Annotated in this window: 41 protein-coding genes and 1 pseudogene (1 of these 42 running past the window's edge); 20 read left to right on the forward strand and 22 right to left on the reverse strand. The window is 46.9% G+C overall.

The annotated features are described in order from the left end of the window. On the reverse strand, positions 1 to 1,340 hold a 1,340-nt coding region (locus tag CVT49_08115; GenBank protein PKK83477.1), incomplete at its 3' end, for a hypothetical protein. Between the two features lie 780 nt (positions 1,341 to 2,120). Here CVT49_08115 and CVT49_08120 point away from each other — a divergent pair. The 6 genes and pseudogenes from CVT49_08120 to CVT49_08145 all read left to right on the forward strand — a co-directional run bounded on the left by CVT49_08120 (position 2,121) and on the right by CVT49_08145 (position 7,710). Continuing rightward, entirely contained in the window at positions 2,121 to 4,235 is a 2,115-nt protein-coding gene (locus CVT49_08120; GenBank protein PKK83478.1) for a hypothetical protein, read from the forward strand. A gap of 137 nt (positions 4,236 to 4,372) precedes the next feature. Beyond that, a complete protein-coding gene (locus CVT49_08125; GenBank protein PKK83479.1) occupies positions 4,373 to 4,873 on the forward strand; it encodes a hypothetical protein in 501 nt (166 codons plus the stop codon). Between the two features lie 34 nt (positions 4,874 to 4,907). After that, on the forward strand, positions 4,908 to 6,356 hold the full coding sequence (locus CVT49_08130) for a glutamate--tRNA ligase (GenBank protein PKK83480.1): 1,449 nt from the start codon (positions 4,908 to 4,910) through the stop codon (positions 6,354 to 6,356). 230 nt (positions 6,357 to 6,586) lie between these two features. Continuing rightward, entirely contained in the window at positions 6,587 to 7,090 is a 504-nt protein-coding gene (locus CVT49_08135; protein PKK83481.1) for a hypothetical protein, read from the forward strand. 18 nt (positions 7,091 to 7,108) lie between these two features. After that, positions 7,109 to 7,216 (forward strand): annotated as a pseudogene (locus CVT49_08140) (reverse rubrerythrin). An 8-nt stretch (positions 7,217 to 7,224) separates the two neighbouring features. Beyond that, positions 7,225 to 7,710, forward strand: a complete 486-nt coding sequence (locus CVT49_08145; protein PKK83482.1) for a peroxiredoxin — start codon at positions 7,225 to 7,227, stop codon at positions 7,708 to 7,710. Positions 7,711 to 7,782: 72 nt separating this feature from the next. Here the strand turns inward: CVT49_08145 and CVT49_08150 are convergent, their stop codons facing one another. Both CVT49_08150 and CVT49_08155 read right to left on the reverse strand, forming a co-directional pair. Beyond that, the gene (locus CVT49_08150; GenBank protein PKK83483.1) at positions 7,783 to 8,343 is read right to left on the reverse strand and encodes a hypothetical protein; all 561 of its coding nucleotides are present in this window, start codon (positions 8,341 to 8,343) and stop codon (positions 7,783 to 7,785) included. 292 nt (positions 8,344 to 8,635) lie between these two features. After that, positions 8,636 to 10,339 carry a glutamine--tRNA ligase gene (locus CVT49_08155; protein PKK83523.1) on the reverse strand — a complete coding sequence of 568 codons (1,704 nt, stop codon included), beginning with the start codon at positions 10,337 to 10,339 and terminating at the stop codon, positions 8,636 to 8,638. A 257-nt stretch (positions 10,340 to 10,596) separates the two neighbouring features. On the opposite strand from CVT49_08155, the gene CVT49_08160 reads away from it, so the two are divergent. Further along, complete coding sequence (locus tag CVT49_08160) at positions 10,597 to 11,676, forward strand: quinolinate synthase (GenBank protein ID PKK83484.1); 1,080 nt, start codon at positions 10,597 to 10,599, stop codon at positions 11,674 to 11,676. A 54-nt stretch (positions 11,677 to 11,730) separates the two neighbouring features. On the opposite strand, the gene CVT49_08165 is transcribed toward CVT49_08160, so the two are convergent. Genes CVT49_08165 through CVT49_08190 form a run of 6 tightly spaced genes read right to left on the reverse strand, consistent with a single transcriptional unit; the run spans position 11,731 to position 16,674 of the window. Next, complete coding sequence (locus tag CVT49_08165) at positions 11,731 to 12,633, reverse strand: hypothetical protein (GenBank protein ID PKK83485.1); 903 nt, start codon at positions 12,631 to 12,633, stop codon at positions 11,731 to 11,733. Then, complete coding sequence (locus CVT49_08170; protein PKK83486.1) at positions 12,605 to 13,456, reverse strand: hypothetical protein; 852 nt, start codon at positions 13,454 to 13,456, stop codon at positions 12,605 to 12,607. The genes CVT49_08165 and CVT49_08170 overlap by 29 nt, the downstream gene beginning before the upstream one ends. Positions 13,457 to 13,470: 14 nt before the next feature. Continuing rightward, positions 13,471 to 14,259 (reverse strand): prolipoprotein diacylglyceryl transferase, encoded by a 789-nt coding sequence (lgt, locus tag CVT49_08175; protein PKK83487.1) that lies wholly within the window; start codon positions 14,257 to 14,259, stop codon positions 13,471 to 13,473. After that, a complete protein-coding gene (locus CVT49_08180) occupies positions 14,240 to 15,154 on the reverse strand; it encodes a hypothetical protein (protein PKK83488.1) in 915 nt (304 codons plus the stop codon). The genes lgt and CVT49_08180 overlap by 20 nt, the downstream gene beginning before the upstream one ends. Then, positions 15,147 to 15,860, reverse strand: coding sequence for a 16S rRNA (cytidine(1402)-2'-O)-methyltransferase (rsmI, locus tag CVT49_08185; protein PKK83489.1), 714 nt, complete (start codon positions 15,858 to 15,860; stop codon positions 15,147 to 15,149). The genes CVT49_08180 and rsmI overlap by 8 nt, the downstream gene beginning before the upstream one ends. Positions 15,861 to 15,864: 4 nt before the next feature. Further along, complete coding sequence (locus CVT49_08190) at positions 15,865 to 16,674, reverse strand: NAD(+) synthetase (protein PKK83490.1); 810 nt, start codon at positions 16,672 to 16,674, stop codon at positions 15,865 to 15,867. Positions 16,675 to 16,828: 154 nt separating this feature from the next. Here CVT49_08190 and CVT49_08195 point away from each other — a divergent pair, with 154 nt between their 5' ends. The 3 genes from CVT49_08195 (at position 16,829) to CVT49_08205 (ending at position 19,167) form a co-directional block, all read left to right on the forward strand. Then, positions 16,829 to 17,260, forward strand: coding sequence for a single-stranded DNA-binding protein (locus CVT49_08195; GenBank protein ID PKK83491.1), 432 nt, complete (start codon positions 16,829 to 16,831; stop codon positions 17,258 to 17,260). Positions 17,261 to 17,531: 271 nt separating this feature from the next. Then, a complete protein-coding gene (locus CVT49_08200; protein PKK83492.1) occupies positions 17,532 to 18,683 on the forward strand; it encodes a hypothetical protein in 1,152 nt (383 codons plus the stop codon). Beyond that, positions 18,676 to 19,167 (forward strand): hypothetical protein, encoded by a 492-nt coding sequence (locus tag CVT49_08205; protein PKK83493.1) that lies wholly within the window; start codon positions 18,676 to 18,678, stop codon positions 19,165 to 19,167. The genes CVT49_08200 and CVT49_08205 overlap by 8 nt, the downstream gene beginning before the upstream one ends. 44 nt (positions 19,168 to 19,211) lie before the next feature. Here the strand turns inward: CVT49_08205 and lpxD are convergent, their stop codons facing one another. From lpxD to rplU, 4 genes are read right to left on the reverse strand one after another with little or no spacing between them, the layout of a single operon-like run. Then, on the reverse strand, positions 19,212 to 20,237 hold the full coding sequence (gene lpxD, locus CVT49_08210; protein PKK83494.1) for a UDP-3-O-(3-hydroxymyristoyl)glucosamine N-acyltransferase: 1,026 nt from the start codon (positions 20,235 to 20,237) through the stop codon (positions 19,212 to 19,214). A gap of 9 nt (positions 20,238 to 20,246) precedes the next feature. Further along, positions 20,247 to 20,792 (reverse strand): hypothetical protein, encoded by a 546-nt coding sequence (locus CVT49_08215; protein ID PKK83495.1) that lies wholly within the window; start codon positions 20,790 to 20,792, stop codon positions 20,247 to 20,249. A 23-nt stretch (positions 20,793 to 20,815) separates the two neighbouring features. Next, on the reverse strand, positions 20,816 to 23,407 hold the full coding sequence (bamA, locus tag CVT49_08220) for an outer membrane protein assembly factor BamA (GenBank protein ID PKK83496.1): 2,592 nt from the start codon (positions 23,405 to 23,407) through the stop codon (positions 20,816 to 20,818). After that, entirely contained in the window at positions 23,341 to 23,661 is a 321-nt protein-coding gene (gene rplU, locus CVT49_08225) for a 50S ribosomal protein L21 (GenBank protein PKK83497.1), read from the reverse strand. Before rplU ends, bamA begins: the two co-directional genes overlap by 67 nt. 317 nt (positions 23,662 to 23,978) lie before the next feature. On the opposite strand from rplU, the gene CVT49_08230 reads away from it, so the two are divergent. The 3 genes from CVT49_08230 (at position 23,979) to CVT49_08240 (ending at position 27,788) form a co-directional block, all read left to right on the forward strand. Further along, on the forward strand, positions 23,979 to 25,985 hold the full coding sequence (locus CVT49_08230; protein ID PKK83524.1) for an excinuclease ABC subunit B: 2,007 nt from the start codon (positions 23,979 to 23,981) through the stop codon (positions 25,983 to 25,985). Positions 25,986 to 25,987: 2 nt separating this feature from the next. Next, complete coding sequence (locus CVT49_08235) at positions 25,988 to 26,866, forward strand: hypothetical protein (protein ID PKK83498.1); 879 nt, start codon at positions 25,988 to 25,990, stop codon at positions 26,864 to 26,866. A gap of 100 nt (positions 26,867 to 26,966) precedes the next feature. Then, entirely contained in the window at positions 26,967 to 27,788 is an 822-nt protein-coding gene (locus CVT49_08240; protein PKK83499.1) for a hypothetical protein, read from the forward strand. A 48-nt stretch (positions 27,789 to 27,836) separates the two neighbouring features. On the opposite strand, the gene CVT49_08245 is transcribed toward CVT49_08240, so the two are convergent. After that, entirely contained in the window at positions 27,837 to 31,205 is a 3,369-nt protein-coding gene (locus tag CVT49_08245; GenBank protein PKK83500.1) for a hypothetical protein, read from the reverse strand. A 776-nt stretch (positions 31,206 to 31,981) separates the two neighbouring features. On the opposite strand from CVT49_08245, the gene CVT49_08250 reads away from it, so the two are divergent. Beyond that, positions 31,982 to 42,457: a hypothetical protein gene (locus CVT49_08250; GenBank protein PKK83501.1), complete on the forward strand. Its 10,476-nt coding sequence runs from the start codon at positions 31,982 to 31,984 to the stop codon at positions 42,455 to 42,457. Between the two features lie 65 nt (positions 42,458 to 42,522). On the opposite strand, the gene CVT49_08255 is transcribed toward CVT49_08250, so the two are convergent. From CVT49_08255 to CVT49_08290, 8 genes are read right to left on the reverse strand one after another with little or no spacing between them, the layout of a single operon-like run. After that, on the reverse strand, positions 42,523 to 42,993 hold the full coding sequence (locus tag CVT49_08255; GenBank protein ID PKK83502.1) for a 23S rRNA (pseudouridine(1915)-N(3))-methyltransferase RlmH: 471 nt from the start codon (positions 42,991 to 42,993) through the stop codon (positions 42,523 to 42,525). Beyond that, complete coding sequence (locus CVT49_08260) at positions 42,993 to 43,409, reverse strand: hypothetical protein (protein ID PKK83503.1); 417 nt, start codon at positions 43,407 to 43,409, stop codon at positions 42,993 to 42,995. Before CVT49_08260 ends, CVT49_08255 begins: the two co-directional genes overlap by 1 nt. Then, entirely contained in the window at positions 43,384 to 44,301 is a 918-nt protein-coding gene (locus tag CVT49_08265; protein PKK83504.1) for a signal recognition particle-docking protein FtsY, read from the reverse strand. Before CVT49_08265 ends, CVT49_08260 begins: the two co-directional genes overlap by 26 nt. Before the next feature lie 17 nt (positions 44,302 to 44,318). Continuing rightward, the gene (gene smc, locus CVT49_08270) at positions 44,319 to 47,993 is read right to left on the reverse strand and encodes a chromosome segregation protein SMC (protein ID PKK83505.1); all 3,675 of its coding nucleotides are present in this window, start codon (positions 47,991 to 47,993) and stop codon (positions 44,319 to 44,321) included. Positions 47,994 to 48,008: 15 nt separating this feature from the next. Continuing rightward, positions 48,009 to 48,551 carry a hypothetical protein gene (locus tag CVT49_08275; protein ID PKK83506.1) on the reverse strand — a complete coding sequence of 181 codons (543 nt, stop codon included), beginning with the start codon at positions 48,549 to 48,551 and terminating at the stop codon, positions 48,009 to 48,011. Position 48,552: 1 nt separating this feature from the next. Then, positions 48,553 to 49,371, reverse strand: coding sequence for a hypothetical protein (locus tag CVT49_08280; protein ID PKK83507.1), 819 nt, complete (start codon positions 49,369 to 49,371; stop codon positions 48,553 to 48,555). Then, entirely contained in the window at positions 49,361 to 50,014 is a 654-nt protein-coding gene (gene maf / locus CVT49_08285; protein ID PKK83508.1) for a septum formation protein Maf, read from the reverse strand. Before maf ends, CVT49_08280 begins: the two co-directional genes overlap by 11 nt. Further along, on the reverse strand, positions 49,968 to 50,417 hold the full coding sequence (locus tag CVT49_08290; GenBank protein ID PKK83525.1) for a D-tyrosyl-tRNA(Tyr) deacylase: 450 nt from the start codon (positions 50,415 to 50,417) through the stop codon (positions 49,968 to 49,970). The genes maf and CVT49_08290 overlap by 47 nt, the downstream gene beginning before the upstream one ends. 110 nt (positions 50,418 to 50,527) lie before the next feature. Between CVT49_08290 and CVT49_08295 the strand changes: the two genes are divergently transcribed. The 6 genes from CVT49_08295 to CVT49_08320 form a co-directional block, all read left to right on the forward strand. Beyond that, a complete protein-coding gene (locus CVT49_08295) occupies positions 50,528 to 54,736 on the forward strand; it encodes a CoA activase (protein ID PKK83509.1) in 4,209 nt (1,402 codons plus the stop codon). Further along, entirely contained in the window at positions 54,729 to 55,799 is a 1,071-nt protein-coding gene (locus tag CVT49_08300) for a hypothetical protein (GenBank protein ID PKK83510.1), read from the forward strand. Before CVT49_08295 ends, CVT49_08300 begins: the two co-directional genes overlap by 8 nt. Then, positions 55,787 to 56,383, forward strand: a complete 597-nt coding sequence (locus tag CVT49_08305; protein PKK83511.1) for a hypothetical protein — start codon at positions 55,787 to 55,789, stop codon at positions 56,381 to 56,383. The genes CVT49_08300 and CVT49_08305 overlap by 13 nt, the downstream gene beginning before the upstream one ends. Positions 56,384 to 56,438: 55 nt before the next feature. After that, positions 56,439 to 56,765: a thioredoxin gene (gene trxA / locus CVT49_08310; GenBank protein PKK83512.1), complete on the forward strand. Its 327-nt coding sequence runs from the start codon at positions 56,439 to 56,441 to the stop codon at positions 56,763 to 56,765. A gap of 1 nt (position 56,766) precedes the next feature. After that, positions 56,767 to 57,210 (forward strand): CoA-binding protein, encoded by a 444-nt coding sequence (locus CVT49_08315; GenBank protein ID PKK83513.1) that lies wholly within the window; start codon positions 56,767 to 56,769, stop codon positions 57,208 to 57,210. 282 nt (positions 57,211 to 57,492) lie between these two features. After that, positions 57,493 to 57,671, forward strand: the 5' portion of a protein-coding gene (locus tag CVT49_08320) for a DUF1751 domain-containing protein (protein ID PKK83514.1). 652 nt of this gene lie beyond the right edge of the window; 179 of the gene's 831 nt are visible here — the first part of the coding sequence; the start codon lies at positions 57,493 to 57,495; the stop codon falls past the right edge of the window.

The raw sequence follows: 57,671 nt of genomic DNA on the forward strand, positions 1-57,671 counted from the left end.
AGACTCATTTCGTTCCAGGCGCCGCCGGTACAGGTGCTGTCATTGATGTCTTCGTCGGCAATATCCCAGTTGGCATCCTTCACCGTTCTGATTTCATTATTGGTCTCATCCCAGTGAAGCATACGCGATCCCCAGAAATAGGTATAGGTTCCGAGACCGCCCTCGACTCCGGTCGGATCAATAATACGAGCGGGCCAGAGAATATGGAGAATGTCGTCGGTATCAATCAGAACCGACATATCGCCATGGCCAAGGAAACCGCCCTTGGTAGAATCATAAGCGGTCATGTTGGTCTTGGCGCTCCATGAGGCGCCCATATTGGTCGAAGTCATATAATAAATATCATTGATTCGCTGGTTGACACCCAGACCGGGGTCGACCCAGTTACGGACATTGGATTCCGGATCGCCGGGATAGGCGCCCGGAGGAGCCTGCCAGACCAGAGCTACCTTGCCGCTGGTACGCGAAGCGGTAACACTCTGACCAATGACAGCGACGGTATCGATGACCTTCGGGGGATAATCCCAGGCGCCGAGAGTATCGGAACCGACTCTTCTGAAATAAGTGATAATCGAAGGTCTAATGGTATTCGTCGACTGCTCCGAGAAAACGTGAGTCACGGTATCGCCGTCAAAAACATGATATTCCATCTGCGGCCAAATAATTTCATAATCGCCGAGGGCGATATCAGCAGGTGAAATTCCATATTTCATTACCGAATCAGGGACTCTTCTCTTGTAGGGGGAGAAGAAACAGGAGGCCACGTCAAAATCATACCAGACGGTCGATGCATAACCGGCGCCATCGTCATGATGGTTGCCGATGACAACCTTGCCTTCGGTATCGACATCCAGGCCGACGTAACCGGAATAGTTTATGCCGGGGCCGCTGCGCGGATGAATATCGCAACCGCCGCCGACGCCTTCAAATGTGAATGATCCCAGACCGGCATCATACATTTCATATCCGGTTCCACGATCCAGACTGGTTTGAACCATGGTGGTCGCTTTCATCCAAATCATATGCATATTTTGGGTGCCGCGCCAGTCAATCTGCCGGTTCATACGCGTATTGCTCTGAAGATCGTATGTGGTAATACCGACCTGAATACCGGGCGAAGCGGCCTGCCCGCCGTCAAAACCCAGAGTGCCATCACCGGTGGGCGTGGCATAACCAACCAGACGTTCGCCGCCGGCTAATTTAGTCTTGGAATTCTTGGTGATATATTCCCTGTACTTCCAGACATTGTTATCGGCAGTCTTTGCAGCAAAGACACTAAGTGCCATAAAGGCGACAATTAACAAGGAGAGTATGATAATTGCCGATAATCTCTTTGTCATTCTTTTTCTCCTTTCGAAGACCTCAACATTAAGTTCCCAACTTATCTCCTGCGAGAATCAGTCATTAAAAAGTAACAAGTATTAAAGATTGTTAATGAACCATATTTTCATGGTTCCAAACGTACCTTTCTCTTACCCGGCAATCACCTCCTTACTATGATCCAAAAAAAATGAGGTTAAAGTCAAGCTCCTGTTTACTCAATAATTTTTTTTACTTCCGGCTTAACCACTGAAGTAATTTAACAGTAGTTCGTGGCATCAAACAACCCACCGCCCAAAAAAACATTGCCCGACCATCGCTGACATTTAATCAGCAAGTGAGGTAATTTGCAAGATGATTAAATATATCACGCAACCGAATTTATGTCAATAATAAAAATTCCAAAATGTTCCAAAACATTGATAGTAATATAAGAGATTTGGAGACATCGTCGTAGTTATTGCGTTTAAAACACACGGTGCCGCCGGAAAACCGACGACACCGTCTTGGGAGGGATATTAGGTCACCGGAATTATAATAAATAAAATAAAAAAAGGAAATGATTTTTTATGACATAACTTTGATTTTTCAACTTTTTAAGGCTATTAATTGGACTTCCAGCCAAATTTCATTCAAAAATCTCAAAAAATCGGGCCAATTCAGAGCCAAATGCCAATCACCAAATTAAACTTGACAAGACGCCGTATAAATGGTTGTTTGCAAAGCAAATAAAGGCAAACCGGCGCGGCATCTGTGTCCGACGGCAATTAGTATTTATGTGATCTGAGAAAGGACCTTAAATGAACGGTCTTGAATACATTTTTAGGCCCAAATCGGTTGCCGTCATTGGCGCCTCCGCCCGCAAGGGAACTATCGGGCGGGAAATTCTTCATAACTTGATTGTCAACGAATTCAATGGTAAGGTCTTTCCGGTTAATCCGAATTACGATGTCATACATTCGATTAAGTGTTATTCGACAATTCTGGACGTTCCTGATGCTGTCGATCTGGCTATTATGGTGGTGCCCAGGGATGCGGTTCCGGATATGGCCGAAAAATGTGGTAATAAAGGGGTTCGCGGTATGGTCGTAATTTCAGCCGGCTTTAAGGAAGTCGGCGGCCATGGCATAGAACTTGAAAATAAACTGATCGAAATTTGTCGGAAATATAGAATAAGGATGATCGGCCCCAATTGCTATGGCGTCATTAACACTGATCCCGATTATCGCTTGAACTGTACCTTTGGCAAGACAGCGGCCCTGCCCGGAAATGTCGGTTTTATATCGCAATCCGGCGGACTGGGCGAAGCTATCCTGAATCACGCCCGGGAACTCGGACTCGGTTTTTCGATGTTTGCCTCAATCGGCAACAAGGCCGATATTTCGGCCAATGATATTCTCAAATATTGCAAGGATGATCCGCGGACAGAAGTTATCCTCCTGTACCTTGAGAACTTCGGTAATCCCCGGCGTTTCACCAAAATAGCCAGAGAAATATCCCGAACCAAACCGATAGTGGCGGTTAAATCGGGCAGAACCCTGCAGGGGGCAAGAGCGGCCTCATCACATACCGGCGCCCTGGCCGAACTTGATGTGGCGGTTGATGCTCTGTTCGATCAATGCGGGGTAATGAGGGTATCATCGGTAGAAGAAATGTTTGATGTCGCATCGGCTCTTGCCAACCAGCCCATTCCCAAAGGGAATCGGGTTGCGATCGTTTCCAATGCCGGCGGCCCGGCGCTTCTTGCCACCGACGCGCTGGTCGGTTTGGGTTTGCAGTTGCCGCCTTATACCGGCGAGACCAAAAGGAAGTTGAAAAAAGCTCTTTCAGGACAAGGCGATGTAAATAATCCGCTTGACCTCATTGCCGGAGCCGGAGGGCAATCATTCAAGGCTGCTTTAAGCGTTGTCAAAGATGATAAAAACTATGACAGCATAATGCCGATCTTTGTCCCTCCTGTTACTATTAACCAGATGGAAGTGGCTAATTCGATCCTTGATGGCATAAAAGGCACCAATAAGCCGGTCCTGGCATGCTTCATGGGGGCCGGTGAAGGATCGCAGGCCGTTGAATATCTTAAAAAGAACGGAATACCGGTATATCAGTTTCCTGAGGCCATTGCCAATACTTTGTCTCATCTGGACTTACATCGAAAATGGTTGGACCGCCCCCTGGGGAAATACAAAAGCTTCCGGGTCAATAAGGAACAGGTCCAAAATATTATCAATAGCACCCTGAAAGCCGGCCAAAAGAGTATCGTCGGGGAGACCGCCCTTGAAATTCTGACTCATTACGGTATTCCGGCTCCCAGGAACATCATAGCCAATAGTGAAAAGGAGGCGGTCGCTGCCGCGGAGGAAATCGGCTACCCGGTCGTCGTTAAGATTAACACGCCCATCATTTTGCACAAAACCGAATTTGGCGCAGTCGTGGTCGATCTACGGACAAGCAAGGAAGTAAAAGCTGCCTTCAACGATTTGAGAAAGAAAACTGCTGCGGTAGCAAAGAAGGGGAAGCCCGAGAAATTCTCGGTCTTTGTTCAGGAGATGATAACGGGCGGTGTCGAGACGGTCATCGGCATGTCCACCGATGAAGCCTTTGGTCCATTGATTATGTTCGGCTTAGGCGGTATTTATGTGGAAATTCTTAAGGATGTTGCCTTTAGAATCAACCCGCTGAGCGATACCGATGTCGAAGAAATGATCAGCGGTTTGAAATCGTATCCGCTCCTGACCGGATTCCGCGGATCGGAAGCTGTTGACCTGGTTACATTAAAAGAATCTTTGCTCAGACTGTCTCAACTTGTCTCAGATTTTGATATTATTTCCGAGATCGACATCAATCCCTTTATTGCCTGCCGCAAAAAGGGTTGTTCCAAGGCAGTCGATGCCAGATTTATATTAAATGCCCGATGATTGCCGAAAAGGTCGGTAGTTTTATATTGAGCAGCATTGGCAGGGCATTTATATTGTATTTTTTGGCGGCCCGATGAAGAGGCCGCAAGACCTATAATTAAGAGTAGAAATTTATTTGTGTCTAAAGAGGTCAAGCTATGAAACTGGAACTTAAAAGTGTTAGTTATTGGCCACTTTTAAAAGTCTCATTCGTGGTCAACATGATTCTCGGCTTTATTATGGGCCTGTTTATGGCCCTGTTTATGGGGGCTATTCTCAGTCTGGCAGGAACTATGTCAGGCATTTATGGCGGTATGAGCGGTATGGAAGAAGAAATGCCGCCACTGGGCTTATTGATCGTACTATATCCGATACTGGGAGCCTTCTTCGGTGCTATCGTTTATACTATAGTTTTCCTGATACTCGCCTTTATTTATAATATTATGGTAAAGCTGGTTGGCGGGTTGGAATTCGAGTTCGCCGAAGTAAAGATGCAGCCGATGCCATATGCATATCCGCCGCCGCCTCAGAATCAACCCCAATACCAGCCGCCCTATCAGCCTCCGGCGCCACCACCACCGCCGCCACCGGTTAAGCCTCTTCCACCCGATATCCCGCCGCCGACAGACAGCTCCGACAAAGATGAAGAAAGACTTTAATATAGTAATATAATACATGTGAGCACAACACCTTATGACGTCAGAAACAATCAGAGTCAGAATAGCCCCATCACCCACCGGATACCTTCACGTGGGAACTGCCAGAACCGCCATATTCAACTGGCTTTTTGCGAGAAACAGCGGAGGAAAATTCATTGTCCGTATTGAAGATACTGATATCGAACGATCCCAGGCGGATTTAGTCGAACCGATTCTTGACGCTCTCAAATGGCTGGGTCTTGATTGGGACGAGGAACCTTATTTCCAGTCTCAGCGGATGGACAGATATAATCCTTATGTCGAAAGGTTGCTGCAAAGCGCCCACGCCTATCGTTGTTTTTGCACCCCCGAGGAACTCGAGCGGCGGCGCAACGCAGCCATGGCCGCCAAGGAATCGCCCAGTTATAATAAGAAATGCCGAAATCTGTCCGAGCATGAAATTACGGATAATCTTAATAAGGGAATGCCGTTTGCCGTAAGGCTGGCCATTCCCGACGGTGAGACAAGCTATGATGATCTTGTCTCGGGGACAATTACCCGGCAGAATAGCGAAATCGAAGATTTTGTGGTGCTTCGCAATGACGGCCGGGCCGTTTACAATATGGCGGTGGTCGTGGACGACCACGAGATGGCCATTACTCACGTTATCCGCGGCAATGACCATATCAGCAACACTTTCAAACAAGTACACATATACCGGGGACTGGGGCTTGATATTCCCAAATTTGCGCATGTACCGCTGATTCTCAGGCCGGATAAGAAGAAGGTTTCAAAGCGCCTGGGCGATAAGGACGTCGCCGAATACGGCAAGGATGGTATTTTGCCCGAAGCGCTGTTTAATTTCCTTTGCTTGCTGGGATGGTCGCCTAAGGATGACCGCGAGTTCCTGCCCCGCGAGGAATTAATAAGGATTTTCACGCTGGATAATGTCAACCGCGCCAATCCTATTTTCAACGAAGAAAAGTTGCTATCTTTGAACGCCGAGTATATTCGCAGCATGTCGGATCATGATCTGGCGGTAATAGCCGGTCCGTTATTGGTCGAGGCCGGGCACACGACCAAGTACTGGTTGGAAACCAGATGGGACTATTTGCGAAAGGTTGTCGGCCTCTTGAAGGAGAGGTGCCGTCGGACCACCGATTTTGTCAGGTTGAGCGGCTATTTCTTCTTTTCCGATTTTCAATATGATCCCGACGCGGCCAAAAAGACCTTTACACCGGAAAGCAAAGAGTATTTGATAAAACTACTTGAAAAATTCGGAAGTATCGATAAATTCACGAAGGAAAGCCTGGAGGCCGCTTTGAATAACGTCGCCGGGCAAATCGACGTTAAAAAAGGGAAGTTGATACATCCGACTCGATTGGCCGTATCCGGTATTTCGGAAGGACCGGGATTGTATGACATTCTGGAAGCTATCGGCAAAGAGGAGACTGTCAAACGGATTAAAAGAGCCATTGAATTCATAGATAATCAGGAGGGTTGAGCCATGGAACCACGGGAAAAACTGGAAAAAGAGATCGCGGATCTGGAAAAGAAACTGGCTAAGGACCATTTCGGCGGTATTGTCGATCGTGCCGGGCGCAGAAAGAAAGAGGACCACCTGAGAAAACTAAAAAAAGAACTGGAGAAGTTAATTAAAGAAAGTAAATGACCGGGACATGATGAGGACTATCCGGGAACGGTCAGGATAAATAAGTTTTAAGGAGATGATTGATGAGCAATGATGTTTTCAAGGATAAAGCTCTGCTTCTGAAAAGCGCTATAAAGAGCGAGATTGATGGATTCACATTTTATGATCTTTTATCCAAGCAGGCCGCCAATACCGAGGCCAAACGAAGACTCGAGAATTTGCGCAATGACGAGGCCCGGCATCGCGCCACCCTGATAGACATCTATAAAAAGGAAGTCGGCGGCGAAATCGGGGCACTGCCTGATACCGGTATCAGTCCGTTGCAAAAGGCCTTTGTCGGCGGCAAATTGAAAAAATTCAATTCCGAGGTGGAGTATATCAATCTGGCCATCGAGGCGGAACTCGATGCCGTCGAGTTTTACAAAAAAGGTTCCGCTATTATTTCGGATGCCGGCTTCAAGAATATCATGAAGGAAATGGCCGAGGAAGAAAGCGGTCATTATGAGATATTGATGGCCGAGAGAGAAGCGCTCTCCGGGAATTATTTCTGGTTCTCATCCGACGGCACGTCGCCGATGGAAGACTGATAATCGGGAGGGATTCAGATGAAATGGGTCTGTGAAGTTTGCGGCTATGTGCACGACGGGGAAGAGCCGCCCGAGGTTTGCCCCATCTGCGGCGCCCCGACCGATAAATTCTCCAAATTGGAAGAGTAGGGATCATGCCGTTTACATTTAAGAAAAAACTCAAGGTCGGGAGTAAAGCTCCCGACTTTGCTCTGCCGTCGCATCTTGGCGGCAAGATCCGTCTGTCCGATTTCAAAGGCAAAAAAAACGTCCTGCTGGCTTTTTACCCGATGGACTGGACGACTATCTGCACCAACCAGATTCCATCGTATGAACAAGAGTTGCAGCGTTTCGAACGATTCAACACGCAGGTTTTGTCGATATCGGTTGATTCGGTACCGTGCCACCAGAACTGGCAAAAAACGCTGGGGGGGATTACTTATCCGATGCTGGCCGATAATTCACCGCATGGTGAGGTCAGCCGTCGATATGGTGTCCTGACCGAATCTGATTACAGCGATCGGGTGGTTTTCATCATCGACAAAGAGGGTATTATCCGTTTTATAGATCAAATCGGCGTCAAAAACATCCCCGACAACAGCCACATCTTCGAGCAGCTGGCGATAATTAACCGACAATAATCTGATGGTCCGGGTCCACATTTTCAAATGCAGTCGAAGCAATATTTAGTATCCTGTATCACTTATAACATATTAGGACAATTCGGTAAAGCCCATTATACAAACGAAATACTCCTTTCTGACAAGTAGCACCTCAATCCAAAGATCGACTGGCATAAACCCCCTTATGGGTCTATTACACCATCCTTCCCTCAACGGAAATATGAAAACTGTCTCTTCAATAACAGAATTCGTTTTTTTAAATCTAATATCGGGTAAAGACAATACCATGCAGCCAGGTTTCTCTTTGGATCGTTCAATCTGGGATTTTTCCCAATCTATTTCGTAAACAAAATCATTTCGTAATTTCGCAGGAGAATAGATTACGGGATCATCAATATTCGCATAGAATAATGCATATCCCAATGGATATTTTTTCATTAATTCAGAATTATTTGCCTTTTTATATTCACTCATTACCTCGATGATTTCTGATTGATTTGACTTCATCTCATCGGTATCTGATTTCTTGGCGTTAGGATTAAAAAAGCATTCCCACAGTGAAAATATTAATGATAAAATTGCTATAATCGCCCCAAACACAAAAAGTTTGTTCCAAAAATTCAATCTTTTAAATCTACTAATTATATTCATATAACTACTTTCTAAAAATGATTTTGGATCATTTGAATAGGTGTCGATAAGCTATGTATAATCCCAACAAAGGAATATACTATTTTATTTATTTAAATTGCAACAAGAAACCGAAGACATATTTGATCTTGCGGCGTCATAAAGTAGAAAACAATCCGTATTCATTCAATAAGAGCGAATCGAAATCCACCTTTGAGGTGCGTTTGATATGTTTGACTTAATGCTGAATTGTGGATACTTACACTGTAACACCAATTGCGCGTGCCGACATGTATTCGCATGTAAAATATTATTATTCCTTATTCGCCATTTTTGCCCAGGAGTCGCGGAGGCCGACGGTACGGTTGAACACCAGATGCCCCGGTTTCGAATCGACTGAGTCAGCCACGAAATATCCCTGCCGTAAAAACTGGTAAAATTTCCCTGACTCGGCCTTGGCCAGCGACGGTTCCAGCTTGCACCCCTTTAGGACTTCCAGTGATTTCGGATTTACTGTGGCCATGAAATCTTCATCCTCAAGCGGGTTCTCTTTGGTAAAGAGGCTGTCATACAGCCGCACTACGGCATCGAGAGCATGCGCTGCCGATACCCAGTGAAGCGTCCCTTTGACCTTGCGCCCGTCGGGCGCCGAACCGCCGGTAGTTGCGGGGTCATAAGTGCAGTGAAGCTCGACGATATTGCCGTTGGTGTCCTTTATAACACTCTCGCACTTGATAAAGTAGGTGTGTTTAAGGCGCACTTCGCGGCCGGGGGAGAGGCGGAAGAATTTCTTCGGCGGGTCCTCCATAAAATCATCGCGCTCGACATAAATTATTTTCGAAAAGGGCACCTGACGGGTTCCATCGGCCGGGTTTTCCGGGTTGTTGTCCGCCTCGATCAATTCAACTTTATCATCAGGATAATTATCGATAACCACTTTGAGCGGATTCAGCACCGCCATCACGCGCTGTGCACGCAGATTGAGATCCTCGCGCAAAGTATGTTCCAAAAGCGCTATATCGACCATGCTCTCGCGTTTGGCGACGCCAATCCGGTCACAGAAACGACGGACCGCTTCCGGGGTATAGCCGCGTCTTCGCAGACCCGACAGGGTCGGCATGCGGGGATCATCCCACCCGGTAACATGGCCGCCGGTCACAAGCTGGATCAGTTTGCGCTTGCTGACAACGGTATAGGTGATATTAAGCCGGGCGAATTCAATTTGCCGCGGATGATGGATTCCAAGATGTTTGACAAACCAATCATAGAGCGGCCGGTGATCCTCGAAACTTATATCGCACAAAGAATGGGTAATCCCCTCGATAGAATCGGACTGACCGTGCGCCCAGTCATACATGGGATAAATGCACCATTTGTCGCCGGTGCGGTGGTGAGTCGCATGCATCACGCGGTACATCACCGGGTCGCGTAAATTGATATTGGGAGCCGCCATGTCGATTTTGGCGCGAAGCACTTTTGAGCCGTCCGGGAACTCGCCTTTTTTCATTCGCTCCAGCAAATCGAGGTTTTCGTTAATTGGGCGATTGCGATGCGGGCTTTCTTTTCCCGGCTCGGTGAGAGTTCCGCGATATTCCCGGATTTCGTCGGGCGAAAGGTCATCGACATAGGCTTTGCCGTCCTTAATCAGCTTGATGGCCCATTCATAGAGCTGGTCGAAGTAATCGGAAGCATAGAACAGCCGTTCCTCCCAGTCGAAACCGAGCCATTTAATATCCCGCTGCATCGACTCGACATATTCCGATTCTTCCTTGATCGGATTGGTGTCATCGAAGCGCAGATTATATTTGCCGCCATATTTTATGGCGGTGCCATAGTTGATGCATATCGCCTTGGCGTGGCCGATATGAAGATAGCCATTCGGCTCCGGCGGAAAACGTGTGTGTATATGCTTGTTGAACCTGCCGTTTTTGATATCTTCATCGATAAAGTCCCAGATAAAATTACTGGGGGATTCCGGCTCGGCGGCGCTTTCTTTATCTTTTTCTTTGTCTTCCATATTGCTCATATCGTCCAATTTAATAGTAATATTCCATGTTTCAATTTATGTCCGGACGGCAACGGGATAATTTGCCATCCAGGCCAATTTCGAAGCTGTTAATATATCACATACGGTTATTTGATGCAAATAATTTACTATCGGGAACAAAACCCAACAAAATTGATTTTTATTAAATAGTTGTTATATTGTGAGCGGAAATGCGTATATTTGCCAAATTATGGCATTATGGTGTTAATGAGGATGTGATTTAGATCATGTATTTTGCGCTGCCAAAAGAATATCGCGAGGCCACTGGCAATGACCTCAGGGAACGGATAATAGCCGCCAAAGAAAGACTTGGAAAAAGGGCCATTATTCTGACTCATCATTATCAGCGGGTCGAAGTAGTCGAATTCGGTGATGCTATCGGCGATTCCTACGCTTTGTCCCAAATTGCGGCCTCCCAGGATGATGTCGAGTATATCATATTTTGCGGCGTGCATTTCATGGCCGAAGCGGCTTATGTTCTGGCCAAAAAAGGCCAGAAGGTTTTTTTACCCAATCCGCTGGCTGGGTGCCCGATGGCCGACATGGCAGAAATGGCCGATGTCATGGAAGCCTGGAAAACGCTGGAGCATTTCGGCGGAAATGAGCGGATTATGCCTATTTCTTATATGAATTCCGCGGCCGGTTTAAAAGCCTTTGTCGGCGAACACGGCGGTCTTATTTGTACCTCCTCCAATGCCGACGCCGCCTATAAATGGGGTTTTGAACGGCGAGAGAAGCTCTTTTTCTTTCCCGATCAGCATCTCGGATACAATACCGGTATAAAATACGGCCTGAAGCCGGAGGAGATGGTCATCTGGGATTTCTCACGCGAAGAGGGCGGCATGACCAAAGAACAGCTTGATAATGCCCGGGTGATTCTCTGGAAGGGTCACTGTCATGTTCATACCAATTTCAAAGAAGAGCATGTTCATGAAGTGAGGCAGCAATATCCCGGTGTAAAAATAGTCGTCCATCCGGAATGCCCCCACGAGGTGGTCAGACTGGCCGATGCGGTCGGTTCCACCAGTTTTATTGTCAACTTTGTCAGGAAGCAGCCGGCCGGAACGCCGATTGCAATCGGAACCGAAATAAATCTGATTAATCGGCTGGCGCTCGAAAATCCGGATAAGAAGATTTTTGAGTTGTCCGGCCAGGCCTGTCCGGTCTGCGCCAATATGTACAGGACTACTTTAAATGACCTGGCCTATTGCCTTGAGAATCTTGATACTATGAAACAGATAAAAGTTCCCGATCGAATCAGGGCCAATACCCTGCTGGCGCTTCAGCGGATGCTCGAAGTTCACTAAATTCCAGTAATTATCAGGACTCATCTTAAATTAATATTTTGGAGAAATGGCCGGTTACATCGGCTCGACTCCGCCCTTTTTTTCCTTACCGGCAAATAGCTGAATTATCACAACGCCGCCGACAATCAAGGCGCCGCCTAGCCATTCGGTCAAGGTTGGCATTGAGGCCAGAATCGCAAAAGCGAACAGGGCCGTGAACAGCGGGGTTGCCTGAGTCACCAGAGCCGCCCGGGAAATATTAATCCGCTTGAGCGCCTCCATGTAAGTGGCCCGGCCCAGCACCGGCAGCAAAATCGCCGCTGCCAGAATCAGCCAGACCGTCTTGGTGGGAGGAATATAGATCGACTGCCCGCGGGCAAACAGAATTCCCAATGATATAAATACCATGAAGAGATTACGGTAGAACAAAAACCGCCCGGTCCCGAGCCGGGTAATATTTTTCTTAATGATAATTTCGGCGGCAGCAAACATGAACGACGATACAACCATCAAAGTCGCCGCGTGGGAGATGGCCAGATTGGTCTTGTACTTCAGCACCAAAATTCCGACCAATGCGATCATGCCGCCGATAATTTCGAAAGCGCGCAGTCTTTCACTGAGAAGCAGATAAGCCAGCACAACGGTAATAATAACCTCAAAACGCGAAAGAAAGGACACGGTGGCGGGCTCGATCAGCTTAAGCGACATGATAAACAGGTATAAGGCCGAAGTAAACAGCAGCGCGAGAACAAATATCAATCCGAGAGTCTTTATGTCGATAGAGCGGATTTCTTCGCGGTCCTTCGGTCGAAACCAGACATAATTTGAAAAAATGAAGCCGAAAGTGAAGAAAAAGATATTGTAAATTTCGACCGTAATATTTTCGACCGCCACCTTGGCCGGGATATTTCCCAGCCCGCAGACAATGGCGCAGGCCAGCGCATAGAGATCACCGGTGCGATGAGAGGTTAAATTCATCAGAACCCCAGTCTTGACTCTGTAATAAATGGCAATCTTCAATAATTCTAATTACTTCATCCTCTTTCTGAATATTTCTTCCAATATCACCAATAATCTTGGAAACCGCATTTATGGATAATCCCAAGAAAAGTGTAGACCATTCTAATGGCAACGAAATGAGTTCTTTCGAGTCCTCTGGAGATCTAACAGCATTCACCTGTTCAATTGAGGCAGGATTAGAGTGCGTATGCCACGATGTTACATTATAAAATGTCTGATAGAACGACTCGTGGAATCCTGCTAGTATTGTTAGTTCTTTTATTTTCAATCGAGTAAAACTCTTTGCATCTAATATTCCATTTTTTTCCTTTTGTTTAAGCCTGTCAAAATATTTATTGCCAAGGATTTTTTCTTTGTATTCTTTGGATTCATTCTGAAATTCAGAAAGCCGAGGATTCTTGCTTTTTAGCGCTGACAATCCTTTGATTCTTTCCATTATTGAGTGATAACGAAAATAGAGATGAATAAAGTCCTTCTCATCTTTATCAGAAGTGGAGAAAAATAAATAGAAAAAATTTATATAACCTTCGAATAATGTTCTGCACAGAATATGCGCCGAGGAAAAGTCAAATATTTGTCTACCAACAAATGTCCGTATGACATCGTCAACAGAAACTCCTTTCAGGATTTCTTTTAATGAAAAACCTGTAATTACCTGTCTTGTAAGAAATGAACTTGCTATTTCCTGTTCGCTGGTGCATAATTTCCCAGTATTTTTTATGGATTCTATGGCTGAGAACCTCAAAATCCTTAAATAATCCTTATACTCGAAAAAAGCCATGATCTATTGCCAAATTATTTTTTAGGCCGAAATATATATATCCCCAGCCCAAGCAGGAACAGCCCGATTGATATCAGGTGATTGTAAGTCGGCTGCATCCCCAGAATATTCACATGCATTTCGGATTCATAATAGCGGACGTATTCGATACCGTAGCGAAAAACGGCCTCGATCATGAACATCAGCGCTATCACCTGGCCGACAAACTGCCGATTCTTGAGCCGCCAGTGTAGAAATATAAACAGCAGCAACCCGTACAATGAACTGTATAACTGCGCCGGATGAAGATGTTGCGTACCGAAAATATACCATGGTATCGAATGTTCCTGGAAAACCACTCCCCATGGTAATTCGGTCGGCGTCCCGAAACAGCATCCGTTCAGGTAACAGCCGATTCTCGTTATGGCCAGCCCCAAACCGATGGTCGGGGCAAAAATATCGAAGGTATCCAGCACCGACATTTTCTTGATCCGCAGGTATATATAAGATCCCAGAACGGCCAGGATGACGCCTCCGTACATATTCAATCCGGCGATGCCGATGCGATCCGAGTGAAACGGATTAAAAGAATTGGTCCAACTGCCGCTGAATTCATCGAGATGAAACAGCACATATGACAATCTGGCGCCAATGATTCCGGCAAAAACCATAATGTATGCCAAAGTCAAATAAACACCGAAATCCTTTTTCTCTCTACTGGCCATCCGGCTGACATAGTACACACCCAGTAAAAACGAGATTGCCAGCATAACTCCGTACGACCGTATGGCAAAAGCGCCAATCTTAAATAACTCGGGATACATAGCTTACTTTCTTCTTATTTTTTTTCGCGATAGAGTCTTTATCTGCATCAACTATTAAATATCTTTCGGTGACAAACACCGCCGCCAGGGCAATCAAACCGCCCACCACCACATCGGAGACATAATGGTATCTTCCGTAAAATGTCCCCAGGGCCAGTCCGGTCACTACCGGAATGAGAAGTATACCTGCTTTTTTAAAATATTTCAAACAGAAAATCATGATAACCAGTGCCACGCCAAAGTGCGTCGACGGCATGCAGCCGCCGTGAACCGCACCGCGCTGCGCCAGCTCGACCAAAGGGCGAAATATCGGCCCGGTAATTTCATTCATGTATTGTCCTGCAAAATGATAACGAGGCCCTTCGATAGGATACAGGAAAAAAAGCGGGAACGACGTGAAAAAAGTCAGGCATACGGCCGTTATCGAGACTTTGATAAGATGATATTTTTTCATAAAAAACAGGGTGAGGAAATAAACATATATCATCGGATAAAAAGTGAAATACAGCAGACTGAGGACCTCGGTCACCCAGACATTGTTGAGATTGGTATCGAGCCATTTCGTGGGATTGATCCCGAAGATCGAATGCTCGAAGGCGGTCAATTGATAATCGAAAAAATGATTGAATATCAGTCTCATCAATCCGCCGGTTTGCTCATAGAAAACGAGAAACAGCATCGAGGGATAAAGCAGCCTGAAAAAAAGCGCCGTTCGGCTTTGCTCGCCATGAAGATAATGAATGATGGCCAGCGCCAGAACTATGATCGCGATATTGATGGCTATCTCATCGAGATAACCGGCCAGGGGCCGCCCGAAAAAGAGAATGATCAGAGATAGAAAAACCGGATAACCGATCACGAGCCAATCGGACGGGTAAAAATCCTTTCTACTCATCCGACTTCCTTAATTTTCTGCCAAGCCCCTCGATAACCAGAACCATCTCACCTTTGAGTTTTCGTGAACCGGCCGTCTCAAGGATTTCCGACAATGACCCCCGAATGAATTCTTCATATATTTTGGATAATTCCCGCGCAAGACAGGCCTGTCGGTCACCCAGGATTTCGAGCGCATCGGCGACTGTCTTCTCGATGCGGTGCGGTGATTCATAAAAAACAAGCGTGTGTTCCAGCTCTTTCAATTTTTCCAGCCGATTTCTGCGGGCCGCGCCCTTATTCGGCAGAAAGCCCTCGAAGAAGAATCTATCCAGCGGCAGGCCGGAACCGGTCAAAGCCGGTATCAGTGCATTGGCACCGGGAAGAGGCGAGATTCTGATATTGTTTTCAATAGCCGCCCTAATAATTCGAAAGGCCGGATCGGACAAGCCGGGTGAACCGGCATCGGTAATCACGGAGATATTTCCGCCGGAATTCAGAACTTCCAGGAGTTGCGGAAGCCGGCGCTGCTCATTGAAATCATGATAGCTGATCAATTTTTTCCTGATGCCGAAATGCGATAGCAGACGTCCGGACAGGCGGGTGTCTTCACAAGCAATCATTTCCGATTGTTCAAGGCATTCCAGCGCACGGGGCGTTATGTCGCCCATATTGCCGATCGGCGTCGGCACCAGAAACAGCACACCTTTATTTTCAATCTCCGGCATATTCTTAACTAATCACTATTTTATCGGGAATGGACCTCATACCAATATCGGCAATGGCCGGCAAATGTCTTTTGAAATAAAAGCGGTTAATAAGACCGACCGCCCGATCTATAAAAGCATCATCGAATCCGGCCTCATTAAGTTTCTTTCGCTCTGTAATGCCGTTTTCGAGAATAAGATACAGCAACTGATCGACCCGGGCATATTCCAGCCCGAGTTCGCCCTCATCGGTCTGGCCGGGCCACAGGTCGGCGGTAGGTATTTTGGTTCGGATTGATTCCGGCACCCCGTAATATGCGGCCATTTGCCTCACCTGCGTCTTATATAGCATCCCGATCGGGTTGACCGAACAGGCCACATCGCCGTACCAGGTTCCATATCCCAGACAGATTTCGGTGCGGTTGGATGTCCCCAGCACCAGGCGTTTCATTTCGTGGGCCGTGTCAAAGAGTATCGACATCCTCTCGCGGGCCATTTTATTTCCCGAGCGAACCGGATCGACCTCATCAAATTTCTTAAAGTAAGCATCAATCATTGGAGTTATCGAGACCGTTTTGGTCGGCATTCCCAACCTGGTTGCCAGCATGACAGCATCATCCAGCGATTTGCTCGACGAGCGCGAGTACGGCATCAGCAGGCCCAGCACTTTTTCCGGCCCAACCGCCCTGACGGCAATCGAGGCCGACAACGCCGAATCGATTCCGCCGGAAAGTCCGATGACATATCCTGTCAGTCCGGACTCGGACAGCTTATCCATAAGAAATCGTTCAAGTGCGGCGGCGGTATCTTTTTCATTCAGATTCAGTAATTCCATATTGTATTCCTCGTGATTTGTCAGATAATAATACGATTATATCCAGTCAACAAGCAAAAAACATCGGCGACGAGGGACTTGGTGATTGACAGCCGGGGAGAGGTCGATTATATTCCGGGACACATTCTTGAAATCTCATTAGGAAAGGTGTCATATGGCTGGAGTCAACAAAGCTATTCTTATTGGAAATCTTGGCAAGGACCCGGAGCTTCGCTATACACCCGGGGGGCAGGCGGTAGCCACGTTTTCACTGGCGACATCCGAGAAATGGCGTGATAAGGACGGCGTCATGCAGGACAAAACCGAATGGCATAATATTGTTGTTTGGGGGCGTCAGGCGGAGATTGCCAAGGAATATCTGGCCAAGGGAAGATCGGTTTATCTGGAGGGCCGGATTCAAACGCGGTCCTGGGAAGACAAGGACGGCAATAAACGCTACACGACCGAGATCGTGGCCCAGCGGCTGCAATTTCTCGGCGGCCGCGACCAGGGTGCCGGCGGTAGTCCCGGTCCGAGTTCCGATACGCCGCCTGAGGCGCCGCCCGAAGCCGATTTGAGTGCCGAGGACGACGATCTGCCGTTCTAAGCCGGCCTGTCCGGACACGCATATTTATTTGACATCCAGGATTGGTCCGAATATAACCACCCCCGGCATCTGCCGGGGGTGGTTTTTAGACTGCATTGCTCACGAATTCTAAAGATTCAAATTTGACATAGATATTGACAATGATTGTTTTAGACTATAAATTTCAATCGGTTGCGTCGGTTAATTGTATGAAAAACATGTTTTGTGTTCAAGTCGGATTTTAATATGGCAATCTCATTTTTTAAATAATATCTCACTGGGGGAGAAAAACATGGCAAAAGAAGATCGGATAATAGAATCAATAAAATCTGAGAATGAGGATTTCTATACTGATGATTCAATCTTCGATATTAGTTCGTGGGGCGCGGATTTATCATTTCGTGAACTAATCGAACGATATAAAACCGGGGAGCTTGTCAAACCAGAAATTCAACGAAAATATATTTGGGATAGAATCGAAGCAAGCTATTTCATTGACTCCATTTTGCTTGGCTTACCAATCCCAAGCATCTTTCTAGCGAGAACCAAAGATGAAAAGATGTTAATTGTCGATGGCTATCAACGCATAATGACCGTCTATGATTTTGTTGAAAAACGTGTATTTTCTCAAGATGGCAAGGATTTTAAGCTCTCCATGTCTAAGAAGATTCATGAACGGTGGCGGGGAAAAACATTTGCGGAATTGGATGACGCAGAACAGAGAAGAATTAAAAACACGACCATCCATTCCATAATTTTTGTTCAATTGAAGCCCAAAGAACCCAAAGTACCTGATAAACGAAACACTAGTATGTTTCAAATTTTTGAAAGAATAAATACGAGTGGAAGAACTTTATTATCACAAGAAATAAGGAATTGTATTTATCAAGGGTCGCTTAACAGTGCGCTAATCGAACTAAACGAGCATCCAGTATGGCGTAATCTTTATGGGCTTGAAAACGCAGATTCACGAATGCGAGATATCGAATTTATTTTAAGATATCTGGCAATGAGTTCTCATGATTTTCGAACTGATAGGACTAAATCTATATCGCTTAAGAAATTCCTAAATGAATTCATGAACGAATCTCAAAATCCAGATGAGATGGTAATCAGAAATATGAAAGATGACTTTTTGGCAACCATTCATTTTGTAGCGGATCTTTTTGGAGAAGAAGCCTTTCGTAATATTTCGAAGATAGATCCAGAAAGATTGGTTCACAAATTTAATCCTACAATATTCGACTCTATTATGTTAGCAAGTTCATATGCTAGGGCAAATTTGAAACATTCGGAGATGATCGACTTTAGAGAAAGGCGTCGCGCATTGTTGAAAGATGCGAGTTATCAGAACGCGATACGAATTAGAACAACGAACATCGATCAAATTAAATTGCGTATATCATTGGCAATGAATTACTTATACGGCATGTCGTATGAATAATCCTTACGCAGATGAAATTCTCATGAAATGCAGGGCCGATTTGGACCAAGCATTGATCAGTATAACTGGCGTCGGTAAGTCAAGTCTTATTGCACCTTTCATTACTAAATTCGCTATCATAAGGGCTTGCGGAGCCATTGAAATTGCTTTTAAATCAATAGTAGCGGATTTTTGCTCAAAGGATTCCAACAGTCAAGTGAGAAACTTTATCTCAAAGAAGATAAAAGAAAAATCCTATAATCCAAGTTATGCAATGATCTGCAATGTAATTAACGATTTTGATAATGATTGGAAAGATAAATTTAAGGCGAAAATAGAATCTTTGCCTGATAAAGCTGAACTTTTGATGTCATTACAATCTTTGGTCAATGCGCGAAACGAGTTTGCCCATGGTGGTAACCCGGGCTCATCAATAGAAGATATATCGAAATATTTTTCGGATAGTCGCCGTATAATTGAAGAACTTGATACTATCATATCTTGATTATAAAAGGTCAATTATTCTCCTTGACATTAATTTAGGCTGACTTATTCTTCTTCCGACTGCTTTTCCAGCTTGCGGACCCGCTTGAATAATTCCGGCAGTTTGTGAATACACGCTTCGATGCGGCCCTCTTCCATCAGGTCACGGGCCGGTGAGCCGAGGACTTTCTTGCCCGGTTCGACATTGCCTGCGACACCCGACTGCGCCCCGACCTGCACACCATCGCCAAGCTCAATATGACCCACCAATCCAACCTGGCCGGCCAGAATGACCCCTTTGCCGAGTTTGGTTGATCCGGAAATACCGACCTGGGAGACAATTATGGAATAATCGCCGATCTCGACATTATGTGCGACCTGCACCAGGTTATCAATCTTGACATGATTACCGATTTTCGTCGGGCCGAGCGCGCCGCGGTCAACCGAGACATTGGAACCGATCTCGACATCATCGCCAATCTCAACCCAGCCGATCTGCCTGACCTTCTTGATCCCGGTTTCATGCCTTGCAAAGCCGAAACCATCGGAGCCGATAACGGTGCCGCTATGTATAATAGCATCATCGCCGATAATCGTCTTATCGAGGATATTCACACCGGGATAAATTTTGCAATTATTACCGATTATAACCTGCCGGCCGATAAAAACCCTCGGCATAATAAGAGTATTGTCGCCGATCTCGGAATTAGCGCCGACATAGCATAACGCTCCGATGGAGGAATTGGCCCCGATTTTTACGGACGCTGCCGCCACCGCGGTTGGATGCATGCCCGGCTCGGCGATGGGCTCATCGGGATAAAGCTGATCAAGAATGATGGCAAAGGCAAGATAAGGGTTTTGATGCTTTATCACCGGAATACCCTCAAAATCGATGTCTAATGATAAAACGACTGCCGAAGCGGCAGTCGTTTCAAGATATTTCAGGTATTTCTTATTGGCGACAAAACTAATCTGCCCGGCCATTGCGGATTGAACCGGGGCCGCCGATTCGATAATAACCGAACCGTCGCCGATCAACCGGCCGCCGGCCAGTTCTGCCAGCTCTTCAAGTTTTATACCCACAACACATATACCAAATTTTTATTCTTCCTCGAGCAACTCGATGATTTTGTCGGTGATGTCGTAATCTTTCTTGGCATAAGCGAGTGCTTCGGAAGTGAAGATAAAGTCGAAATTGCCCTCGGTGGCAACTTGCTCGATGGCGGCGTTGATCTTATCCACCAGCGGCTGCACCAATGTTTTGTTCTTTCTTTCGGCGGTTCCACCCGGTCCAAATATTTCACGGGTGTACGCATCCAGGCTCTGGCGCTTAGCCTCGATGGCGGCTTCGCGCTCTTTTTTCTTTTCGGGAGAGAGAATCAGTTTCTGCTTATCATATTCATCGACCATATCTTCATATGCTTTTTGCATTTCTTTGGCTTCGTCATCCCAGGCTTTATACTGCGTATTGAACTCTTCCTGTGCCTTTGCCCATTCCTTATACTCGGCGAAAATTCTATTAGAGTCGATATAGCCGAATTTGCCGACCTGGGCCTGACCGGATGAAGTCAGCACGGCGAAAAGAACAATCGCCATGGCGGTAATCATTAAGCAGGCCTTACCTTTGTTCATCAGGGCTCCTTTCATTCTATTTTATTGTTATATGTTTTCTATCTGAAAGTTGTTCCGATCTGGAAATGCGGTTTCCAGCCTCGTTTCTGCTCGACGGTGCCATCACTCGGATTTATCTGTTCATCGAGCGCATATCCAAAATCAAAGCCAAGGGTCCCGATACCGGGAACCACCAGTCTGAAACCGAGACCAATACCTTTATATAAGTCATTTAAGGCTATATCCTTGCGATACAGCCAGGAATTGCCGATATCAAAAAAGCCCAGCAAATACAACTGGTTCGGTATTACGGGAATTTGCAATTCAAGGTTGCCGACAAGCATATACTTGCCACGGACCGTAGCCAGACTGGGTTTATAGTTTACAACTGTTTTGTATGGATCGCCGCTCAAAGTCGTGTCGGGCCAGGCATAGTATTTTGCGGTATCCGCTCTAATAACCACGGTGTCCGGTGTCAGGGACCCGTCATCATAACCCCTTATGATACCGGTATAGCCGGTTCCGCCGGGGGAGAATCGTTCCGAGATCAGGATAGTGCTGTCGTCTTCGGAGGATGTTACGACACCATAGGTAAGTTTTCCCGCCAGCGCAATTTTCCCTAAAATTGGTATAAATTTCGATAATGAAATAATTTGCTTGTCGTACTTCCAGAAACCGCCCAGGAATGAACCGGATTTCTCGAAAGAGTATGACAGGACCGAACCGCTCGTGGCAAATTCAGGAAGGTCACGGCTGTCGCGAACGATTGACAACTGGATAGTCGAAGCGCTGAACCATTCTTCATTATAGCGCAACAATGATCCCGGGTAGGGTTCGCCTCTTTCATAATCGTACAGCTTTGTCCATTTTACAGTATCCACAGACAGGCTATCAACATATTTTTTGGTTTGATATGAGTAAGCATCCAGAAAGGACTCGCTAAAATCATAATATCTGTTATTTTCAATCCGGTAAACACCATAAACCCGGAAATAGTTATCGGGCCATCTTAAACGCCGCCCGACACGGATCGAACCGCCTCGGCTGCCCTCGGTGTAATCGGAGTACCAGACACGGTTGGTGTAATAAAGCTCCCCGCCCAGCAGGGTCGGGGTTCCGAAGGCCCATGGTTCGGTGAATGACAGCGAGTATGAATTTCTCGCGCTGCCGATATCGACATTGATCGATGCCTGCTGGCCCATGCCGCGGAAATTGGGTATTCCCAGACCAAAGGTGCCGACAAATTTGTCAACCCCGGAATATCCGGCTCCCGCCGATATCTGGGCGGTTGGTTTTTCCTCGACTGTTACGGTAAGATCGACATCGCCATTGGGTAAATCCACGATATCGGGTGTGACATTCCCGAAATAGTTAAGCTGCATAATATCACGGATCGAACGGAGCAATAATGATCGATGAAACACCTGGCCGGGATGCAAGGTCATTTCACGGCGAATGACCTTTTCCTTGGTCTTGGTATTCCCAAAAATTTTGACCAGGTTGACTTCGGAAGGAAGTCCCTCGACGATATCATAAGTTATATCCAGCAGGCTGTCGCGAGTCTTGCGATCATCCATGATTCTGACATGCAAATGACCCTTTTCCTGGTATATGAAGTAAAGTTCATAATAAGATTCTTCGAATTTCTTATTGCTGAAGACCTGACCTTCGTGGTACTTGAGCGTTTTATCGAGATTATCGGATGTGAAGACTTCGTTGCCGCTGAAATACGATTTGCCGAAATAGTACCGCGGGCCTTCATAGATATCGAGATAAATATACATCTTATTGGAATTGGAATCGACCGCGATGGAATCCGATTTCAGGTAAGCATCGATGTATCCCTGGTCATGCAAATATTCAATAATTTTATCTTTGTCCTCGGTATATTTTTCCTTATCGAAATCCGAGGTTTTCAGAAAACCGCGTTTGCGATTGCGCATTTTCCCGATAATTTTATCCGCCTTAACTCTCTCATTGCCGGACAGATAGACTTTTTCGACCTTTACCTTGGAACCTTCTTTAATTTTATATATCAAGTCGGCCTGCGTGGAATCATCGGTGTATTTCAATTCCGATTCGGCTGAGGCCATAAAATAGCCTTTTTCGCCATAAAGATCGATAATGACATTTTTCTTTTCGAAAACAAGACTTCTCGACAAATAATTGCTGGTGGAGAGGCCAAGCTCTTCCTTTAATTTATTGGATTTGACTTCCTTGTTGCCCTGGAAATCGAGATTTCTGAGTTTGGGTAATTCTTTTACTTTAATGGTAATAATCAAACCGCCGGTTGTCTCGTCGGCCAACAGCTCGATATCTTCAAAAAAGCCCAAGCCGTAAAGCCGGCTGACCGCATCTTGCGAAACGGTTGCAGTCAATTCGCTGCCTTTATGAATACCGGCGACGGAAAGAATAAGGCTGGAAGTCGCCTGGTGGTTGCCTTCAACTTTGACATCGACCACATTAAAGGACTGGACCTGCCCGAAAGACAGGCCGGCAATTAGAATCAGGCCAAACAACAGGATTACCGGCCGGAAAGGAGAGCTTTCCGGCCAGATAATCGCGTTATTTCTAATATGGTGAATCAATTTACCGGTGGAGTGATTTTTTTGATTTTGATTTCCGTAAATTTTTGCCGATGCCCCTGTAATTTGCGATACTTGGTCCGCTTTTTAAACTTGTAAACATCGACTTTCTTCGCCAAACCTTCGGTTATAACTTCCGCTTCCACCATAGCCGAACTGAGATAAGGAGAGCCGATGAAAGAATTATCACCATCCTTTACCAGTAAAACCTTATCAATGGAAATGCTGTCACCCGGATTCGCAGAAATATAGGGAACCTTAATCATAGAGCCCTCTTCCGCTCTGAACTGTAACCCGCCGGATTCAAATACTGCGTACATTCTGTTAACCCTCCTTAATCACATCACTAAAGGGAAATTAAAGTCCTAAACTTAGGGTTTTCAAGACGGCTGTCAAGATAAATTTTAACGCCTTATGTTATACGAAGTTATAACCTCATTGTTTATCACCAAATTATCTAATTATTAAACGTTTGAGATTCGTTCCGGTTCCAAAACAAAAAATGAACATCACAAATCACTCGTCCGTTCTATAAATTGGTTGCTATAAGGAGCTTATATGATATATTTTGGCTTGTAATCAAAACTTGCTTATGAATGAAAGAATGGAACATAATTTGCAGAATATTCGATTTCCTATGGAAAAATCGGAATTTGAACTGGTTTCCAAATATAAACCAACCGGAGACCAACCCAGGGCAATTAGAGAGCTTTGTGAGGGACTGACCAGAAATGACAAATTTCAAACGCTGCTGGGCGTGACCGGATCCGGAAAGACCTTTACCGTGGCCAATGTTATCAAGAATTACGGACGCCCGACTCTGGTCGTTTCCCATAACAAGACGCTGGCGGCACAGCTTTATGGTGAATTAAAGGCCTTTTTTCCAAAAAATGCGGTGGAGTTTTTTATCAGTTACTACGACTATTATCAGCCGGAGGCATATCTCCCGACCACCGATACATATATAGAGAAAGACACTTCGATGAATGAGGACATCGATCGTCTCCGCCTGCGGGCGACCGCATCGCTGCTGGAGCGTAATGATGTCGTTATTGTGGCTTCGGTTTCCTGTATTTACGGACTCGGCTCCCCTGAGGAATATAAACGACAGCTTTTGTTTCTGGAAAAGGGGCAGATGACCGACCGCGATAAACTGATCCGTTCGCTGATTGATATACATTATAATCGCAATGATATCAATTTTGCGCGCGGCAACTTCCGGGTAAAAGGGGATACAATCGAATTGATCCCTTCTTATCAGGAAACCGCCCTCAGGATTGAAATGTTCGGCGATGAAATCGACCGGATTTCGGAGATTGATCCCCTTACCGGGGAAATTCTGAATGAGAAAAAGAAAGCGGCCATCTATCCGGCCAAGCATTTTGTGACTAGTCATCCGCAGATGAAGCGCGCGGTTGTCCAGATTGAAAAGGAACTCAATGACAGGCTGAAGGAGTTTAGAGGCGCGGGCAAGCTCCTCGAGGCACAACGTCTGGAATCGCGGACGAAGTATGACCTTGAAATGATGAAGGAAATCGGCTATTGCAGCGGCATCGAAAATTATTCCCGGCATTTGACCAACCGCGAGCCGGGGGAAAGGCCGGCCACCCTGATAGATTTTCTGCCCGATGATTTCCTGCTGATTGTCGATGAATCTCATCAAACCATTCCTCAGGTGCGGGGAATGTATGCCGGCGACCGCTCCCGCAAGGAAGTGCTGGTGGAGCATGGTTTCAGACTGCCGTCGGCACTTGATAACCGGCCCCTGTTTTTCGATGAGTTTGAGGCGCTGATTAATAAGGTAATCTTTGTTTCGGCCACTCCGGCTGATTACGAACTTGAAAGATCCGGCGGTGTAGTCGTGGAGCAAGTGATTCGTCCTACCGGTCTCGTCGATCCCAAAATATCGATTCGACCTCTGGGCAATCAGGTTGATGATTTGATTGACGAAATCAGGGAGAGAACCAAAGTTCAGGAAAGAATCCTGGTGACGACACTCACCAAACGGATGGCCGAAGATTTGACTGATTATTTGAAAAAGCTCGACATCCGCGTTCGCTATTTACACAGCGAAATCGACGCTATCGACCGCACCGAAATTATCCGCGACTTGAGATTGTCAGAATTCGATGTCCTGGTGGGGATAAATTTACTGCGCGAGGGCCTTGATTTACCCGAAGTATCGCTGGTGGCGATTCTCGACGCCGACAAGGAAGGTTTCCTTCGATCTGAGCGATCTCTGATACAAACCGCCGGACGAGCGGCCCGTAACAAAAACGGCGAGGTGATATTTTATGCCGACAAAATCACGGACTCGATGCGCAAGGCGATCGATGAAACGGAACGGAGAAGACAGAAACAGCTTGAATATAACGAAAAACACCATATCACGCCGGAAACGATTTTTAAAACGAGGGAAGAAATATTAAAGGCCACCCAGTTTGCCGATTCCAAAACGGTCGTGGATGAGATCGCTTTCGAGAAACCTGATTATTTCGCGGAAATGACGGCCGAAGATAAGATCGCCTTTATGCTGAAAGCCATGAAAAAGGCGGCCGAAAACCTTGAGTTTGAAACGGCGGCGGCACTCCGCGATGAAATAAAAAATATGAAAGAGGAATTGAAAAAACGACGAAAGAGGTAATCATGAGACGCTCTCCCTATATAATATTAATGTTTCTGATTCCAATTATATTGAGCTGGATGGCGTGCAATTCCGAGGATCCTGTCTCGACTTCTGATGATTACGAAATAACTCGTTTCATACTCGAGTCGCTGGATGGCAAAGAACTATTTACCAATAATCTTTTCCCGACCGACCCGTTCTTAATCAATGATGGTTCGATGCTTCTTTATAAAATAGATTCCAGCTCAAGAGTTATTGATATCAAGCGATCCACATCCGGCGAAAACTTTTATGGATATGATAATATTGCGGTGGCAACAGGCAATGTCGTGGATGTCTTCTACGGCTATGCCTGTAAACTTGATGACAATGATACTGTCGCGAAATATCCCATGACATATAATATTTCAAGAAGCGCATATTTTGCTAAATTATATGATGACAGTTATTCATACCGGGGCTGGCGCTTTTGGGGATTTTCCTCGGCCGAAATGCAGCCGCCGGGAATTTTTTCTTCCCAGGACGGCATCAGTTTCTCGACCTCTCCTCCCGAAACACTATCGGTCATACCCCGATGGAAATATTTTGAAAAGAATCAAATTATTGCCCTTTCGGCGGGGGATTCGATCACATTTGTATGCGATACTCCGGCGGTTATATTTAGCCTTAAAAGCAATGGCGGTGTCGGAACTTATGCTACATCATTGCAGAGCGGGAAATATAAAACCGGATTCCGTATCCCATCATCGAACCTTTTCTATAAACTAATCGCCGTTGATATGCCGTCGGAACTGAGCGTGGAAACTACTTTTATCGATATCGATTCCGCCGTAATTGAGGTGGATACATCGTTGGCTAAATCAAGTATTCCGGTTATTCCATATAAGACGGCTTTTTAGATTTATTTAACTTTTACCTTGATATTGATTATTTCAAACCGTAACATAGGTTAAACAGAACAGAAAATCATTCTATTCAATTTTAAACAAGGAGGTTTCTATGACGACATCCCGCATCAAAGGTTTGAAACTGCTGCCTCTTCTGCTGATTCTGGTTTTTATGACCGGTATTGTCGGCTGCGGCACACAGATCCCATCGGGACATCGAGGAGTCTTTTATTACAAATTCGGTGATGGAACCGAAATGGGCAAAATATACACCGAGGGTTTCAGCTGGCATCTTCCGTGGAACAACATTTTTGTCTACAAGATTCAGCTTGGTGAGCAGCGTGAAGATTTGCATGTTCTTTCATCTGACGGTGCCTCAATCGGCCTGGAAATGACCATCTGGTTCCGGCCACTGGTGGATAAGCTTGATTCTCTGCAGTTGACCGTCGGGCCCAGTTACTATGATATTGCCGTGGCTCCGGCGCTCAGAGGTGTTTCTCGAAGTGTGGTGGGAAAGTACAAACCTGAGGAAATATATTCCTCAAAACGCGAGGTAATTTCGTCGGAAATTCTGGCCGAGATGCAGACCTTAGTGTCACAAAAATTTATAACGGTGGAAAATGTCATCATTCGCAACGTGGTTTTACCGGACCAAATTACCCAGGCCATCAATGCCAAACTCGAGGCCGACCAGGAAGCGCAAAAGATGGAATTTGTCTTATTAAAGGAACAGCAGGAGGCCCAGAGGAAACGGATTGAGGCGCAGGGTATTTCTGATTTTCAGAAAATTGTCTCGTCCGGTTTGACGACTCCGCTCCTGACCTGGAAAGGGATTGAAGCCACCCAGAAACTGGCCGAATCGCCTAATACAAAGATTGTCATAATCGGGAAATCCGATAACGGTCTTCCGATCATTCTCGATACCGGTAAATAGTGTATTGGAGTATGGGCCGCCGCGAAAGCGGCGGCTTTTTTTGTCAGCTTATTTCAGTAGAAGCATCTTTTCCGTCCGGATGAAATCATCCGCCCGGAGGCGATAGAAATATACGCCGGTTGACACCGGTTTTCCATGTGAATCGTTTCCATCCCATATAATGGAATGATGCCCCGCTATGACGCGATCAGCAGTCAATACCCGGACTTTCTGTCCGAGAATGTTGTATATATCCATCTGCACATTGGCCGTACGGGGAAGATAGTACTCAATCGTCGTTGAAGGGTTAAAGGGATTGGGATAGTTTTGGTACAATGCGAATTCATCCGGCAGAACAGGATCATCATCAGGCGCTGAAACCGGCGCCTGCTCGATGATCGTATTAATCAGATCACGGATATTCTCAGCTCCAAAAAACCAGGGATGCATAATAAATGAATAAACATCGGCATCCTCCATTGAATACCTGACGCCGCAGGGCATCCCTTCAAATTGCGATGTTTCCGGATAAAGCGAGCGATAGTAGTATATCGTCTCTGCGGGAGCCCGGGGGAAAAGGCAGCCGGTCATGGGCGGGGTTTCGATGGGCCATATATATGCCATATAGAAAGACGCATTCCACCAGTAAAAAGCGGTATCGACGTATAATTCCGGAAACTCATCAAGCGCAGGTTCGGCCCGAATTAACCCGCCAAGGGTATCCTCATCAGATATTATACCATCCGAGTAAAGCGTCAGCCCCAAAGTGCGCAGGGAATCGAGGTGCAGGATATCATATTCAAATATACCGGGCTGAAAGCGAAGAGTCAGAGTGTCGAGAAAAATGCTGGAATATCCGTTAAGGAGATTACCAAAATAGATCAGATTGCCGCCCGTATTAATATAGTCTTTCAAGGTATTTGTAAAAGAACCATAGACTTCATAATACAGGGTCGCATCTCGAAGATTATCATCAAAAAGAACAAAACGATACGGCGCCATTGTCGACCAGCCCATGCAGGCATATTCCTCGCACCCATCCATACCCGCAGAATCGATGAGGAAGAAGTAGTCATATGTTAAATTCCGACCGGCAAAGACTCTGTCGTAAAAAGCCATTAATGAATCAATGGACTGGACATTAATCGTTTTTCCCGCATTGGGCAAATATATCAGGATATCTTTATCGATCAAGTCGCGGACGAAGACATGTATCGGCGTGGACAACTCCGATTCGCGCCCGGCGGCGTCGACCGCAGTGATAAAATAATACAGGTCGGCATTCACGGCGCTGTCGATAAAAAGTGTGTCATCTGCCGGCACCGAAGCGATCGGTTCCATTTTGAAAAAATAAAGGGCCGTCGTATCATCGTCCTGAATATAGTAGGCCACACTGTCATAAGGATCACCCAGGTACTCGGGCAATCTATAGACAGTCGGGCCGTAGCTTTTGCTGAACTCGCCATATCCGACCCTCTTGTATATATTATAGTGATCGATATCATCATCCGTCGGCAGCCAGCTAATCGTAAATAGGCCGCCTGCGCTAATATATTCGGTGGTGCTGTCGGTCATGGGCGGGTTGGGGAATCCATAGGTGAAATATGCCGGTTTTGATTTCCGGCCCTCGCCGGCCGATGAGACCGTCGCCACCGAATAAAAATACATTAGACCTTCGGTGAGACCGTTGATGACATATTGCGTCCCGCTTATTACGGAATCAACATTATAGAGAACCATCGATGATGTATCGCGATATCTCAGAACGGTATCGGAGAAAAACGACTGACTATCAGGAACGGCAGCGATGTATATATTATACCCGATCATATCGGGATGCTCGCGGGGCAACCATTGAATATGAACGCCGTCGCCCGCCACGCTGACAATCTCAGTGCCCTGCACCGACCCCAGAGGCGGCGCCAGGACATATTCCGATTCATAAAGCGCTTTTGCCGCTGCGGCATTTTTCTCCAGATCGGAAAAATCAAAATGATAATAAAGCTTTTCGGGCACTTCATTATCGAAATAATTGACGAAATCATCCGGTTCGACATGAACTTCTTCGCCGCCGACAAGAGCAAAAACGAACCTGACGGAATCGCCGGGCATCAAATCAAAACCACCAAAGGAATACAAATAACGGAAGTCAAAACCACGGTCAAGATTGCCCCCGGATGTTGGATTCGGCAGCCAGTTTGGATCATCCTTCATGAAAGTCATCCAGAGAAAATCATAATCGATCTCACTGTTGGAAAGCAGGTAATACCGATCGCGATCGGTTGTCGGCTGACCGTTGCCGCCCCCGTCAAAAACATACAATGGCTGCGAAGTGTCCCCGATATAACGCGGTCCCCAATCAGATCCACCATCAGTGGTCCGCATCCACCAGTTAAAACTGGTGTCGATCGCCGGGGGGGACATTTCAATCAACTTCATCCCGAAAACCCCTCTGATACTTTCCTCATTCCAGGTGTAATCGCCATTTATCAAAGGGTCACCATCATTATCCATGATATAAGCAATACCGCTAACCCGCCGCAGCCCGCCGAAATCGTCGGTATGGCCAAAAATGGGAATCGTGGTCATAGCATAAACATCGCAGTCAATGTAATAGCCGAACCAAGTATCAAAAATTGGATTGGGGCCGATGTTTCTTATTGTCAGCTCGTAAAGTATAAAATCATTATAGGGAGGCGTAACCCAGCTGCAGGTCCGCTCCCTGACGGCAAGTCCCTCGATTCGGGGGTCAAGGTAAAAGGACTCGCCGACAGTATCCGAATAAGTGGCGACGAATTGTTTGTCGGCCACACCGCCCTGCAGTCGCACTGTTCCCGGGCCGGCTTCATCGGGCCGGAATTCCTGAGAATAATAATTCCAGCCATTGGCGCCGGCCGAAACAATCGAGTCACCGTTGACAACACCGCCAATCCAGAGCCCCCCGGCGAATAAATACTGCTGGTTGGACCTGGGCGGCATGACAAATGAAGTCGGAGGCAGGTCGCTTTCGGGATCATCTATATAGCCGCTGAGAAATCTGAATCCCAATTGGCCGCTGCAATTGACGGTCATGCCTATGTTGCCATCCGAATGAACACCGACAAACTGCGGCCATTTGACGGGAAGCTGAGAGGCAGCGTTTGTTTTGGCGGTACCGCAAAATTGTGGAGAGAAGATGCTTCCTTCCGGATTGGCACAATTTGCCACAGGCGTTGTCAAAAAGATAAATAAAACTATGACCAGTGAAAGTTTACACATAGTCGAACATACGAAAGAAAACGGACAAGTACTCCGGCCCGGTTCAATAATTGGTCGTGAGGATTTTTTAAAACTAATGGCGGCAATAAAATGAGGTAATGAGCCAATCATGACAACCCTCCTGCTAAAGGTTGCCATCTTCTTTTCAATCTTAAGCTTAAGATACCCAGCCGATATCAAATGTCAACAAAAATCTATGTCTTGAAAAGATTAACTGCCAGTGTCCCAAAATTTAAGGGAGAATTTTATATTGAAGCTATGTTCTTATTGAAGTGAGATATTTCAAAGCACATATTTAACGACATAATTTTGCCCCCGAAATGCCTCGTCGGATGCACTCTCATGCATACAATTGCATAGAAAATATGAACCGGTCTGCAGCAAACCTTTATAGCAATGATTATTATTGCCTCTTTTGGTCACAGCGGCTGTTTGCTCAAATATCAGCCAGAAATCGTAAGCACAATTATTCCAAGTAGTTATACGGGCCAGGAAATATCATTTCGGACAATACAACAATTTTTCCGGACAAAATTGAGATTATTTTCTTTATGGTCGGATGGATTTTGGACAGGGCAAGGTAATTGCGTAATTAGTTGACGCAATAGTCATTTTGGTGAGATTCACAGGGTTGAAATTAACTTTTATAGATAGAGGTTACATCAATCGCGGACAGCTGCGGAAAATTTGTTAAAAGAGTGTGAGAAAACAATTTCCGCGGGCCGCGAAGCTCCAAAAATAGCTTGACAGGACAACGTTTTCCGGTATATTAAAGTGATTTTTAAGAATACTTGCCTGGTTATAACGGAGTCTAATTAAACTCGATTTTTTTCGAGAACTGAATACTTGGTATATGAGTGACATTTTGGGAACAAAGCGAGTATTATCATATTCATCAAGCACCCTCACCACCAGTCACTGCTATCAGGAGCGTAATCGAACCTTTGGAGGAAATAATGATTAGGCCGAAACTGCTTTTGCGACTTGTGGTTTCCTTAATCTTTTTAAGTACCGCTATAGTTGTCAATGCCCTTGGGGAAACCAACAGCCCCCAGTTAAATTTCTCGGAAAGCGACCAATCTCCGGGTGGAGATTATTTTGGCGCTGAAAGTGATTACATCACTCTGGCGCAAATTGAGATTGAACCGGAAGCCATCACCGGCCAAACAGCGGAAGATGGTGCAATTTCCGATTGCCCAGATTGCCCGCCCGATTCAAAGCCTTATTTTGTTAACTTCACCGCGATCGACAGTATCTCTTTATGCGAAGGCCAGAGTATTTATGATACTTTTGTCGTAGTTGATTCGAACCTGAATCAGAAGGTCACGGTGGAGCTGCTGGCCGGTCCGGGGACATTAGTCTCGACCACCAGTCATCCACCCGTCAAGGCATATTATGAATTCACTCCCGAGACTGATGGAAGTTTCGAAATAACACTCCTGGCATATGACAGCAATGGTGACTCCACCATCGTCACAAAAACATATCAGGTTTTTGCCAATTTGAAGCCGATTATAACTTCCGGCGACACAACCTTTTTTAATTGTTTCGGCGGAAAATATTATCATTATGACATCGACGCCTATGATCCGGACAGCAGCACATACTTGCGGTTCCGGTTGCTGTCACATCTTGGCACAATAAATTTTTATACCGGTGAATTGCAATTCTGGGCTGATCAGCCCGGCCAATATTGTTTCCTGGTGGAAGTTGCGGATAATTGCGGCGCGGATACGGCCGAAATATGCGTTGATATTGTTTTCAATTCAACCCCAATATTGAATAATCCTGATCAGGTGTTCCATATCTGTGCGCCGGATTCGATCTGTTTTGATATTTTCGCGACTGATCCCGATGGCGAAAATGTTATTATCACTCAACTCAGCGGCCCCGGTGCTTTCAATATGACAAGTGACACATCGGGCCAAACCTGTTTCTTGCCCGAATATGTCGATTCGGCCGATTATGTTTTTATTTATCAGGCGGTCGACAGCTGTCTGAGCGTCAAATGCAGTGAGGGCGAGCTATCCTGTCCTCCGATTCCCCTTGATACGGTCATTATTACGGTTATCAGGGGAGAGACCGCCTTTTTAGCTTGTCCCAATGATACTTCATTGTTTATCTGTCAGCCGGATACTTTATGTTTCCCGCTGGGGGAATTGCCTGAAGGAGCCATCGTCACAGTTGACCCGCCGTCCGCCTGGTATGATGCCCTTAACGGCACGGTCTGTTTCTATACGAATTGCACCGTCAAGAAAGATATAAAAGTGGTTGTCGAATCGATCTGCGGTATGGACAGCTGCATGTTTGGGGTCAACGTTACCATGAATTCCGCCCCGCTGGTCATAGCGGCGCCGGATACGGCTATGTCACTCTGCGACCCGGATGAAATATGTTTTGCCGTCGGCATCAGCGATGTTGATGATAATATTACACAAATTACCGTTACGCCGTCCGGGATATACAATTCGATCACCGGGGAAGTCTGTTTCACCCCGGTCGGAGCCGGAACAAGCACGATAATTATTACTGCCATAGATGACTGCGGCGCTATTGATGCCGATTCAATCAATATCGATGTTACGTTGAATTCCAAGCCGACCGTCACTGCGACGACTGACACTGCAGTGTATTTCTGCAATATAGAAGAGATATGTATTCCGGTGGAAATATCAGACGCCGATGACGATATCGTCGGAGTGTCTGTCAGCCCGTCCGGTTATTATGATTCCGAAAAAGGCGTGGTTTGTTTCACGCCCGACTCATCCGGTACCTTTGCCATTACTGTTAAGGCTGCCGACATATGTGGTTCCGAGGGGATGGCCACGATAAATGTCACGGTGGGGCTGGATAATCCGCCGGTTGTTATTTCTGCTGATGATAGTACCGTTTTCCTGTGCGAACTGGAGCAGATTTGTTTTCCTGTCAACATAACCGATCACGAGAATAATATTACCGCCATCAATGTTTATGGCGATGGCCGGTATGTTAACGGTTTTGTCTGTTTCACGCCGACGCAGTTCGGGGATTACACATTCATTATTCAGGCGGAAGATGAGTGCGGCAATCGTGGATCCGACACGACCATTATAAATGTGACCGTCAATTCCGCGCCGACCGTCGAAATGGAAAGCAGCCTGGAAGTATTCCAGTGCGTCTTCGAGCAAATTTGTATCGATGTCAATGTTTTCGACATCGATGATAATCTTACCGGCATATCGACCGATTTCGGTTCTTATGACGCCGAGAATAGAGTTGTCTGTTTCACGCCGTCCGCGGCGGGAACTTATATGATAACCGTTACGGCGACCGATGAATGCTATGCTTCCGGCAAAGACGTTATCTTTGTCACCGTCGTAAGCGGTGAGGGTGCTTCGATCGTGTGCCCGGATGGCCCGATCAGCAAGAGTCTCTGCGGCGCACAGACAATTTGTTACCCTCTTGAAGTTACTCCGGATGAGGTGGTGCTGTCTACATCCTATGGATCTATTACCGACAGCAGCCGGCTGTGTTTCACCGCCGATACGGCTGGAACATACATCATTAAAATCATTGCCGACGCTGCCTGCGGCTCAGATACCTGTGAACTGGTCTTTAATGTCGACATGGGCGAGATTCCCGAAATCAGTTGCCCGGCCGATACCGCCGTCAGCCTTTGCGGCGCCGATGCGATCTGCCTGCCGATAGAAATATCCCCGGCCAGTGCCAATATCACCGTTTCGCCGGCTGGATATTATGAGAACGGTTCGATCTGTTTCGATGTCGATTCTTCCGGTCACTATGAAATTACGATCGTGGCCGATAATGATTGCGGCGCTGACACCTGTTCATTCGCAGTTGAGGTTTCCTTCAACGGGGCACCCGATATCATCTCGGGCGACACCGCTATGTTTATTTGCGAGCCATCTATTATAAATTATCCGGTCATCGCCAATGATTTCGAAAGCGATCCAATTACTTACTCGCTCGTTTCCGGACCCGGAAGTATAAATCCTGAAACCGGCTTGATAAGTCTCAATGCCGAATCATCCGGGAAATACTGCTTTGCAGTTGCGGCCTCGGATTTCTGCGGAAGTGATACAGTCGAAATATGCATAACCGTGGCGATTAACAGCGCTCCGGTCGTGGTTTCGCCTGAAGATTTTCAGATTAAACTCTGCCAGCCGTCACCGCAATGTTTCCCGGTGGATATCACCGATATCGACGATAATATTTCCGGTATGACGGTAAGTAAGGGCTCCTATTCGCACAAATATGTCTGCTTTACGCCTGACACGAGCGGCATCTATCAGTTTGTTATTACCGCAACCGATTCCTGCGGCGCCAGTGATGCCGATACAACAATCGTTGAAGTTATTTTGAACACCGCCCCGGTGGTCACATCAGCTCCCGATTTCGACACGATGCTTTGCGATCTTGGCGAAATTTGCGTCGATGTCGATATTTTCGATGCCGAAGATAATATTCAATCAATATCGTCTTATACAGGTTACTATAATATCGAAACAAAACAGGTCTGTTTCAGTCCCGAGATCGAAGGCATCTATTATATTATCACGACCGTTTCCGACTCCTGCTTTTCATCCGATGTCGATACGACAATCGTTACTGTCACTCTTGACCAGTCTCCTGCAATTACATGTCCCTTTGACCCGGCGAATATCAGAATCTGCCAGGCTCAGGACTTCTGCTTCCCCATCGAGATTAGTCCATCGAGCGCTTTGGTCACGACTTCATATGGCGCATATTCCGATGGTCAGCTCTGCTTTATGGCCGATTCGAGCGGCATGTATGTCATCATGATAACAGCGGAAACCTCTTGCGGAACCGATACCTGCTACGCCGCTTTTGATGTCGTCATCGGCGAGACTCCACAGTTGACTTGTCCTGCCGATACTACCATTGAGCTTTGCGCCCCCGAGAAAATATGTCTCCCGGTAAGTATGACGCCTTCAAATGCCTCTATTAACGTGTCGCCGGGCGGTTACTACGAAAATGGTTCAATCTGTTTCGATGCCGAGACTTCCGGCCATCATGAATTTCTCGTGACTCTTGAGAACGATTGCGGGACCGATAGCTGCTCATTTGCAGTCGATGTCGTGCTCCAGGGTACTCCGATAATAGTTGCTGAAGACACGTCCATGTTTATCTGTAAACCGGGCACAATTGAATATCAAATAAACTTAACCGAAAACGGTAATAATCCGACCGCGTTTACATTGATTGCCGGAGCCGGCGAGGTCAACAGCCAGAGCGGTTTGCTGAATTTTGCGGCCGATACCTCCGGTTTATATTGTTTCACTGTCGCGGCAGCGAATGATTGCGGCGCCGATACGGCCGACTTCTGTATCGACATCACCCTCAATAGCCGGCCGGTGGTCATTTCAGCGGAAGATTTTCAGATTAATCTCTGCAAGCCATCGCCGCAGTGTTTTCCTGTGAGCGTTTCTGATTTCGACGGCAATATTGCGGGCATTAGTGTTAATACCGGCGCATATTCGCACGGCTATGTTTGTTTCACGCCTTATACCAGCGGTCAATACACATTTATCATAACGGCGACAGATTCCTGCGGCGCGACGGCAATGGATACCACGGTGATTAATGTTGTCATGAACACGACTCCGATCGTTGTTTCGGCTCCGGATATCGACACCTTCCTGTGCAGTCTGGATGATATTTGCGTTGATGTCGAAATTATTGATGCCGAAGGGAATATAAAGTCGATTACCAATAATATTGGGCAGTTCAATTTCGAAACAAATCAGATTTGCTTTACACCGGACGGTGAAGGGACATATTATCTGGTTACAACCGCCGTCGATTCCTGTGGCAAATCGGATGCCGATACCACTATCGTTAACGTTACAATGGGTGAGGGCGCCTCGATAACATGCCCGATTGATCCAGCCGATGTCTTCCTTTGCCAACCCCAGGAATTCTGCTTCCCGCTGGAAATCACAGCCCAGTCGGTCAGCACCTCTTATGGCTCATATTCCGCGGGACAATTGTGTTTCTATGCCGACAGCAGCGGCACTTATGTTATTGAAGTTATTGCCACTACCGAGTGCGGATCGGACACCTGTTATGTAACCTTCAATATTTCATTAGGGGAGACGGTCAGTATTACCTGCCCTCCCGATACATCAATGACAATCTGCGGACCGGAGACAATTTGTCTGCCGGTTATGGTTTCGCCGGTTAATGCGGCTGTCACTGTCTCGCCGTTTGGAACATATCAGGAAGGCCATGTCTGTCTCGATATCGAGCAGGCCGGGAATTATGAGTTTACACTGACGGCACAGACTGATTGCAGCCTTGATTCCTGCTCCTTTGCCGTCAATGCACAGTTTAATAGAGCGCCGGAACTTATTGCGAGCGACACTTCTATTTATAACTGCAGCCTTGCCGAAACATATCAGTACCAGGTTAGGGCCTCGGATTTCGAAAACGACATAATCAACTTTGATCTTATTTCTCCTATTGGAAATATTAATCCGACGACCGGTCTGATTACGTTTTCGGCTGACTCGGCAGGCACATACTGCTTTAACGTCGTCGCCAGTGACGCATGCGGCGCCGACACTGCCACGATATGTATCGCCCTTGATCTGAATTCGCCCCCGGTGGTAATTGCCGCAAATGATACCACTGTTATTACCTGCGATTATTCCGAAATCTGCATTCCGGTCGATGCTTATGATTCCGATGGCAACCTGGATGCAGTTACATCAAATTCCGGCAGCTATGCCGATGGCCTGGTCTGTTTCAGTGCCGACGGGGCAGGCGTTTATGCCATAATCGTAACGGCCGTTGATATTTGCGGCGCCACCGATGTTGATACTGCTATCGTGACGGTTGTCGAGGGACAGTCACTGTCACTTCAGTGTCCGCCTGATACATCGATCTTTATTTGTAATCCGGATACCCTTTGCATACCGGTGGACGGTATTCCTGAAGGGGCAATCGTGACCGTCAATCCTCAATCCGCCTGGTATGATGCCTCTCAGCAGACCGTATGTTTCTATACAAATTGTTCGGTCGAAAAAGATTTGAAAATAATAGCCAGGACCGATTGTGCCGTCGACAGTTGCACTTTCTCCGTCAATGTCACCATGAATTCCGCGCCCCTGGCCATTATGCAGCCGGATACGGTTCTGTCGCTTTGCGCTCCGAAAACGATTTGTCTGGCGGTCGGTATTTCCGATGTGGATGATAATATTATCGCAGTCGAGGTTTCGCCGGGTGCAGCTTATAACGAAATTACCGGGACCGTTTGCTTTACGCCCAATATCGGCGGAAAACACGTGATCAAAGTTCGCGCGGTGGATGCCTGTGGCATGTACGATCTCGATTCGACGGTGGTCACGGTAAACTTCAACTCAATTCCTCAGGTAATTGTACCCTCTGAATACGATGCCTTCGTCTGTGAAATAGATGAAGTTTGTTTCCCGGTCGAAATAATCGACGCCAACAACAATATTACCAATATTTCGGTCTCGCCCTCAGGCCAGTACGACCCCGCAACGGGAGAAGTGTGCTTTACGCCGGAGGCCGACGGGACATATCGAATTGTCATTACTGCGACCGATGCCTGCGGATATATTGCTTCCGACACCACCAGCGTAAACGTAATTATGAATCGGCCGCCTGTTATAACGGCCGCGGACACAACCGTTTTCTCGTGCAGCAGAATCACTGTTTGCGTTCCGATCAACGCGCAGGACCCGGACGGCAACTTATCGAAAACCACCGTCACGGGAGCCGGTTATTATGGCGGTTATGCTTGTTTCTCGACATCAGTATCCGGTATTCGTCAGCTTATCATCAAGGCCGTCGATTCCTGCGGCGCCATTGACATGGATACGATATATGTGAACACCATAATAAATTCGGCTCCGCTGGTTATTTCCGGACCCGACACTTTGGTCTTTCAGTGTGTTTTCAGTGATATCTGTATCGATGTGGATATCTCCGACATCGATTATAATATTACGACTATAGAGACAAATTACGGTTCTTATGACGCCTTGTCACATACGGTATGTTTCACGCCGACCGAAGCCGGAACTTATGAAATAATCACCACAGTTCATGACGCCTGCGGACTTGTCAGTGAAGACCGGACCATTGTAACAGTCGAAACCGTTGCACCGCCGCAAATAGACTGCCCGTTTGAACCGGTGGCCAAATATCTCTGCGGTCCGGGACTTGTTTGCTACGAATTGGGAGTTTCTCCGGCTAACACCATCGTTACGACTTCTTATGGCAACTTTGAAAACGGAAATCTGTGTTTCCAGGCCGATACTGCGGGAATATATGTTATTAATGTCACCGCGGAAACAGCCTGCGGAAACGATGAATGCGCTTTGACGTTTAATGTAGTAATCGGCGAGGATGCTGTGGTTTCATGTCCTGCCGATACCGCCATATTCCTCTGCGGTGCAGGGCAAATATGTCTACCGGTTGCAGCTTCACCCGAATACGCTCAAATTACGGTTTCGCCGACAGGCGCCTATTCGGACGGGATGGTCTGTTTCAGCGCCGACACGGCCGGGACATATCGACTGCTGGTCGTAGCCGCGACCGACTGTGGTTCCGATTCCTGCACGATCCGGGTCGATGTCGAGTTCAATGCGGCCCCGGTCGTCAATGCCGGAAATGACACGACCTATTTCCAGTGTGATTTGCAGGAAATCTGCCATAAGATCAATATCGTTGACTCCGATAATTCCATAGATTCGATAAAAGTAATGCCTTTTGGAACGTACAGCGAACTGACCGGTTCGGTTTGTTTCATGCCGCCCGATACAGGCCTGTACTGTTTCACTGTGACAGCTTATGACGAATGCGGCGCGACGGATTCGGATGAATTCTGCGTAACGATTACGACCGGTCCTGCGGCTGATATTCAATGTCCGACGGCGCCCATTTACAAGAGGATCTGCGACCCCGGTGATATATGCGTCCCGCTGACCATAACACCGGCCTCGGCCAATATCACCGTTTCCTTCGGCCATTATTCAAACGGCTCACTCTGCTTCTACGCCGACACCGCCGGACTTTATAACATCAGAGTCATTGCTTCCGATATTTGCGGGGCCGACACCTGTAATGTGGCAGTTAATGCGGCCTTTGATGCGTATGTTTCAATTGGCTGCCCCAGTCTGCCGGTTTCCGTATCACTGTGCCAGCCAGATACGGTCTCGATTCTTGTCCCGATTACACCATCGTCGGCATCATTGACTATTCAACCGGCGGGCATTTACAACTTCCAGACGAAGATGCTTAAATTCTTTGCCGATACTTCGGGCCATTATGTAATAAAGGTTATTGCCGGCACACCCTGCAGCATCGATACCTGTGTTATCGAAGCGGATGTCAGTCTATATCAGGTTCCGCAGATAACCTGCCCCGGCAACATCGATACCCTGATCTGTTTATCCGAAACGTCGGAAATCTGTTTCCCGGCCGGTGTGGTGGGAGCCGAAGTAACCATAAAAATCCTGCCGGCCGGCAGCTATAGCGGGGGCATGGTTTGTATCCCGGTGACTTCGGCAGGGCTTCATCGGGTAACCATCATCGCCTCATCCCAGTGCGGCGCCGATACCTGCATAACGAACGTAAACGTCCGGGCCAACGCAGCGCCGGTTCTGACCGTTCCCGCGGACATTGTCGTTCCCTGGTGTGACGATGAAACCGAACCGCTCTGCATCGACGGCATTTTTGCCAAAGACAATAATGGCGATGCCCTTACGATTACCAAAGTGTGCGGCATGGGCACATACACCCCGATCCGGGCCGACAGCGGAATTATCTGCTTTGATCCGCCTAATATTGATTCAACATATGAGTTCTGTGTCGAGGTGACTGACGGTTGTTCGACGGATCTCCAATCCTTCCTTGTGACCATATTTACCTCGCCGCTTTGCTCCGTCTGTGTGGATATTTCGATTGAAGTCGATTCCTGTCATGTGGTCGGATCCAATGTCCCCGTGAGAATCATGGCCGAAACTCGTAATCCAATAGGCGGTTTTGACCTGCTGATCGGATACGATGCTTCCGTGCTTTCGTTTACGTATGCGGTTCAGGGTGATGATATTGATCAGTGGGAATATTTCACTTACCGGCTGATTACCGACGCCACCTGCGGTTCAAGTTGCCCGTCCGGTCTGGTAAGGCTGGTCGGTATTGCCGACCAAAATAACGGGCCATATCACCCGCCGACGGAACAGCTTTCACCGAATGGAATTCTATCGGTCATAGGGTTGCGTATCGCCAACAATCAGAATCTTGGCGGTCAGTATCTGCCAATCAACTTCTACTGGATTGATTGCGGCGATAATTCGCTGGCCAATCCGATCGGTGACCAGTTGTACATTGATTCCAGGATATATAACAGTTCCGGCGGTATGTTGTGGGATGAATTCGCTGACAATCAGTATCCCGAGACATCTCGTCCACTTGGTCTGGGTGCTCCCGACGAGTGCCTTGAGGGTGACAAGACTGCCCCTATAAGATGTGTTTATTTCCATAATGGCGGCATCTGTGTTACGCATCCGGACTCGATCGACGCCCGCGGTGATGTTAACCTGAACGGCGTGGCCTATGAAATCGCTGATGCGGTAGTCTTCACCAACTATTTCATCTATGGGGTCTCGGCCTTCACGACAAATATAGCCGGACAGACTGCGGCCACCGATGTCAATGCCGACGGCTTTACTCTGACCGTGGCCGATCTGGTCTACCTGGTACGCGTAATTATAGGCGATGCTTCGGCGATTCCGAAAGTATCTCCCAGTATGCTTGAGGTTGATTTGACGGTTACCGAAAGAAATAACAAACTCTCGATCGCGGCCGAAAGTGAATGCCCGGTCGGAGCGGTCCTGCTCGTCTTTGAATACGACGGCGTGATTCCTGAAATGCCTATTTTAGGCAATATGGCCAATGATATGAGAATGGCTTACAGAATAGGCGATAATGAAATACGCGTCCTGATCTACAGCTTCGATAAAGGCCAGGCAATTGAAGCGGGTGAAGGAGAGATTATATCGATCAATTACAGCGGCAAGGGACATATTTCGCTGGTGGAAACGGCCATGGCCAGCTATCACGGTGATATTATAAGGACAAGCAAAATCGAAGACCTGCTGCCGTCGACATTCTCCGTCAGCCAGAACTATCCCAACCCGTTCAATCCGGCAACATCGATTGACCTATCACTGCCGGTTGCCTGTCACTGGGAGTTGAACATATATAATATCAACGGCCAGCTCGTCAGAGGGTTTGACGGCGAGGCCCAGCCCGGAATCGTCACTGTAACATGGGATGGACGGAACGATGGCGGCCAGATGGCGGCATCGGGAGTGTATTTCTATAAAGTGCAGGCCGGAGAGTTTACGGCCAAAAAGAAAATGACCCTGCTCAAATAAATCTGACTATTGCGGTACATATTTCCTTCAAAGGAGAGTCGGTCGATCATCGACCGGCTCTTTCTTTATTTATGATAAGATCCGCCGGCCAGGATTGAAAAGCCGCGATAAAGCTGCTCCAGCAATACCGGGCGAACCAGTTGGTGCGACATGGTCATAGGGGAGAGGGACAGCACTGATTGACAGTTGTCGATGAATTGGCTCGACAGGCCATAGACACCGCCGATTATAAAATCGGCCGATCCGCGAGAATCACGCTCAAGCCGGGACAGAAATTCCGCAAATTTCTCCGAATTAAATGAACGGCCCTTATCGGACAGGGCAATGATGTAATCCGATTTCAAATTTTTCTCAAATATAACTTGCTCCCTGTCGATCAGTTCCGCCTTACTCAGGCTTTTTGAATTCTTGACGTCGGGAAGGTAATAAATTTGAATATCAGCGTATTTCTTAAGAAGCTTCAAATAATGCGCGACCGCTTCATCAACCCATTTGTCTTTATTCTTGCCGAGAGTAGTGATATTAATGCGAAACATTAACCTTCAACAGCCTTAAGATGTAATTTGCGGGTTCGCGGTCCGTCGAATTCGCAGAAATAGATGCCCTGCCATGTCCCCAGCAACAGTTTTCCATCAGAAATTATCAATTGCAGCGATGGTCCAAGCAGAGAAGATTTGACATGGGCATCGGAGTTTCCCTCACCATGATGATATCCATCATTCTGAGGAATTTCCTTATTTAATTTATATAAGATGTCTCTCTTGACATCGGGATCGGCGTTTTCGTTGATGGTCACGGCTGCGGTAGTATGCGAAACATACAGGAAGAGGATGCCTTCTTCAATGCCGGTTTTTCTGACAAAATCCTGCACTGTATTTGTGACATCGATCAGTTCTTCACGCTGATGCGTCTTGACCTGAATCTGCTCAACTTTCAAAAAGGGCCTCCACATACTCCTGGGCATCAAAGGGCTGCAAATCCTCGATTTTTTCACCGATCCCGATAAAATCGACCGGTACCGACAGCTCCTCGGCAATGGCAATCATTATGCCGCCCTTGGCCGTCCCGTCAAGCTTGGTAACAATCAGGCCGTCACATCCCACCGCTTCAGTAAAAACCTTGACCTGTGAAACGGCATTCTGCCCGGTCGTGCCGTCTATGATCAGCTTTGAATAAATATGCTCTGAGGGAATAACTTTCTCGGTTACGCGCCTGATTTTCTTCAGCTCTTCCATTAAATTCGCTTTGGTATGAAGCCGCCCGGCGGTATCGATTATCAGCAGGTCAATACCTCGGTTTTTGGCGGCGGTGGCGGCGTCAAAAGCGACAGCTGCCGGATCGGCCCCGGCATGAGCTTTGACAAAATCCACTCCGGAGCGTTCGGCCCAGATGCCGAGCTGCTCAACCGCGGCTGCCCGAAAAGTATCGCAGGCGGCAATCATAACGGACTTTCCGTCTGCTTTGAAGTATTGGGCAAGCTTGCCGACCGTAGTGGTCTTACCGGTTCCATTAACTCCCGTGATAAGCCAGACCGCCGGTTTATATCCATTATCAAGCAGCGTACCTTTCCGGTTTTTTACCAGAATCCCAGTCATTTCCTGTTTCAGCAGGCGAAAGACTTCATCTGAGTCGACTATCCGCTCCGCCCGAGCCTGCTCACGAAGATTCTCGATTATTTTATCGGTGGCACCAACGCCAATGTCGGCCTTAAGCAGGATTTCTTCTATTTCATCGATCAAATCGTCATCGATTTTTCGCCCGCTCACAAGGCGCCCGATTTTACCAAAAATATTGTCCCTGGTCTTGGACAGAGATTCCTTGAGCTTTTTTATTTTCGAAAACATATATTATTGATACGTCTCTACTCGGTATCCGGACTGTCGACCGGCTGAATATTTATTCTGGGGGTCATTCTCTCTATAACCGATTCCGGCAAGTCATTTCTTACCGGCCTCATGCCGTCACCAACAGCAGTATCGATAAGATGATCGTCATCCTCATCTTCATTAAAGCGGACCGAGACCACTTTTGAGACACCGGGCTGTTCCATGGTTATGCCGTAAAGAATGTCGGCGGCCTCCATGGTAATCTTATTGTGGGTGATGATGATAAACTGCGTCTGTTCCGAGAAAGTCTTGATGATTCTCAGGAAACGATGAATATTGGCATCATCCAGCGGCGCGTCGATTTCGTCCAAAATACAGAACGGGGACGGTTTGACCAGATAGATCGCAAACAAAAGGGATATCGCCGTCAGGGCTCGTTCGCCGCCGGACATCTGCGCTATTGACAGAAGCTTTTTGCCGCGCGGGCGGGCAATAATCTCAATCGGAGATTCCAGAGGATCATCTTCATTGATCATGCGAACATCGGCTTCACCTCCGGTGAAAAGTTCCTCAAAGACCTGCTTGAAGTTCTCCCGAACCTTTTCGAATGTCTCCAGAAAAAGTCGGCGCGCCGTTTGGTTGATTTTCGATATGGTTGACTGGAGAGTGGACTTGGCATTGAGAAGATCTTCCATCTGGGTCGTCAGAAACTCCTGGCGTTCTCTGGCGATATCGAATTCTTCGAGGGCCAGGAGGTTGACAGCGCCGAATTCTTTCAATCTTTCTTTGAGTTCCTGCATCCGCCTGGTCCGCTCTTCAGGCGGCACTTCCGTGGATGGCGGCTGAACGGAAGTTTCCTCTATTTCAATATCATATTCTTCTTTCATGTTATGAACGATATTGCGCAGTTCCGATTCAATTTCCGCTATTCTGATCTCGATCGAATGCAGATTGTTGCTGGATTCCTCGCGGGAGTGACGAAGAGCCTTTATCTCTTTCTCTCGGGAATCGAGTTCCTCCTCTATAACGGTATGTTGATCGCGAACGGCCGATTGCTGGCTGCTGATTGCGGAACGGGAATCAAAAGTCTCCTTTAGACTTTTTTCCAGTTCGATTATCCGTCCGGCGGCGGTGTCGATATCACTTTCGGCCCTGATGATTTCTTCCGCTTTCGTCTGGCTGTTGGAATCGATTTCAGCAATAAGTTCATACGTATGCCTGATCTGGCTTTCAAGCTGTTCGTGACGACTCTTGAGCTCAATCTGATTAATCTGCAGATTCGAGTATTTGGATTCCGCTTCCTGAGAAGTCTTTTCGAGTTCGACGGTTTTGGCATCATGCTCTTCGAAGGCTTTAATCAACCCGTCTTTTTCCCTGGCCAATTGATCATAATTAAGGTTAAGACTGAATTGACGGCTGTTCAGCGCTTCAAGTTTTGTGGTCGATTCACTGATTTGTTTATTAAGCCTTGCGAGATCATTTTCCATCGATTGATATTCATATTGATTGGCGGTGGACTCCCTCTCTGTTGCCTCTATTTCCTCCTTAAGATTTTCCTGCCTGTCAATAACCGACCTTAATTCCGCCTGTCTTGCTCCGAGTGAAGAGGTTATGCGATTTCGCGATTCCCTGGCCAGATTGAGTTTCGATCTGATTTCATTTGTAGCCTGGTCCTGTTGATCGATTTTTTCTTTTCGGCCCAGCAGGGATAAACCTTCACGGGCGCCGCCGGATATTATTGCCTTTCCGTCAAATCTCCGGCCATCGGTCGTTACCGCAGCGAAATAGGGGGGAAGTTGATTGACGATACTATTCGTATTCTCAGATTTAATTATGGCTACTCTGGACAGAAGCAATCTGGACAGGGTTTTGAGTTCCTCGGGTACTATTACGAACTCATCGGCCCAGCCAAGAAAACCGTCGCCGTTTAATACCGGGCGAGTCGTTTCGCCGACTGCCTCGACGCCTGAGGTTATCAGTAATCCGGCTTTCCCTTTGCTTTCATTCTTAAGGTATTCAATAATTCCTTCTGCGGTTGACCGGTCGCGGCACAGCATAAAACCGGCGATTTCTCCAAGAGCAGCTTCGATCGCTTCATCAAACCCCTCTTTGGGTATCAGGCTGTCAGCGACTGTCCCCATCAAACCGGGCCAGCGCTCTTTATCTTCCATAACCGCCACAACACCGGAGCTGAAACCTTCGTAATGAGTGACCATTTCTTTCAAAAGATGGCTGCGGGCCTCGGCAGCTTCCAGCGATGCCGTCAGATCGAAGATCTCTCCGGATACCTCATCAAGCTGCTGATCAAGATCCGTAATCTCTTTCTCGAGATTTTCCCGCTTTGTCTGCGATTCGCCGGCGCTTGCTTTCAGTTCGACAAGTTTATTTTCAATAATCGATTTTTTCTCGATTAATTGTTCTTTCAGGCGCAAAATTTCATTTTTCTGCTGTTGAAAGGCGGCGAGATTCGAGTCTATTTCGGTCTTTTGTTCCTTGATATTGCTGTCATCCGTTTTACCAGCCGACAGGCGGCTTTCCAGGGACATGAGCTGCTGCCCGAGACTTTCCCGGGCGCGACGGGCATTCAATATCAAATCATCGGCCTGAGCAAGGTTCTGCTCGGCCTCTTTTATATCCGCTTCAACCCGGACCAGTTCTTCATCCAAACTTTTAAGATCATCTTCGGTCTGCCCGATCTGCTCCAGAAGAATTTCCCCGCGTTTTTTGTAGGCCTCGATATCGAGCCGATTTTTCTCGATCAATTGCCGCGAATTATCGCGCCTTTCCCTCAGAACCGTAATCTCTTTTTCGATCGAATGGGCCGCCTCGGACTTCTCATATATCCGGTTGGATAATTCCGAAAGCTCCCGGTCTATGTCGGTCAATTTTTTCCGTTCTTCTTCCTGCCGGGCCGACAGGGAATTAATATTGGTATCCAGTTTAATCTTGGAGTCGGAAAGGTTGTCGCGTTCGCTCAACAGGCGTCGCTTTTCAAGCTGGAGTTCACCGACCGCATTCTTGCCGAGATATATTTCCCATCCTTTTAATTCTTCCGAAAGGCTTTTGTATTTTTGCGCCTTATTCATCTGTCGGTGAAGAGAGTTGACCTGGGAATTGACCTCGGCCACAATATCCTTAAGGCGGAGGAGATCACCCTCTGTCGCCTCCAGCTTGCGCACAGCGGCCTTTTTACGATTTTTGTACTTGGAAATGCCGGCCGCTTCTTCAAAAAGAAAACGCCGCTCATCGGCTTTGTCGGACAGTATGGCCTCAATCATATCCTGCTGAATAACCGAATATATGTGGGAGCCGACGCCCGTATCCATCAAAAGATCGGAAATGTCTTTCAGGCGGCAGGGGACCTTGTTAAGGAGGTACTCGGATTCGCCGGAACGAAACAGCCGGCGCGTAATCTGGACCTCGGAATATTCGGTCGGGAGGACCCCGCGGTTATTTTGAATGACCAGCGTTACTTCAGCCATGCCGAGCGGTTTGACATCATGGGTGCCGTTAAAAATTATTTCTTCCATTTTGCTGCCGCGCAGCAGAGATACTCGCTGCTCGCCCAGAACCCAGCGTATGGAATCAAGTATATTTGTCTTGCCACATCCGTTTGGTCCGACAATCGAGGTAACTCCGGGAGTAAACTTAATAATAGTCTTATCCGGAAATGATTTAAAACCGAGAAGCTCCAGTCTTTTTAGATACACTACTCCTCCGGAAAATTATTGAGTGGTTCGGTCAATATCAGCCGGCGCAGAACTTTTTAATTTTTCTATCGTGGAAATAATGGACTTGTAAATATTTTTTTCATCACGAATAAATTTTGTCTTGATCTCCAGATTGTAATAAGGGGCGCCGATACTGTTTCCCTTACCAATCCTGATTGCCCCCGGAAAGGCCAGCAGAACCGACTGCGTCAGGCAATTGGGAGCAAGATTCAGATCAATTATTACATCATAGTTGTTTTCTTTCAGCAAATTAATATATTTTTTGCTGGCCAAGCCGCTCCACGCGATATGGTCGGAAGACGGGGTCATAATTCGATATCCTTTGCGCGGGAAGATATCATAAACAGAGCTGCCGGGCGTGGCCATCAGATAAATTTCCGACTCAGCAAAAATACGCGATAAATCGGGAAGCAATAGTTTTATCATGGTCAGCTCGCGTTGTCCGGGCGGGAGGCATACAAGAACATTCCTCACCCGCGCCAAGTCGCCCGGAAGAGAAATAGGCTGAGCCTGATGATTCCTGCAAAGCACCCGCAATTTAAAGCGAGCCGCTATCTGTTTTATTGCTTTCACTTTCTTCTTCTTTGGGAAACAGAAAGAAATCTTTCATATTTTCCCGATTGATCGTTACATCACGCACCGGACCGCCGGTACCGGAAAGGGTGCGTAAAAGAATACCGTCAAGAGCCATCTGGACGCCGGCCGGATTTCCCAGAGAGATTTTGAAATTATAATAGGCCTGATAATTCTTTATGGCATTGGCTTCCATATTTGCATTAAAAACCGTATCGGTATCGGAAACTATAAGAGCCCAGCACAGGTCGGTAGCAATTATTCGCAGGTTCAGCGGGTCCGGCAATATAATTTCCGGCTCGGTCGTGTCGCTTTGAGCCATGGAATCAGAGAGCAGACCACCCGCCAGGCCGGATAAAGAATCCACCCCTATACCGGCATCAGATGCAGGCTTTTTATCCAGCATGCCCGAAAAAAGAAGGTAAGCCGCAATGATAACTACAAATGCAGCCAGGATAAAAAAGAATGATTTCTTGCCTTTCCCGGCTGTTTTCTCTTCGGCGGCGGTCTCACCATTCACCCCATTGCCGGCTACGGCGACATTTTCCGGTTTGGCCAAATCTTCCAGAAGCTGCTCCGAATTAATTTCCAGCTCCTTGGCATAGGAACGAACAAACAGGTTGTAGAATACTTTGGAAGGCAGCTGGTCTATCTGCCCATCCTCGATTGCTATAAGATAGCTCTCGGAAATTTTAATATTTTCGGCGATTTCATCCAATTGCCATTGAAGTTCTTCACGGCGTTTTTTCAGAACCTTGCCGATTTCTTTATAATCATATTCCATAAAAACCCTTTATTTCAGCCATTTTGCCGGCGATGCCATCCAATAACACAAGCGGCAGACCGATAACATTATCAATATTTCCCACTATTCTGTCAACCAAAAAAACACCCAGATCCTGAATCCCATAAGAACCCGCCTTGTCAAGCGGTTCGCCGGTTTCAACATAATCGATAATTTGCCTTTCCGTGACCGCATTAAAATAGACGTCGGTCAGCTCAAAACCGCTGGCCAGATTACGGCCCTTATCCATAAGGGCCACGGCCGAACAGACAACATGCATCCGCCCCGACATTTGCGTCAGCATATCGACCGCATCAGCGGGCGAAACCGGCTTCCCAAGGATTTTACCATCGAGAATAACAATAGTGTCACAGCCGAGAGCGATTTCATCACCGGAAATTTTGTCCAGAACCGCCTCGGCCTTTTTCTCGGCCAAAATGGTCGCCAGGCGGTAGGGCTCGGTATGAAGATTGTTATCTTCATGAATATCCGGTATTATCTGGCGGAATTCTATTCCGGCCTCCTGCAGGAGAAAAACCCTCCTGGGTGAACCCGAGGCCAAAACAAGCCTCTGTTTATCGAGAAGATATTTTAAATTATAATATTTCGTCGCCATCGAGCAATATCGTGACAGGACCGTCATTGACCAGGCTGATTTCCATTTTGGCGCCAAATACGCCTTTTTCAACCTTCAGGCCCGAGGCTGCCATTTCATTCAGAAGTAAATTGTAAAAATTTTCGGCCTCATCCGGAGGCATGCTGTTATCGAAACCGGGACGACGGCCCTTTTTGCAATTGGCATAAAGAGTGAATTGCGAAACCACCAACAATTCACCGCCTGTATCCAGCAGTGATAGATTCATCTTGCCGTCGTCATCCTCAAAGACTCTCAGATTAATACATTTGTCAGACAGTCTTTTTATTTCAGTTTTCACATCACCTTTGCGAAAACCGGCCAGAACGAGAAAACCCTTTCCGATTTTCCCGATAATTTCGCCATCGACCGACACCGAAGCGGCCGTAACTCTTTGTATCAACAGTCTCATAATTTTATAGGATTTGAATATATATGAAGCATGCAATAATTCAAAGCGATAAAATGTTGCAAAATATCATTGCGTATAAGTACTAAAATGCTTATCAATGGCCAGTGCCAATGGTTAATAAAATGCAATCAAAAAGACCGTTATTAGGAATCGATATCGGATCAGTATCGGTAAAAATAGCCGCGCTGGACCACACCGGGCGCATTATCAGGACCATTTACCGCAGATTTCACGGGCGACCATACCAGACATTAAAAAGCCTTCTGGATAATGAATTCAGGGAATACAAGAATGTCCCTGTCAATCTGGGCTTTACCGGCATTGGCAGCAAGACTGCCGTCGGAATTTTGGGAGGGGACGCCTTTGGCGAGATTAATGTTATAAGCATTGCCAACTTTGCGTTATATCCGGAAATAGTAACAATTATCGAAATGGGCGGGGAGGATTCCAAATTTATCCAGCTTGACCCGGTCAAGAAAGTCGTTGTCGATTTCAGCATGAACAATCTTTGTGCCGCCGGAACCGGGTCGTTCCTGGACCAGCAGGCCGGCAGGCTTAAAATTTCTATCGAGGAAGAGTTCGGAAAACTGGCTCTGAAATCGAAAAACCCACCACGCATTGCCGGAAGATGCTCGGTCTTTGCCAAATCCGACATGATCCACCTTCAGCAAATCGCCACTCCCGATTTTGATATTGTGGCCGGCCTCTGTTATGCGGTCGCACGCAATTTTAAGAGCGCCATCGCCCGCGGTAAGAAATTTATCCCACCGGTCGCTTTCGAAGGGGGGGTGGCGGCCAATCCGGGTGTTATCCGGGCGTTCACTGATATATTGGAAATCGAAGATGGTCAATTGATCGTCCCAGAACATTTCAACGTGATTGGCGCCATCGGCGCGGCCATGATGGCCGGTAAATCAACCAAAAGCCAATCCGCTCTTATAGACACCCACAAGATCTCCGGTTACCTGAATTACCGGGAAATCCAGCAAAATGGCCGTGAAAGGCTTACTTTTGATTACCCGGATTCAAAATACTATGCTATTACGGCCCAAAAATATACTCAAAATATTGATAATCTTGAAGTTTACCTCGGGATCGACGTGGGCTCTCTCTCGACCAACCTGGTTCTAATAGATAAGGACAAAAATGTTGTTGCCAGGCGGTATTTAATGACCGAAGGACGGCCAATCGAAGCTGTCCGGCGCGGTCTTGAGGAAATCGGGGATGAGGTCGGCATTCGAGTCAAGGTGGTGGGTGTTGGTACAACCGGCTCCGGAAGATATCTTACAGGCGATTTTGTGGGAGCGGATATTATAAAAAACGAAATTACAGCCCAGGCGACAGCGGCTATCAATATTGATCCCACCGTTGATACGATTTTTGAAATCGGGGGTCAGGACTCAAAATATATTTCTTTAAATAATAAGACCGTAATCGACTTCGAAATGAATAAGGCCTGTACCGCCGGGACCGGATCCTTTTTACAGGAACAGGCTGAGAAACTGGATATCAATATTGAACGTGAGTTCGGAGATCGGGCGCTTGCGGCCGAATGCCCGGTCGGATGCGGCGAACGCTGCACCGTCTTTATGGAATCGGATCTGGTCAGCCATCAGCGCGGCGGGGCCTCTACCAATGATCTGATTGCCGGTCTGGCCTATTCCATAGCATCAAATTACCTGACCAAGGTGGTCGGAGATCGTAAGGTTGGTGACAATATATTCTTCCAGGGAGGAGTCGCCTGGAACAAAGGCGTCGTGGCGGCCTTCGAAAAGTTAACGGGGAAAAAGGTCACGGTTCCGCCTCATCATGATGTCACGGGCGCAATAGGGGCCGCCATCCTGGCGATGGAAGTCGACCAGGGGAACGGTTCGAATTTCAAGGGATTTGATCTTTCCCGGCGAAAATATGTCCTGAGCACCTTTACCTGTGAAGATTGCTCCAATATGTGCGAAATCCACAAGGTGGAAGTCGAGGGAGAGGAGCCGCTTTACTACGGAAGCCGCTGTGAAAAATACGATGTTAAGCGGCGTGAGGAAGAAGAAACAAAGATTCCGGATTATGTCAATTTCCGGCAGCGGCTGCTGATGAAGAGATACATCGAACATGATACAAGCAAGCCGGTTAAAGGTCGAGTCGGTATTCCCAGGATCCTTCAATTTTTTGAATACTTTCCTTATTGGAGAGCCTTTTTTGAGACACTTGGATTTGAAGTGGTTAATTCGGATCTTTCCAATCATGAAATCGTCGAAGATTCACTGGAAATGTTTTCCGCCGAAACCTGTTTTCCGGTCAAAATGACTTTCGGTCATGTCCAGAATCTTATCAAGAAACAGGTGGACTATATTTTCCTGCCCGGAATAATCAAGTTTACGGAAAACGAGAACATGGAAAAGGGCAGTTATATATGTCCTTATGTGCAATCGATTTCAAATACAATTAATGCAAAATTTGATTTCAAGGCCGCCGGCATTGAATACATCGGCCTTCCGATAAGAATCGTCAGAAATAAAACTAAAATGTTCAGCCACTTACAACCTCTCCTTAAAGTATTACATGCAAAAGATAAAGATCTGAAACGGGCCATAGAGAACGGCATGAAGGCTTACGATCTTTTCCGAAGCGGGTTGATAACCAAGGGGAAGGAAATTTTGGATTCCCTCGAGCCGGATGAAAAATGCATTGTGCTGGTCAGCCGGCCATATAACGGCATCGATCGCCGATTATCGCTGGAGATTCCTTCCAAGATTAGGAAAATGGGGCTGAAGGTAATTCCAATTGATTTCCTGCCTTTGGATCTCGATACTAAGGACCTCGCCACCATGTACTGGCTGTATGGACGAAAAATAATGGCGGCGGCAAGTTTTATAAGAAAGCATCCTAATTTGTACGCCGTATATTTGACCTCCTTCGGATGCGGCCCCGATTCGTTTATAACTCATTTTTTCAGGCGGCTGATGTCAGGGAAGCCTTACCTGCAACTCGAATTGGATGAACATTCGGCTGATGCCGGTTTAATCACGAGGGTCGAAGCCTTTCTGGATTCACTACGTTTTTACTCATATCACCCCTCTGTTTCGGAGTTCAGTCTGACCGGCAAGAAATTTTCGCCCCGCAATAAAATTGTTTACGTACCGAACATGTGTGATCACGCTTATCCCATCGCCGCCAGTCTGAAAAGATTTGGCGTCAATGCCGAGGTCCTGCCGGAGCCGGATGAAACCAGCCTTTACTATGGTAAGAAGTTTACTTCCGGGAAGGAATGTTTTCCATGCGTTGTCACTACCGGCGATATGATTCGCCAGGTTAAATCAAAAGATTTCAAACCGGATGATTCCGTTTTCCTGATGTTTGGCGCGGAAGGCCCCTGCCGCTTTGGCCAGTACAGTAAATATCATCGTATCGTGCTGGATGAATTGGGCTATCCGAATGTTCCGATATTTTCACCCAATTCAAACAACTCATATTCCGAGTTCGGATTGGGCACCGGTGCCTTTCGTAAATTGGGGTGGCGATCGGTTATTTTCGTTGACTGTCTGATCAAGAGCCTGTTAAAGACCAGACCATATGAAACAGAAAAAGGAACTGCCGAAAAAGTCTATTATAAGTATCTTCACAAGGTCCAGGATCATATCCTTGCCGGCGGCGATCCCGTGGATCTGGCAAAGGAAGCTGCAAAAGAATTCAGCCAAATTCCCGTCCTCGGCAATCCCAGACCGGTGGTCGGATTGGTCGGAGAAATTTACCTTCGCAACAATCGTTTCTCCAATAATCATTTGATAACCAAGCTCGAGAAACTGGGCATGGAAGTCAAACTGGCCACCCTGGCCGAGTGGGTCAATTACACGACGTATACGTTTCGCCTGGATTCGATTTATAAAAAGAACTGGAAAGGCGTTGTGGCGGCATATTTACAGCAGATTATTCAGAGCCGCGATGAACACAAAATGGAAAAGTCATTTGACCGACATTTGCCGATTGACCATGAAGATTCGGTGATCAATATTACAAAGCTGGCGGCCCCATATTTACCGATTGAAGTCAGGGGCGAGGCGGTACTGTCCATCGGCAAGTCGATTGATTTTGTCCGAAGAGGCGCTTCCGGAATCATCAACTGCATGCCGTTTAATTGCATGCCGGGAACCATTGTAAGTTCACTGTCAAGAAAAGTCTCACATGATTTTCATGATATCCCATGGCTTAATATAAGCTACGAAGGACTTAAAGATACCGGCGAGGAGACCCGACTTGAGGCATTTGTCGACCAGGTCACGAACTATAGCAATTCGATTTCGCAGAAAATTATAACATATGAATAACAGCGGATACGACAATCATGCATTTGATAAGCTGGTTGATGAATTCCTATTGGAGCGTTGGCGGTTTAAGCCGACCGAGGCCACTTTCGAGGGGATTCATGATTATGATTGTGAGCTGGACCAGGTCGATCAACGGAGTCTTCTGCAGTTTATTCAAAGGGAAGAAAAATATCTTGCCCGGCTGGAGGGTTTCAAAAACAGCGGGACCTTAACGCAGGACAAAATGCTTGATCTTAAAATTCTTGAAGGCCAGTTAAAGAAAGATATCATCTCCGAAAGATTGTTTTCCCGTTATCGCCGAGACCCTTCAATTTATGTTAATCTGGCTGTTTTTTCATGCATGGCGCTTCTCCTTCGTGAATTTGCGCCGGAAGAGATCCGTTATAAAGCTCTTATAAGCAGGCTGAAGCAGGTCCCGCGGCTGTTGCAGCAGGGTATGGAGAATCTCGGCGATGCCGACTCGATCCCGGCGGTCTGGAATAAGATCGGTCAGGCATCGGCGCAGTCGGCTCAAAGTTTTTTTTCCAACATCATCTTGAATATAGCAGTGCAGGCAGACGGCCTGAAGAATGATATGCTGGCCGCGGCCACACTGGCATCGAAAGCCTTCAAGCATTACTCTGAGTTTCTGACGAATGAACTGTCGCAAAAGCCGGAAGGTGATTTTGCCGCCGGGAGGGAATATTTCGAATTTCTTCTCAGGGAATTTCATTTGCTGCCATACAATCCGGAAGATATCGAGAAAATCGGCCTTAAATTTATTGAGACGACCATTGGGGAAATCAAAAATCTGGCCGGGCGAATCAGTCCCGAGGCGGACTGGACCGAAGTGATTGAAATAATCAAGAATGATACTCCGTCAAAGGAAGCCCTGCTTGATTATTATCGCGCCGAGATCATCAAGTCCCGCAAGTTTGTGCTCGAAAATGATCTTGTATCCATTCCGGACGGGGAATCGCTGAAAGTTATTGAGACGCCCGCAAGCCATCGGAACACTTATCCTTATGCGGCCTATTTGTCGCCCCCCCTTTCGAAAAGACCCATGAGGGAATATTCTGGGTGACGCCTGTCGATGAAAAGGCCGACCGGCAGAGACAGAAGGAGCAATTGGCCGGACACAGTCGGGCCGCAATTTCGGTCCGAACGCTTCATGAAGGCTACCCGGGGCATCATCTTCAGTATTGTCATGCCAACCGGGTGGATTCAAGAATCCGGCGAATCTTCGGGACGTCGGTATTTGCCGAGGGCTGGGCGTTGTACTGCGAGAAAATGATGAATGAACAGGGATATTACAGTGATAATAAGACGCAGTTGACTCAATTGAAGGATCAATTATGGCGCGCCTGCCGTATCGTTCTTGATGTTCGCCTGCACATGCATGGCTGCAGTTATGAAGATGCGGTCGATATGCTGGTGGATGTCGCGCGCCTTGAAAGGAGTAATGCCGAGGCTGAAGTCAACCGTTATACCCAGTCGCCGACCCAGCCGTTGAGCTATCTTATCGGTCAACTGGAAATTGACAAACTTCTGAAGAGTTATCGAGAAAATAATCCCGGATTAAAGATTAAGGAAATTCATAATAAACTGCTATCATACGGTACAATCCCGGTTGCCCTCGTTCGTAACTCAATGCTGGGAACAAATTAATATGAGAATTGTTAGAAGACCAGAAATGATAAATTAAATTTAAGAAAGGAAAGAAATGAGCAAACCGGTCGAGATTAGTGACGCTACTTTTGATTCTGAAGTAATAAAATCAGAGGTTCCGGTTATTGTCGATTTCTGGGCGCCCTGGTGCGGTCCGTGCAAAATGATTGCGCCTATCCTGGAGGAAATTGCAAAGGACTACAACGGAAAGGTTAAAGTAGCCAAGATGGATGTTGATACCAATACACAGATAGCCAGCCAGTACAAAATTATGTCGATACCTTCGCTCTTGATATTCAAGGATGGCAAACTGGTGGACCAGGTTGTCGGCGCCCTTCCCAAGGCTCAATTACTTAACCATTTGACAAAGGTCATTGGCTGATATGCCGGCTTACGGCGAAAATTCGGGAGGATGGAAAAACCCATCATCGGAAGATATCAGAAAATTACTGGATAATTCCGGGACCATTGCCGTGGTGGGTTTGTCCTCCAACCCGGAACGCCCCAGTTTTCGAGTGGGCGGTTATTTGGTACAGAAGGGGTATCGGGTGATTCCGATCAACCCCGGTGAAAAAGAAATAATGGGCCTGAAAAGTTATCCGGATTTGGAGTCGGTTCCGGAAAAGATTGACATTGTTGACGTTTTCCGACGACCGTCAGAGGCGGTCAATATTGTCGAACAGGCCATTACCTGCGGAGCCGGAGCAGTCTGGCTTCAGGAATCGGTGGTTTCGCCCGAGGCTTTCCACCTGGGCGAGAAGGCGGGATTGATGATGGTTATGGACAGGTGTATTTATAAGGAACACTGCCGTCTCGTCAAAGGATAATCGGGGGCAATTATGGATACCTATGATATAATATTCCTTCTGGCTTTTTTGGTTATCTGGTTTATTCTGGTGAAAATAGTCCTGCCAAAAATCGGTGTTCCGACCTGAATGGGGCCATCATGCGATGTCCAGTTGGGCAAAAACAAAAAGAAAAACCTGGCCGATAAGTCGAAGACCGATAATCCATAAATGCATCCAAAAGCGCCGTCAGATATTGACTTTCGCCCATTACGGCGTTAAATATATAGATGAAGAGGCTTAAATTAAATGCCGATAGGTTAAATGATGAGGCCAAATAACCCATATTATCAAAATACGGGCGGATTTCAAATCGGACCGGGATCACTAAGTCCGATTATTAGATACCTGTTAATAGTCAATGGGCTGGTCTATCTGATCCAGAATTTCACGGCGGCCGGTCTGGCGGGAACGTTTGGTCTTACGCCGGCGCTTTTTTACCG

Source organism: candidate division Zixibacteria bacterium HGW-Zixibacteria-1 (assembly GCA_002838945.1).
GTDB lineage: Bacteria > Zixibacteria > MSB-5A5 > GN15 > PGXB01 > PGXB01.

Coding starts and splice junctions, on each gene's coding strand:
- CVT49_08120 (PKK83478.1), top strand. CDS start 2,121: ATGAACGGTCTTGAATACATTTTTAGGCCCAAATCGGTTGCCGTCATT.
- CVT49_08125 (PKK83479.1), top strand. CDS start 4,373: ATGAAACTGGAACTTAAAAGTGTTAGTTATTGGCCACTTTTAAAAGTC.
- CVT49_08130 (PKK83480.1), top strand. CDS start 4,908: ATGACGTCAGAAACAATCAGAGTCAGAATAGCCCCATCACCCACCGGA.
- CVT49_08135 (PKK83481.1), top strand. CDS start 6,587: ATGAGCAATGATGTTTTCAAGGATAAAGCTCTGCTTCTGAAAAGCGCT.
- CVT49_08145 (PKK83482.1), top strand. CDS start 7,225: ATGCCGTTTACATTTAAGAAAAAACTCAAGGTCGGGAGTAAAGCTCCC.
- CVT49_08150 (PKK83483.1), bottom strand. CDS start 8,343: ATGAATATAATTAGTAGATTTAAAAGATTGAATTTTTGGAACAAACTT.
- CVT49_08155 (PKK83523.1), bottom strand. CDS start 10,339: ATGGAAGACAAAGAAAAAGATAAAGAAAGCGCCGCCGAGCCGGAATCC.
- CVT49_08160 (PKK83484.1), top strand. CDS start 10,597: ATGTATTTTGCGCTGCCAAAAGAATATCGCGAGGCCACTGGCAATGAC.
- CVT49_08165 (PKK83485.1), bottom strand. CDS start 12,633: ATGAATTTAACCTCTCATCGCACCGGTGATCTCTATGCGCTGGCCTGC.
- CVT49_08170 (PKK83486.1), bottom strand. CDS start 13,456: ATGGCTTTTTTCGAGTATAAGGATTATTTAAGGATTTTGAGGTTCTCA.
- lgt (PKK83487.1), bottom strand. CDS start 14,259: ATGTATCCCGAGTTATTTAAGATTGGCGCTTTTGCCATACGGTCGTAC.
- CVT49_08180 (PKK83488.1), bottom strand. CDS start 15,154: ATGAGTAGAAAGGATTTTTACCCGTCCGATTGGCTCGTGATCGGTTAT.
- rsmI (PKK83489.1), bottom strand. CDS start 15,860: ATGCCGGAGATTGAAAATAAAGGTGTGCTGTTTCTGGTGCCGACGCCG.
- CVT49_08190 (PKK83490.1), bottom strand. CDS start 16,674: ATGGAATTACTGAATCTGAATGAAAAAGATACCGCCGCCGCACTTGAA.
- CVT49_08195 (PKK83491.1), top strand. CDS start 16,829: ATGGCTGGAGTCAACAAAGCTATTCTTATTGGAAATCTTGGCAAGGAC.
- CVT49_08200 (PKK83492.1), top strand. CDS start 17,532: ATGGCAAAAGAAGATCGGATAATAGAATCAATAAAATCTGAGAATGAG.
- CVT49_08205 (PKK83493.1), top strand. CDS start 18,676: ATGAATAATCCTTACGCAGATGAAATTCTCATGAAATGCAGGGCCGAT.
- CVT49_08215 (PKK83495.1), bottom strand. CDS start 20,792: ATGAAAGGAGCCCTGATGAACAAAGGTAAGGCCTGCTTAATGATTACC.
- rplU (PKK83497.1), bottom strand. CDS start 23,661: ATGTACGCAGTATTTGAATCCGGCGGGTTACAGTTCAGAGCGGAAGAG.
- CVT49_08230 (PKK83524.1), top strand. CDS start 23,979: ATGGAAAAATCGGAATTTGAACTGGTTTCCAAATATAAACCAACCGGA.
- CVT49_08235 (PKK83498.1), top strand. CDS start 25,988: ATGAGACGCTCTCCCTATATAATATTAATGTTTCTGATTCCAATTATA.
- CVT49_08240 (PKK83499.1), top strand. CDS start 26,967: ATGACGACATCCCGCATCAAAGGTTTGAAACTGCTGCCTCTTCTGCTG.
- CVT49_08250 (PKK83501.1), top strand. CDS start 31,982: ATGATTAGGCCGAAACTGCTTTTGCGACTTGTGGTTTCCTTAATCTTT.
- CVT49_08255 (PKK83502.1), bottom strand. CDS start 42,993: ATGTTTCGCATTAATATCACTACTCTCGGCAAGAATAAAGACAAATGG.
- CVT49_08260 (PKK83503.1), bottom strand. CDS start 43,409: ATGTGGAGGCCCTTTTTGAAAGTTGAGCAGATTCAGGTCAAGACGCAT.
- CVT49_08265 (PKK83504.1), bottom strand. CDS start 44,301: ATGTTTTCGAAAATAAAAAAGCTCAAGGAATCTCTGTCCAAGACCAGG.
- CVT49_08280 (PKK83507.1), bottom strand. CDS start 49,371: ATGGAATATGATTATAAAGAAATCGGCAAGGTTCTGAAAAAACGCCGT.
- maf (PKK83508.1), bottom strand. CDS start 50,014: ATGACGGTCCTGTCACGATATTGCTCGATGGCGACGAAATATTATAAT.
- CVT49_08290 (PKK83525.1), bottom strand. CDS start 50,417: ATGAGACTGTTGATACAAAGAGTTACGGCCGCTTCGGTGTCGGTCGAT.
- CVT49_08295 (PKK83509.1), top strand. CDS start 50,528: ATGGTTAATAAAATGCAATCAAAAAGACCGTTATTAGGAATCGATATC.
- CVT49_08300 (PKK83510.1), top strand. CDS start 54,729: ATGAATAACAGCGGATACGACAATCATGCATTTGATAAGCTGGTTGAT.
- trxA (PKK83512.1), top strand. CDS start 56,439: ATGAGCAAACCGGTCGAGATTAGTGACGCTACTTTTGATTCTGAAGTA.
- CVT49_08315 (PKK83513.1), top strand. CDS start 56,767: ATGCCGGCTTACGGCGAAAATTCGGGAGGATGGAAAAACCCATCATCG.